This is a genomic window from Agathobacter sp., from assembly GCF_977054825.1.
The window spans coordinates 57,672-98,870 of record NZ_CDRTEH010000007.1; the positions used below are offsets into that span (position 1 = coordinate 57,672).

Sequence of the window (41,199 nt, forward strand, 5' to 3'; positions counted from 1 at the left end):
TGCAAAGGAAATCGTTGCAAAGTGCAAGGAGGCAGGTGTCACAATGACAGGTGCCGGCTCTCCTTTCCCTTATAAGAAGGATCCGGATGACTGCGTGATAAGAATTGCTCCGACATATCCATCACTTGATGAGCTGAAAAAGGCTGCTGAGGTATTTGTTGTCGTTACACGTCTTGTCAGCGTAAATAAGCTGCTTGAGGCATAATGCATAAAAACCAAATAAATATTTGTGCACAATTTTTCGGGATTTGGTATTTACAAATCCCGATTTTTGTGTAAGATATAAATATCTTTTTAAATTGTGTCTTGCATACATTCTATGCAGGTTTCTTTTTGTGGCATTTCGGCCACTATTTTTTTCCCTTGATTTAAGTTTCATATATTTGATTTTGATTTTTATTAAACATTATTATTTTATTATTAAACACTATTATTTTAGATTTAGATGGAGAAAGGATTTAAATATTATGAAGGAAATTTTTCAGGAGTATGGCGGAATACTCATCACAGTTGTAGCTATTTTATCAATCATTCTCGTTGTAACAGCAGTTATAGGCTCAGATGCAACAGGCATAGTGGGAAAGACATTTAGTGATCTGATTACAAACTTTTCAAATCATGCCAATATGAGTGTCAAATAAGAGGTGGTGCATGGAGCTTGGAAGAGAATATTTTGGACCGCTCTGGAGCTTTGTAGCCAGCAATGAGATAACGGATATAGATTATAACGGCAAAGAAATCTGGCTTACAAATATATTCAATGAGCGCTTCAGAGCCAATCAGCAGTTTGTCACACAGTATATGACACCTGCTTTTGTGGAGCAGTTTACACAGCGCATCGCCAATGTCGTAAGCAGACAGTTCAATAAGAGAAATCCGGAGCTTGAGGCAGAGACAAGCGAGCTTCGTGTGACGATACTGCATGAGTCGGTTGCGAAGTCAGGCAGGAGCATCAGCATACGAAAGACACCTCCGCTTATCAGGCTGACAGCAGAATCTGCAATTGCTGAGAAATTCTGCTCAGAGGAGCTTTTAGCCGTTTTAATAAACTGTGTCAGGACCAAGATGAATATCACCTTTTGCGGCATGCCGGGTATTGGAAAGACGGAGTGCGTGAAGTTTTTCTCACAGTTTATTCCGGCAAATGAGCGTGTGATTACGATAGAGGATACCCTTGAGATACGCTATTCCGAGACAAATCCGGGCAAGGACTGCATAGAGATGAAGGTGAGTGAGGATGTGTTTGGCTACTCTGAGGCTATCAAGTCGTGCCTTAGAATGAACCCGAAGTGGATTATGCTTTCGGAGGCACGCTCAAAGGAGGTGAAATATCTGCTGCAGAGCTGGAGCACCGGTGTGCGTGGCATGACGACACTCCACACAGACGATGTGCGCAATATCCCGGACAGAATACTCAATATGCTTGAGAGCCGTGTGGATGCGGAGCGTATGGAGAATGACATATATCAGGCGCTTGATGTGGGGATTTTGATCCGTAAGAGGAGAAATGAAGACGGAGTGGTGTACAGATACATAGACCAGGTGTGCTTTTTCTATAGGGAAAACTATACCAATCATGTGTTTATGCTGGTATCTGACGGACAGATAGTGACTCACGACATACCAAAGGTCATACTTCGCAGATTTAAAAGAGAGGGTGTTAATGAGCCGTTTGGTGAGTCCTTTGTCAATGAGATACGGATGAATGAGGCCATGATGAGTGAGGCGAGGGAGGCTTAGGGATGACATATATATTGATCTTATTTCTGACATATGTGCTGCATCTTTTGCTCAAGCTAAACTGGGTGTGTACGGCAGTGGTGCTTGTTTTTCTTCTTGTTATGCAGTATTTTCACCGTATCAAGGGACAAAGATTTCAGGAAGCGCGAAAGCGCTTTCTGGATGTATCGCTGTATATTGACACCCTGCTGTATTCATTTTTGAAGGAGCAGAAGATAATCCGTGCATTTGAGGATGTAAAGAGTACGCTGGCAGATGGCCATATGAAGGAGACTGTTAGCAGAGCTCTTGACCATATGCTGCTCACATTTGATGAGACAGAGGTGTTTGTGGATGCTATGAGGATTATTGAGGATGAGTACAAATGCAACCGCATAGTGAATGCACACGAGTTTATGGCACATGCCGAGTATTATGGCGGTGATATCAATGAGTCTGCCAAAATACTGCTTAAGGATAAGAGTGCATGGGAGCGCAGGATACTGCACAATATCGAGGACAGACAGAGGATGTTTCATCAGATTATCTTATCAGTTGTGACCTCTGTTATCATTAGCGGAATCATACTTTATCTGCCGGTTTTGAGCATGGATATCAGCAGCAATATCATAGTGCAGATACTGTCTGTTGCTCTTATAGTGCTTGATGATTTTATCATACTCTGGGGACAGAAATTCCTTGAAGTGGATTATCTGGCTATTGATCTGCTGCCTGAGGATGATAAGCATGCCAAAAAGCTTGAGGAATACAAGGCGTACAATTCGGCAAAGGAGCTTCGAGCGTCAATTCTTATGGCTGTTATACCGGCATTAGCAAGTGCATTTTTACTGTATACTGACAGACAGTGGCCGGCTGTTGCAGCTATGGGAGTTACTCTTGTATGTCTGAACCAGCACCGTATAGGCCACAGGCTTATGAAGAAAAATCTGATAGCAGATGTAAAGAGTGCATTTCCAAAGTGGCTGATGGACCTCGCCCTGCTGTTTCAGAGTGAAAATGTGCAGGTTGCCATACAAAAGTCGAGAGAGCACATACCTGTGATACTTAAGGAAGAGGTAAATACGCTTGTGGAAAGACTGGATGTTGAGCCGGAGAGCTCTGATCCGTATCACAGGTTCCTTGACTGCCTCAATTTGCCGGAGATAAATGCAGCCATGGGCATGCTGTATGCAGTTTCCATTGGAAACAGCGGCAATAGCGGCAGCCAGATTGATGAGCTGATTACGAAGAATCTGGAGATGCTTGATGCAGCGGACACCGCGAGGCTTAAGGACAAGACCGCCGGCATGTATCTGCTATTCTTGGCGCCTGTTATCACAGCATCCTTTAAGATGATAGTTGATATGGCTATTTTCCTTATAAGCTTTTTGGCTTACAAGGTAGTGTAGGAGGTGCGCGGTGAGTCAGATAATGAAGACCTTTTTAGGTGTGTTTTTGATTATGTTTATGGTGGTGACATCATCAGGTGTGCTGTCGGGCTTTATGACTGTCGTTGAGGCACAAAACCTTCATGCGCAGATTATCAATGAGCTTGAGGACAGTGATTATGACAGCTTGGTTGCTCAGACCTGCTTTGAAAATGCATCAAAAGCAGGAGATACCCTGGAGCTTAAGCTGTATATGACAGACAATTCCATAAAGACAGTCACAGATGCATCACAAATCGCCTCGTCAGATGAGATAGAAAAGGCAAGAGTGGAGCTTAAATTCAATTACGCGGTAGCATTTTTCGGAATAGAGCAGGAGCATGTGCTGAGCGGCTATGCGTTGTAGCACTCTTTTTGTGGACATGGCTGTATAAGAGGGAGGAGAAAACAGATGGAGCTATTAATAGAAGAATTGGGAGGAAGCGTTATTATGCTTCTTTTAGGCAGTGGAGCGGTCGGTGTGCTTGTGTATGTGTCCACCCTGCTGTGATAATAACCGAATTGATTAAAAGTATGTAAAGGTAAGAGAACATGAAAGAAGTATTCAGACAGTATGGAGGCGTGCTGATTGCAGCGGCCGCCACAAGTGCATTTCTCGTGCTGATGGGAAATATTGTGCTGGCTCAGGGAGGCATGCTTGCGCAGCTCATAAATATATGGGGCAACAGTGCGATTTAGATAACCGGGAGATGATAGATGAAGGAGATAATGCAGACATATGGAGCCATGATAGTGGCGGTGGTTGTAGGAATTGCGCTGCTGTCAGGATTTGGGGCTCTGAAGAACAAAATGGGTGTGGCGTTTGCGACGCAGGATATATTGAGTGAAAATAGCGCAAACAACAGCTATGACAGCATAAAAAATATACCGGTTCCGGGCATTGAGCTAAAGGAGAAAATGCGTCAGAATGCCGTAAGCTACAGTGTGTATGACCTGCTTGAGGTTACAGCACATGAGGATAATCTGGATAAGCTTGAGGTTTATGCTTTGTATGATTCAGGCAGAAATGACTGTACTCACAGCGTGTCAGCCGATGGCCGGTCACTCAGCTTTCCGGATTATGGCGTGTATGATATGCATGTCAGGATAACCTGCAAAAACGGCACAAGGGATCATGTGAGGATAAGTGTTCCGATTAATAGAAAGGCAGCAGGTATATAAAATGAAAAATGTAGTGCTTGGAATAATTGGCTGTCTCATTGTAGTGTATACAGCGATGCTGGGACTTAGTGTATACAATATGACAGTCAGAGAAAACCAGATGGAAAAGAGCCTGTCATTAGCGCTTTCGGGTGCTATGAACAGATATTACGAGCCCAATATGTATATCGTGGATAAAAAGCCTGTAAACAGCTATGATGTGGAAAAAGCTGTCATAGAGGACATTAATGAGAGGCTTACAGCAGGCGGTACCGCAAGTACCACAGTCTATGTCTGTGATATGGAAAAGGGCATTATTTCAGCAGGGATAGAGGAAGAGTTCAGGCTTCCTACAGGTGTAACAAAGAAAATAAGCTGCAAAAAGACTATTGTAGCAGATCAGCCAATGGAGGATAACTAGCGTATGAAAAACGAAAAACAACACAGACTTTTATTCATTATACCGGCAGTGATAATAGCAATAATTCTTATCATATGTATAGCAGTGGCAGTAAGCTCAAAATCAGGAGAGAAGGGCAAGAAAAAGGATTCCCGGTCTGTCAGTGTGACTGAAAATGCGCAGGATATTGTAGCTGAAAGCGAGGCGCTTGAGCTTGTGAAAAAGGATGCTTTGAAGGAATCAAATGTAGTTGATAAGGACAATAAACAAAATGATAAGCAAAATAACGGTACACAATCAGCTGCCAATGACAATTCTGCATCGGCAGCCGGTAATTCAGATAATGCAAATACAGTATCAGATAAATCTTCAGAAAAATCATCAGAAGACAAAGCAGCAGCCGGTAAAAAGTCATCTACAGGCAGTGATAATGCACAACAACCTGCCGGTAATGATTCAAAACCGGCAGCATCAAATCAGACAGCTACACCTGAACCGGCTCAAAGTGAGCCTGCGCAGCCGGAAGCACCTAAAAATGAGTATGTTGCACCGGGATGGATATTTTATGGCAGTAAGGCCGGAAATGGCATGAGCGGGGAGCAGAAGGCGTATATTGATTCGTTGGTGAAACAGTGGACAGATGGAAGTATATCTGATTCGTATTTGGCGGAACAGATTGCACATAAAATGAAAGAAGAGTGGGGATTACCAATGAATTCAGCAGGAATTTCAGGTGCTGACAGATGTATTTATCCTTCAAAGAATGATATTCCTGATTATAAGTCAGCATTGGATGAAAGCAATGGATTCTATAATTTTACTGGATTGTACACTAAAGGGGAATATGATGAATACGGATATCTGATATGCTATATGTGGGGAGCTGGTATTTTTTAGTTATGAAAGTATTTTTAAAGAAATTAATAGTAGGAGTATTGCTATTTTTATGTATAGGGGTAAATTTTGAGAAAAGCAATATTATTGCAGATGAATGGAGTGAGCCGGTTAAATTTTATAATAGTTACGGAAACAGTGCAGTTTTTAAGGCTACAAACATATATGAGGGAGATATTTATTTCTGTTCAGCCGGAAATACATCTACCTCAGGAACAAAATATAGGACAATAGGATATAAGATGAGTGTAAAGAATAGTAGTGGTAATGTTATTCAGACCATTTATTATCAAATGGGTGGAAGCTATATGACACTCAAATGTCAGGCGAAGTCAGGTGGAAAGGAATATATGATGTACAAAATTCCTTTGAGATATGTTAGGAACAGAATGAGTCAGGAATCACTCAATGCCCTTAGCTCCGGCTCCTGCACCATCATCCTCGATGCCTGCATGGTACTTCGCGTAAACGGCAAGAATAAGGGCGGTATGAATGATAACGGCCCTTTCTGGGGGAAGGTCTATACCACATATGCAGGCATATCCAAAGCGGCAAACTGGACGGACAGCGCACTCACAGCACTGTATTCGTATTATGGCAAGACGGTGAGAGGGCTGTTTCATACAATTGATGTCAGAAAATCTACAGGCATTAGCAGTGTATCAGGGGGAGGTACATACTGCTATGGTACGTATGTGACAATAAGTGCGAGCAGCTCTACCGGATATGATTTCACGAATTGGAATAATGATACGTCAATGAACTCATCATCATATGGGTTTTATGTAAATTCAGGTGGCACTTATACGGCATACGCAAAGGCGGGGACTATAGATGTGACATTCTGGCGGAACACGAGTGCGTCTGATACGGAAAAGACCACAAAGCGCTACACATATGGAGGCATCAATCAGGCTTTTCCGGCAGTGAGCTGGCAGCTGGCCGGATATCATATGACAGGCTGGGGGAATAATTCATATGATACGACCGCCGGATATCCGCTATTGTGTGGCGTGGCAAACAGCTGGATTGAGTCAAACAGGCCGTCGAAGAATATATACGCAGTATGGCAGGAAAACGAGTATACCATAGAATATGATACCGGTGCATCTGTTACTGCGAAGTATAGTGACACGGTGACATTGCCGAGCAGGCATATGTGTATAGGCTGGATTTTAGGAGAAGCGTATCCTGATATAAAATATACACCGGGAGATAGTATACAGGTAGCTGATTTGTGCAGGATACTGGGGATAGAGTATACAGATAAGGCGGTCATACATATGTATGCACTTTGGGAGCATGAGCCTACCATAGAGGCGGATGATATGTTCTTTTCGATAAAGCAGGCAAGGGATGGCAGTATAACAGAGCAGCTGATAGGAAGCCTTATATCTGCAACCGATGTGGAGGACGGTGATATTGCATTTGGTGATAACGAGATAAATTATCTGAAGGTGAAGAATTTTGACGAGCGTAAAATAAAAAGCGCACGTGACAAGGATATCATAGAGATAGTGCTTGAGGCAAAGGACAGCTATGGAAATATCACACAAAAGACTATATCCATCACATTTACAGATACTCAGGTCAAGGAGAGAACCAAAGCCTTTGGAAAGATCAGGTTTATAAGCGAAAAGTATTACGGCAAAAATAAAGCAGGAGGTCTCATGGAGAACTCCCGCTGGTTAAACGATCCTGAATTTAATTCTCTTCTTCGGCAGGCTTTGGCAATTTGATATAGACCTTTTCGATTCGGTTTTTATCAACAGCCTCTATGCGGAGAAGGATATTGTCATCAGTGATGATTATTTCATTTTTTTCAGGCAGGTGGTCAAGCTTTTCAAGGCAGTAGCCACCGATTGTGTCATAGTCGTCTGATTCGAGGTGCAGACCAAGCTCATCGCTTACATCCTCGAGATTTGCAGAGCCAAGAACTATGTATTCGTAGTCATTTATTCTTGTGATATCATCCTGCTCGTCAGAGTCGTATTCATCACGTATCTCACCGACTATCTCCTCTAGGAGATCCTCGAGTGTGATGAGTCCGGCTGTGACACCGTATTCATCTAAGACAATGGCAAGCGATATAGATGATTCGCGCATCTCGAGAAACAGATTCGCTGTATTCTTGTGCTCATATGTAAAGTATGGCTCACGCATGATATCCCTGATGGAAAAATGCTCTTTATCCTCATCTGTAAGGAGCAGCAGATCCTTCATATTTACGATACCGATCACGTTGTCAGTGCTTTCGTCGTACACAGGGAGTCTGGTAAATTTGTCCTCTCTGAATATTGAAATCAGCTCATCATATGTAGCATCAACATGGACAAATGTCATATCAATACGTGGAACCATGACCTCCTTGGCCTCGGCATCTCCAAAATCGAATACATTGTGAATCATATCACGCTCTTCGTCCTCGATGACACCGTCCTCCTGACCCACATCAACGATTGTACGAAGCTCCTCCTCGGTCATGACACGCTTGGCGTCGCTTTGGCGTATGCCAAAGAGGAAAATGACTCCGAGTGAAAGCTTGTTGATGATAAATATTACAGGTGTCAGCACTATCATAAGCACTGATATAAAGCCTGCGATCGAGAGTGAAATCTTGTCAGCCTTTATGGTGGCAAGTGTCTTCGGAGAGACCTCTCCGAAGATCAGTATAAGGAATGTAAGTATTCCGGTTGCAACACCTGCTCCGACGCTGCCAAACAGCTTGATGGCGAGCGAGGTGGTGAGCGATGATGCTGAAAGATTTACGATGTTGTTTCCGATAAGGATGGCTGAGAGCATCTTTGGAGAGTTCTCAGTCACCTTGAGCACCTTTTGGGCTTTTTTGTTGCCGGCCTCAGCCAGGGTTCTCATGCGTATTTTGTTTACGGTAGTAAGAGCAGTCTCCGAGGATGAAAAAAATGCGGAGAGTGCTAATAGTATTAATAAGAATATAATCTGCGATATGTCGTCAGCGTCCAAATATTTTACCTCGTTATATTATATGTGTGTTTTATTTATCGTCTGTGCTGTAGTTAGGAGCCTCTTTAGTGATATGGATATCATGTGGGTGGCTCTCCTTGAGAGAAGCAGCGGTAATCTTGACAAACATGCCATTCTCCTTGAGATCCTCGATTGTCTTGCAGCCACAGTAGCCCATTCCTGAACGGATACCACCGACAAGCTGGAATACTGTATCCTCAAGAGTTCCCTTGTAAGCTACACGACCCTCAACTCCTTCAGGAACGAGCTTCTTAGCACCCTCCTGGAAGTAACGGTCCTTGCTTCCGTTCTCCATGGCAGCGATAGAACCCATGCCACGGTATACCTTGTATTTTCTTCCCTGATAAAGCTCGAAGGTTCCCGGAGCCTCGTCGCAGCCTGCGAACATTGAGCCCATCATACATACGTTGGCACCGGCTGCAAGAGCCTTTGTCATATCACCTGAGTACTTGATACCACCATCTGCTATAACAGGAACACCATACTCCTTAGCTACCTTGTAGCAGTCCATGATAGCTGTAATCTGTGGTACACCGATACCGGCAACGACACGTGTTGTACAGATAGAACCAGGTCCGATACCAACCTTTACTGCATCTGCACCGGCCTCGATAAGAGCCTTGGCAGCAGCACCTGTTGCGATATTTCCTGCGATAATCTGAAGGTCAGGATAAGCAGCCTTGATCTTCTTAACAGCCTCAAGGATATTCTTTGAATGTCCGTGTGCTGAGTCAACAACGATGACATCAACATGAGACTTAACAAGAGCATCAACACGCTCCATCATGTTGCCTGTGATACCTACACCGGCACCGCAGAGGAGACGACCCTGATCATCCTTTGCTGAAAGAGGATACTTAATCTGCTTCTCGATATCCTTTATAGTGATAAGTCCCTTGAGATTGTTGTCCTTGTCTACGATAGGGAGCTTCTCCTTTCTTGCCTTTGCAAGAATCTGCTTTGCCTCATCGAGAGTGATGCCCTCAGGAGCTGTAATGAGATTCTCAGAGGTCATAGACTCTGAAATCTTCTTTGTGAAGTCTGTCTCAAACTTCAGATCACGGTTTGTGATGATGCCTACGAGCTTGCCGTCCTTTGTGATTGGCACACCTGATATCTTGAATTTTGCCATCAGGTTGTCTGCATCCTGTAATGTATGGTCTGGAGAAAGATAGAACGGATCGGTAATAACGCCGTTTTCTGAACGCTTTACCTTATCGACTTCGTCTGCCTGTGCCTCAATAGACATGTTTTTGTGGATGATTCCGATACCACCCTGTCTGGCCATTGCGATAGCCATTTTTGATTCTGTGACTGTATCCATTGCAGCACTCATCATAGGAATGTTAAGGACAATCTTCTTAGTAAGATGTGTCTGAAGCTCGATCATATTTGGTGTTACCTCAGAGTATTGTGGAACTAAGAGAACGTCATCAAATGTAATTCCTTCGCCGATAATAGTACCCATTTTTAAATTCCTCTCTTTCTTATGTTATTATGCTGGTATACTTTATATACTAATGTAATTTGTATGATGATAGCAAATTAAAGAGTGAGTGTCAAGCAGTTATAAGCCCGATATGAAATTATTATATTATTTATTAGTAAAACTAATGTAAGTCCTTTGCAAATAAAGTGTAATTTATGTTATATTTTATATTGAGTGGCTTTCATTCAATATTTGCATGTCACACTAAAGCGTGGGCAGTGACGATTTTAAGCCACAATAATCTAAACCAGGGAGAAAAATATGGAGTTTCGACCATGCATCGACATTCACAACGGAAAAGTAAAGCAGATTGTCGGTGGTTCATTAAAAGACAGGGGTGACTTTGCCAGTGAGAACTTTGTCTCAGAGCAGGACAGCCGGTTTTATGCAGATATGTATAGGAAATCCGGCATAAAGGGCGGCCATATCATTCTGCTCAATTCTGTGGATAGCGAGTATTATGAGGCTACAAAGGAACAGGCTGTTATGGCACTCAAAGCGTATCCGCAGGGCTTACAGGTAGGCGGCGGTATCACTGCAGACAATGCGATGGAGTTTATAGATGCCGGTGCAGCAGCAGTTATAGTGACATCATACGTATTTAAAGACGGCAGGATAAACTATGAAAATCTAAACAGGCTTAAAGATACTGTGGGCAGTGACAGGCTGGTGCTTGATTTGTCATGCCGCAAAAAGGACGGACAGTATTATATAGTAACTGACCGCTGGCAGAAATTCACGGATGAGGCCGTGACCACAGAGCTTTTGGATAAGCTGTCCTCATACTGCTGTGAGTTTCTGGTACATGCAGTGGACGTTGAGGGCAGGGTAAACGGCATCGAAAAGGAGCTTGTCGCCATGCTTGGCAGCTGGGGAAGGATACCGGTCACATATGCAGGCGGTGTGTCATCCTTTGATGATTTAAAATGCATCAGACAGCTTGGACAGAACCATCTGAATGTGACGATAGGCAGTGCCCTTGATTTGTTTGGCGGTGCGATGGAGTACGATAAGGTTATAGCTTTTTGCAATAATAAGGAGATTTAAAATGGCAAAATACACTAAGAATGATATTATCCGCATAGTGGATGAGGAGGATATCGAGTTTATCCGTTTACAGTTTACGGATATCTTTGGAACATTAAAAAACGTGGCTATTACAGCCAGCCAGCTTGAGAAGGCACTCGACAACAGGTGCATGTTCGATGGCTCATCAATAGAGGGCTTTGTGAGGATAGAGGAGTCGGATATGTATCTGCACCCGGATCTTGACACCTTTATGATTTTTCCATGGAGACCACAGCAGGGCAAGGTTGCACGAATCATCTGTGATGTCTATATGGCGGATGGCACACCGTTTGAGGGAGACCCGCGCTATATATTAAAGAAGCAGATTGAAAAGGCAAAGCAGATGGGCTATATGTTTAATGTAGGTCCGGAGTGTGAGTTCTTCCTTTTCCACCTGGATGAGAACGGACAGCCTACCACCATCTCACATGAGAGAGCAGGATACTTTGATTTAGGTCCAAATGATTTGGGAGAAAATGCCAGAAGAGACATGGTTTTAACTCTTGAGGATATGGATTTTGAGATAGAGGCATCACACCATGAGGTGGCACCTGCACAGCATGAGATTGATTTCAAGTATGAGGAGGCACTTCATACAGCCGACAATATCATGACCTTCAAGCTTGCTATAAAGACAATCGCAAAGAGACATGGACTTTTTGCAAGCTTCATGCCAAAGCCAAAGCATGGTGTGAGCGGCTCGGGAATGCATATCAACATGTCACTCTCAAAGGACGGTGTCAATATATTTGACAATGAGGATGATAAGCTTGGGCTCAGCGAGGAGGCATACCACTTCATAGCAGGCATCATGAAGCATATGAAGGGTATGACGGTCATCACCAATCCGATTGTCAATTCATATAAGCGCTTTGTGCCGGGCTATGAGGCACCGATTTATATCACATGGTCAGCTACAAACAGAAGTCCGCTTATCAGAATACCGGCAGCAAAAGGTGAGGGAAGGAGAGTGGAGCTTAGAAATCCTGACCCTTCAGCAAATCCATATCTGGTGCTGGCACTGTGTCTGGCAGCAGGACTTGACGGCATAAAGAATAAGCTGCAGCCTGACGCAGAGCTGCGTGAGAATGTATTTGAGCTCACAGAACAGGATAAAAAGAGACTAGGAATTGAATCACTTCCTGCTGATTTGCATGAGGCGGTTGAGTGCCTTAAGACAGATGACTTTATACGCGAGATACTCGGAGAGCACATCTACAACAAATATATAGAGGCAAAAGAGGCAGAGTGGAACGATTACAGAGCTGCGGTTACCAAATGGGAAATAGATGAATATCTGTACAAATTTTAAAGGATGTAACGGACCGTGAATAATATTGTGATAGCATTTCCTAAAAAGGAAGTAGCCAATTCAATCAAAAAAATATTAGCGCAGAGCGGTTATACAGTCACGGCGGTTGCAAATACCGGAGCTTCGGCACTTTCGAGCATGAATGGCCTGAATATGGGTATCATCATATGCGGATACAGATTTTCAGACATGATGTACAGTGAGGTATACGAGTATATGCCTAAGGAGTTTCAGATGCTTCTCATAGCGTCGGCAGCGGGCATTATGGAAAAGAATGTGGATAATCTGATGTCATTATCCATGCCACTTAAGGTGCATGAGCTCTTGCAGACTGTCGAGATGATGGATTACACGATAACGCGTCGAAGGAAAAAGCTCAGGCAAAGGCCAAAGGTACGTTCAAAGGAAGACCAGGAGATGCTTAACAGTGCAAAGGCTGTACTGATTGAGCGAAATGGATTTTCTGAGGAGGAAGCACACCGCTACATCCAGAAGCGAAGCATGGATAACGGCACAGGACTTGTGGAAACAGCACAGATGATACTAAGTCTTATGACTGATGTGTAGGGCTGTCGATGTTAAAGGCTTGAACAGCTATATAAAAATATAATTGCAGGCAGCATAATATTTTATGAAAGAAATAATGATAAAAAAACATATTTACACTTGCGTAGTAAAGTGATAAATTAGACTTATTGTAAAGTAACAAAGGAGAGATAAACATGTTTCAGATTAATGATAACTATCAGAAATTACCGGGAAGCTACCTTTTCAGCACAATAGCTAAAAAGGTTGCTGCTTATCAGGAGGCTAATCCGGATAAAGAAATTATCAGGCTTGGAATCGGCGATGTAACACAGCCGCTTGCACCTGCTATCATCGATGCTATGCACAAGGCAGTTGATGAGATGGGAAATGCAGCTACATTCCACGGCTATGCACCGGACCTTGGATATGAGTTCTTAAGAAAAGCAATTTCAGACAATGACTACAAGGCAAGAGGCTGCGATATCTCAGCCGATGAGATTTTTGTTTCAGACGGAGCAAAGAGCGATTCAGCCAACATCCAGGAGCTTTTCTCAGCAAACAGCCGTATCGCTGTTACAGACCCTGTTTACCCTGTATATGTTGATTCCAATGTCATGGCAGGAAGAACAGGCACATACGATGCTCAGAAAGAGACCTGGAGCAATGTAATCTATATGCCGTCAACAGCAGATAACGGCTTTGTTCCGGAGCTTCCAAAGGAAGTACCGGATATGATTTATCTGTGTCTGCCAAACAACCCTACAGGAACAACTCTCACAAAGGATCAGTTACAGGTATGGGTTGATTACGCAAACAAGAACGGCTCAGTCATCATCTTTGATGCAGCCTATGAGGCATATATCAGCGAGGCAGATGTGCCACACTCAATCTATGAGTGTAACGGTGCAAAGACATGTGCCATCGAGCTTAGAAGCTTCTCAAAGAACGCAGGCTTTACAGGTGTGCGTCTTGGCTTCACAGTAGTACCTAAGGAGCTTAAGTGTGGTGATGTTTCGCTTCATGCAATGTGGGCACGCCGTCACGGAACCAAGTTCAACGGTGCACCATACATTGTGCAGAGAGCAGGCGAGGCAGTTTACTCAGATGCCGGAAAAGCACAGCTTAAGGATCAGGTAGCATACTACATGAACAATGCAAAGACAATAAAGACAGGTCTTGCAGAGGCAGGCTTTACAGTTTACGGTGGAGTAAATGCACCATACATCTGGCTCAAGACACCGGATCAGATGACATCATGGGAGTTCTTCGATTACCTGCTTGAGAATGCCAACGTGGTAGGTACACCGGGCTCAGGCTTTGGACCAAGCGGAGAGGGCTACTTCAGACTGACTGCTTTCGGAAACTATGAGAACACAGTAAAGGCACTTGAGAGAATCAAGGCACTGTAAAATAAATCAGGTGAAATAAAAATACCGTCAGGGAGATGTTCCCTGACGGTATTTTTTGTAAAGGCATGCTTTAATTCTTCTTGAAGCCGGCTCTCTTACGAAGAGTAGGGTCAAGAATCTTCTTTCTGATTCGAAGGCTCTCAGGTGTTACCTCAAGAAGCTCATCTGTATCAATAAAGTCGATAGCCTGCTCAAGGCTTAATACTCTAGGTGGTACGAGTGTGAGTGCCTCATCTGCTGATGAAGAACGTGTATTTGTAAGATGCTTCTTCTTACATACGTTGAGCTCGATGTCCTCGGCCTTTGAACACTGTCCGATAACCATTCCTGAGTAAACCTTGGCACCAGGTCCGATAAAGAGTGTTCCTCTCTCCTGTGCAGAGAAGAGTCCGTAGGTTACAGCCTCACCTGACTCAAAGGCAATGAGTGAACCTGTTGCACGGTATGCAATCTCACCCTTGTATGGCTCATATCCGTCAAACATAGTGTTTAAGATTCCGTTACCCTTTGTATCGGTCATGAACTCGCCACGGTATCCGATAAGTCCACGGGCTGGGATGTGGAACTCAAGTCTGGTGTAGCCACCTGCGATAGAGCCCATATTTCTAAGCTCGCCCTTGCGCTGCTGAAGCTTTGAGATAACAGCTCCTGTAAATTCGTCAGGCACATCGATGTAAGCAAGCTCCATTGGCTCGAGCTTCTTGCCGTTCTCATCATACTTGTAGAGTACCTCTGCCTTACTTACAGCGAACTCATAGCCTTCACGGCGCATGTTCTCGATAAGTACTGAAAGGTGAAGCTCTCCACGTCCTGAAACCTTGAAGGAATCAGGTGAGTCTGTATCCTCGACACGCAGTGAGACATCTGTGTTGAGCTCGCGAAGGAGTCTGTCACGGATGTGACGGCTTGTGACAAATTTACCTTCCTGTCCTGCAAGAGGGCTGTTGTTTACGATAAAGTTCATAGAGATTGTAGGCTCTGAAATCTTCTGGAAAGGAATAGCTTCAGGTGCTTCCGGTGAGCAGATTGTATCTCCGATGTGGATGTCTGCGATACCTGAGATTGCTACAATCGAGCCGATTCCTGCCTCGGCTACATCTACCTTGTTGAGTCCGTCAAACTCGTAAAGCTTGCTGATACGGACCTTCTCAAGCTTGTCAGGGTCGTGGTGGTTTACAACGACAGCCTCCTGATTGACCTTGATTTTACCGTTATCCACTTTACCGATTCCGATACGTCCTACATACTCGTTGTAGTCGATTGTACTGATGAGAATCTGTGTGTTGGCATCCGGATCACCTGTTGGGGCCGGGATGTAGTTTACGATTGTCTCGAAGAGAGGAGTCATATCCTTCTTCTCGTCGTTTAAGTCCTTCATGGCATAGCCGTCTCTTGCTGATGCGAAAACGAATGGGCAGTCAAGCTGCTCCTCAGAAGCATCGAGATCCATGAAGAGCTCTAATACCTCATCGATGACCTCGTCAGGACGTGCCTCCGGACGGTCAATCTTGTTGACGCAGACAATGATAGGCAGCTTGAGTGCAAGTGCCTTCATAACTACGAATTTGGTCTGTGGCATAACACCCTCGAAGGCATCAACCACGAGGATAACGCCGTTTACCATCTTAAGAACACGCTCTACCTCACCGCCGAAGTCAGCATGACCCGGAGTGTCGATGATGTTGATTTTGATGTCCTTATACTGAATAGCTGTGTTTTTGGAGAGGATTGTGATACCTCTTTCACGCTCGATGTCGTTTGAATCCATTACTCGTTCCTGAACTTCCTGATTGTCACGGAACACACCGCTTTGCTTGAGAAGCTCATCTACAAGTGTTGTTTTACCATGATCAACGTGGGCAATAATTGCTATATTACGAATATCGTCTCTTGTTGTTTTCATATTTTCCTTCTTTCTTTAATAAATAAAGCTAAGTTTGCAACTAACTTATTCTATCATAATTTTTCCAATGTGCAAGTTTTCATTGAAAGTTTTTAAAAAATTAAGTGAAATGTTATTGGATTTGTCGACATTATTTGAGAAAATATACTTTGTGGAAATGTTAAAAATAGCTGGAAAAACATTTTACAAAAGGAAGGGAGACAAAAAATTCATGGCAGATAAAATGTTTGAAAACAACCAGGTATCAATAATCGGAGAAATCGTTTCGGATTTTCAGTTTAGTCACGAGGTGTATGGTGAGGGCTTCTATATGATGGAGGTTTCGGTCAGAAGGCTTTCGGATTGCATGGACTATATTCCGGTGATGGTGTCAGAGAGACTTATCAATGTGGAGGGTGACTACATAGGCAAAAGCGTATATATAGGCGGTCAGTTCCGCTCGTTCAACAGGCATGAGGAGAAGAAAAACAGGCTTGTGCTGTCTGTTTTTGCAAGGGAGCTTGAAGTATTGGACAGTGATTATGATGAGGACGCAGCCAATCAGATTTTCCTTGACGGCTATATCTGCAAGGAGGCCATATACAGGAAAACACCGCTTGGACGAGAAATTGCAGACCTGCTTGTGGCAGTGAACCGCTCATATGGCAAGTCAGACTATATTCCATGTATCTGCTGGGGAAGAAATGCCAGATTTGCGTCGACCTTTGAGGTGGGTACACATGTGCAGATATGGGGCAGAATCCAGAGCAGGGACTATGTGAAAAAGCTGAGTGAGACACAGGTGGAGCAGCGAACGGCGTATGAGGTTTCCGTGAGCAAGATTGAGGCATAGTATTGCATGAGGATTTGTGACTTCCACGAAAATTTGCAATAAATCTCAGATTGTGGTATTTTACTAGATATTATTGGTTGCATATCAGTAGAAAAGCTATGTGTATGGAGGCATGATTATTATGGAGAACGGTGCAGTACAGATTTATTATGGCGAGGGACATGGCAAGACAAATGTCGCTATAGGAAGTGCAATATGTGCTGCCTGCGAAGGTAAACAGGCTGTCGTTATTCAGTTCCTAAAGGGAAAAAAGGAGCCGGAATTTTTGAAAAAGCTCGAGCCGGAGGTAAAATTCTTTAATTTTTCAAGGGCGGGAATACTCTTTGAGCAGCTTGATGATGAGAGCAAGCAGGAAGAAATCATGAATATCAAGAATGGCTTTAATTATGCTAAGAAGGTCATATCAACCGGTGCTGACATGGTTGTTGTGCTTGATGAGATGCTTGGACTTTTGGATTTGCATCTGATTTCCAAGGAGGAGCTGTCGGATATGCTTGCTTCAAGGCCGGATGATGTGACAGTTATTATGACAGGTCGTGTGCTTGATGATGGAATCAGGGAAATGGCTGATGAGATTTATAATATCGCGTCGGAAAAATAGTAAGGAAATATTGTCATGTGAGTTGACAATACACAGGCTTGGTGATATGATTAGTGCAAGTGTGAGGCAGTTATATCATCTGCTGTATACAAATAATTTGATTAACAGATAGAGGTCGCGCGACTTATGAGTAGCTTTCCGGATGCCGCAGGGGCAGTTGATGGGAGATGAAAGGAATAGCGCCGAAGGGATTTATCATCTGCGGATATATCCCTGGGCATATGGCGAACAGCCTTATGACTGTCATCAGATTTGATGGGGAGCTATCGTGATTCATGAAGAATTGGGACCGGCTCTAAGGAGCCGGTTTTTTAGCGCTTAGAGGCAGACAGCGTCATACCTATACGTTAAGAGAATCAATACCGATAAAGAAAAGCAAGAAGGAGATAAAATCATGGCAATTTTCAAAGGAGCAGGAGTAGCAATCGTTACACCTATGTACGATAACGAGGAGATTAATTACGACAAGCTCGAGGAGCTTATCAATATGCAGATTGACAATGGCACAGATGCTATCGTCATCGCAGGCACCACAGGCGAGAGCCCATGCCTGTCAATGGAGGAGCATGCAAAGGCTATAAAGGCTGCAGTAGAGTTTACAAAGCATCGTGTACCTGTAGTGGCAGGCACAGGCTCTAACTGCACAAAGACAGCTATGCAGCTTTCAAAGGAGGCAGAGGAGTTTGGTGCAGACGGACTGCTCGTTGTCACACCATACTACAACAAGGCTACACAGGCCGGTCTTGTGAGCCACTATTCACAGATTGCAGACAGCACAAAGTGTCCTATTATCGTATACAACGTACCAGGACGTACAGGCTGCAACGTGCTCCCGGAGACTATGGCAGAGCTCTTTAAGACAAAGGAAAATATCGTAGGACTCAAGGAGGCTACAGGAAATCTGGCACAGGCTTCAAAGACAATGTACCTGACAGACGGAAAGCTTGATATGTACTCAGGCGAAGATGGTCTCGTAGTGCCTCTTATGTCTATCGGCGCAATCGGAGTAATCTCAGTATGGAGCAATATAGCCCCTGCAAAGGTACACAATATGTGCGACAGCTTCTTCAAGGGCGATTTACAGACCGCCTTAGAGCTTCAGAGAGAGGCTCTTCCACTTGTAGATGCACTCTTCTCAGAGGTAAATCCAATCCCTGTAAAGAAGGCTATGAACCTGATGGGTATGAATGTCGGACCTCTCAGAAGCCCTATGTGCGAGATGGGTGAGGATAATGCAAAGAAGCTTGCTGAGGTCATGAAGGCTTATGGCTTAAAGCTTGCCTAGTACAACGAGAAAGGATACGATAAAATGACAAAGGTAATTATGAATGGCTGCAACGGCAAAATGGGACAGACTATCACAGAAATCTGTAAGGCTGATGCTGATATCGAGATTGTAGCCGGTATTGATTTATATGATGGAATAGACAATGACTATCCTGTTTTTTCGAGCATCGACAAATGTGATGTGGACGCTGATGTGGTCATAGATTTTTCCAATGCCAAGGCTGTTGACGGAGTGCTGGACTATTGCGTGGACAAGCAGGTTCCGGTTGTTTTATGCACTACAGGTCTTAGTGACGAGCAGCTTGCAAAGGTCGAGGAGTGCTACAAGAAGGTGGCAGTGCTCAAGTCTGCAAACATGTCACTTGGCATAAATACTCTTATGGCTCTTCTTAAAAAGGCTGCACAGGTTTTCGCACCGGCAGGCTTCGATATGGAGATTGTTGAGAAGCATCACAATTTAAAGCTTGATGCACCTTCAGGCACTGCGCTTGCACTTGCCGATTCTATCAACGAGGCTATGGACAACGAGTATCACTATGTTTACGACCGCAGCCAGCGCAGAGAGAAGCGTGATCCTAAGGAAATCGGTATTTCTGCTGTCAGAGGCGGAAGCATTGTCGGTGAGCATGAGGTACTTTTCTGCGGACAGGATGAGGTGATTGAGTTTAAGCATACTGCTTACTCTAAGGCTGTTTTTGCGAAGGGTGCTGTTGAGGCTGCCAAGTTCCTTAAGGGAAAGAGTGCAGGTCACTACGATATGGCGGATGTTATTGCAGCTAAGTAGATTTAGGCTGTTTATCATTGTGGCGATAGGTCGGGCGTAAGCTCCGGGCACAGGGGTGCACGCGCACTCTCCCGGGGCGCTACGCTACGTGGCTAAGATTCTGTACGAAATTATGCTTGATGGGTTTCTATGCTTGACGAAACCGTCGAAACGCGCCGTCCGTGGCGCGGTTCTCCTCACCCCTGCGTCCATGCAGGGGTGTTTCTACGTTTCATGGGCATAATTTCTACAGTATCTAAGCCACTTCGCTATTCGCGCTTCGGGAGAGTGCGTGTACATCCCCAGTGCCCGGGGCTTACGCCCTTACGTTGTGGCTCTCAATGTACGAATATGGGTACACTTGCGGATTTTGCTTGATTTATTGGGGAGCGCGTATTATATTAGATGTAATGACTATTCAGAACCACTGAGAACAAAAAAAGCTGATGCGTCATGCTTGCATGTAAGCAGCAGGTTTTCTTGTTCTCAAGGGGGCTCGAATAGAGCCACCCCCACACATATGAGCAAAAGTAGCTGCGTAGCAGCGGCGCTAAACGTCCAGGGGACGTTTGTTCAGCGCGGACCGTAACGGAGTGTAGACAAAGCACGAGCATCGTGCGTTTTTGCGAATGTGCGTGGTGTGGTTCGTGATAGTTACAAAATACAACAGGGGAGCTGGCATTTAGCCGGCTGAGAGTAGACTGGTAGTGTCTTGACCCATAACCTGATTTGGATAATGCCAACGTAGGATAATATCGCACGATTTTTAGGCGGATATACTCATTGGCGGTATATCCGCTTTTTGAATGCGTGGGTGATTATGAATACTTGTAAAGAGATACAGATGGATAATTTTATAGAAAAGCTTAAGTCGCGCAGTCCTTTGATCCACAACATCACAAATATGGTTACTATCAATGATGTGGCAAATATTGAGCTGGCATGTGGGGCGAGGCCTATTATGGCTATGGCGCCTCAGGAGATGGACGAGGTCACCGGTATCTGCGATGGGCTGAACCTGAATATAGGCACTCCTTCTGAGGAGAGGTTTGAAGCGATGCGCATTGCTGCGAGGAGGGCTGCAAAAAAGAGCATTCCTATTGTGCTTGACCTGGTTGGCGTGGGAGTGAGCCGCTTCAGGATGGATTTTGTTATGAGTCTGCTTGACGAGGTGCAGGTGGATGTGATTAAGGGCAATTTGTCTGAAATCAAGGCTGTTATGGAGCATGGCAGGTGCGATGGCGGTGTGGAAGTGACCGATACGGCAGATGAGTCTGATGCAAAGGCGCTTGCGTGCAGGGCGGCTCTGCGATATGGCTGTATCTGTGTGATTACAGGTGAGACAGATTATGTGGCACAATTATGTGATGAAGCCGGTGGTTATGACTATAATGAAAGTGGTGCAATGAACACCGATGTGATGAATGTTGTTGTGCCTGATGCTGACGGATGCTCACATAATTACAGGGTAGGAAGCATCACAGGCGGCCATCCGATGATGAAGCGCGTGACAGGCACCGGATGTATGCTTTCAGGGCTTATCTGTTCGTTTGTTGCGGCTTCCTGCGATGATAAATACGGTGCAGTCACGGCAGCACTTAGCTGCATGAAGAGGGCAGGAGGGCTTGCGGCCTCTGCTATGGCAGAGTGTGATATGGGAACAAACAGCTGTCATTTTGTTAAGCCCGGAAATGCTTCATATAGGGACAGGCTGATTGATGCAGTATATCATATATGCGATGGTTATTATGCACTGATGTGAATATCGCTATATGACAGACAAGTGGTATGCAGGTCATGAGTCTTATATTTGGAAAATAACAGGATAAGAGGTGAAAGGTTTATATGAACAAAACTGATTTAAAGCTCTACGCTATAACAGACAGGCAGTGGCTGCACGGAGCGAGGCTTTCTGAGCATGTGAAGCTTGCGATAGAGGGCGGAGCCACTATGATTCAGATCCGTGACAAGGATATCCTTAGTACATATTCTGATGCAGGGCTAAAGGATGAGTATCAGGAGGCTTTTGAGATAAAGAGAATCTGTCACGAGCACAAGGTGCCGCTCATCATCAATGACAATGTGCAGTTTGCAATTGATATAGATGCCGACGGAGTACATCTGGGACAGGATGACATGAATCCGGCAGAGGCCAGAAAGCTTCTTGGAACCGACAAGATAATAGGTGTCACGGCAAAGACAGTGGAGCAGGCAAAGAGAGCAGAGGCTGACGGTGCTGACTATCTGGGAAGCGGAGCAGTGTTTGGCTCTACCACAAAGCTCAATGCAAAGCCTATGACAAAGGAGCTTCTGCGTGAAATCACAGCGGCTGTCGATATACCGGTTGTTGCAATCGGAGGCATAAATGCAGACAATGCAGCCACACTAAAGGGCACAGGGATTGCAGGAATCGCCGTGGTAGGAGCGATATTTGCAAGCGCAGATATAAAGGCTGCAGCCAAAGAGCTGGCAGAAATATGCGATAAAATGCTGTAATTGCAGCAGGTCACACTGCAGTGATTAAAGTAATTAAACAAGAATTAAAGAGAAATAACAAAATTCAGAAAGGAGCGTAGATATGCATACAGCACTTACAATTGCGGGAAGTGATTCAAGTGGCGGCGCAGGCGTGCAGGCTGATTTAAAGACCATGCTTGCAAACGGTGTATTTGGCGAGAGTGTCATCACAGCGCTCACGGCACAAAATACCATGGGAGTTGACGCGGTGATGAATGTGCCGGCAGATTTTATCGAGGCACAGATGAAGGCTGTTTTTACGGATATTTTTCCGGATGCGGTGAAAATCGGCATGACATCATCGGTAGATACGATTGAGGCGATTGCCGCAGGTCTTGTAAAGTACAAGGCAAAAAACATAGTTTTGGACCCGGTGATGGTTGCTACAAGCGGAAGCAGGCTGCTTGAAGAAAATGCAGCAAACACTCTGATGGAGAAGCTGTTTCCGCTGGCTGATATCATTACGCCAAATATCCCTGAGCTTGAGGTGATATCAGGCAGACAGATTGAAAGCAAGGATGATATCATAGAGGCAGCAAAGGCCATTTATGATAAATACGGTTGTCCGGTTTTAAGCAAGGGAGGCCATTTCACAGACACGGCATGTGTGTGTGACTATTTGTGGGATGGAAAGCAAATTATCACATTTGAGACAAAGAGAGTGGATAATCCCAACTCACACGGCACAGGCTGCACGCTTTCTTCAGCGATAGCCAGCGGTCTGGCAAAGGGACTATCGCTTGAGCAGGCTGTGGATAACGGCAAGCGATATGTCACAGCATGTTTAAAAGCCATGCTTGATCTGGGACACGGCAGCGGTCCTATGAATCATGGAGCGTTGTTCATACAATGAGATAAGCACATGTTAAATAATTAATAGCTGTAACAACAATAAGAATAGTAATAACTACTAATTTAACAGTAATAAAATAAAGAACAGGAGAGTACAATGAGTAATTACACAACACAGATGGATGCCGCAAGAAAGGGCATCGTAACACCTGAAATTGAAAAGGTAGCAAAGAAGGAGAAGATGGATGTAGACAAGCTGATGGAGCTTGTTGCAAGCGGAAAGGTAGCTATTCCGGCCAATAAGCATCACAAGTCACTTGATGCAGAGGGTGTTGGAAGCATGCTTCGCACAAAAATCAATGTAAACCTCGGAGTCTCAAGAGACTGCAAGGACTATGATGTGGAGATGCAGAAGGTCATGAGCGCTGTAAAGCTTGGAGCAGAGGCTATCATGGATCTTTCAAGCCATGGCAACACACAGCCGTTCAGACAGAAGCTCACAAGCGAATGTCCTGCAATGATAGGAACAGTTCCTGTTTATGACAGTGTTATCCACTATCAGCGTGATCTTGCAACACTTACAGCACAGGATTTTGTCGATGTAGTCAGACTCCATGCTGAGGATGGAGTGGACTTTGTCACACTTCACTGCGGAATCACAAGAAAAACAATAGACCAGATTAAAAAGCACAAGCGTAAGATGAATATCGTAAGCCGTGGAGGAAGCCTTGTATTTGCATGGATGTGCATGACAGGAGAGGAAAATCCTTTCTACGAGCACTATGATGAGATACTTGAAATCTGTGAGGAGCACGATGTGACAATCTCTCTCGGAGATGCCTGCAGACCGGGCTGCCTGGCAGATGCAACAGATGTATGCCAGATAGAGGAGCTTGTAAGACTTGGAGAGCTCACAAAGCGTGCGTGGGATCACAATGTACAGGTCATGGTAGAGGGACCGGGACATGTGCCGCTTGATCAGGTAGCAGCAAACATGAAGGTACAGCAGTCAATCTGTATGGGAGCACCATTCTATGTACTTGGACCTCTCGTAACAGATATAGCACCGGGCTATGACCACATCACAGCAGCAATCGGTGGAGCTGTGGCAGCAATGAACGGAGCAGCATTCCTGTGCTACGTGACACCTGCCGAGCATCTTGCTCTTCCAAATGTGGAGGATACAAAGCAGGGCATCATCGCCTCAAAGATTGCAGCTCATGCAGCAGATATTGCAAAGGGAATCCCAGGAGCCAGAGATATAGATGATAAGATGGCAGATGCCAGACGTGTGCTCGACTGGGATGCACAGTTTGCATGTGCACTTGATCCTGAGACAGCTAAGGCTATCAGGGATGACCGTCTGCCTGAGGATGACCACAGCGAGGCATGCAGTATGTGCGGTAAGTTCTGTGCAGTGCGAAGCATGAACAAGGCACTCGCAGGAGAGCATATTGATATACTATAAGGTGGGTAGTAATGGAAAGCAAAGAGAACACTAAAAAGAACATTAAAAAATCAACTATTTCAATCAGAAAGCTTGCCATGGCAGGAGTGCTCGTGGCAGTTGCCGTAGCAGGAAGCTTAATAAGCTTCCCTGTTGCCGGCAGCAAATGTGCACCCGTACAGCACATGGTCAATATATGCGCAGCAGTATTCTTAGGACCTGCATGGGGTGTCGGTGTGGCATTTTGTGCGAGTATCATAAGAAATCTGACAGGGCTTGGAAGCCTCATGGCATTCCCGGGAAGCATGGTAGGTGCGCTGTGCTGTGGACTGATGTACAGATTCAGCAAAAAAATCATACCTACATGTATCGCAGAGGCGCTCGGCACCGGCATACTCGGAGGCCTTGCAGCGTATCCTCTGGCAAAATACGTGATGCTTATTCAGCCGGACGGCATGTTTATATACATAGTGCCATTCCTTATATCGACCGTAGCCGGAAGCATAGTGGCAGCAATTGTCATGCTGATTCTTAAGAAAAACGGTGCACTGGCAGCATTTAAGGAAAATCTGGAGTAATAGCCGGGGCTATGGCTTAATAAGAAGCTTCATAAGCTCATCCTGACATATAGGCTTCGAGTAGTGATAGCCCTGGAACCAGGTGACATCAAACTGTCTGAGATAGCTTTCGAGGTCTTCATTTTCGATGCCTTCGATACATATCCTAAGATCTGCGGCACGGGCAAAGTTAATCATTCCGATTACAAGTGCCTGCTTCTTTTTCTCTTCGAAAATACCCTTTATAAAGCACATATCTATCTTGATACCCTCTACAGGAAGCTCAAGCATCATCTGTGATGAAGAGCTTCCCGTGCCATAGTCATCCATTGTGATGTGGATTCCTGCATCCCTTAAAGCTGTGACTGTTTTCTTTATCATAGATACAGGCAGGTCCCGGCATCGCTCTGTAATTTCTATCCACAGCTGTGAAGGCGGAAAATCATACTCTTTAAGAATTGCCAGAGTATCTTTTACAAAGCATTCCTTTTCAAGCTGCTCTGAGGATGCATTTACATTGATGAAAAATCCCGGTTTTACCTTTGCAAATTCACAGGCTGCGCTTATTGCAGTTCTCATGATATAATTTCCGAGCTCATACATAGCCGGCGTATCCTCAAGCCAGTCGATAAACAGACCCGGTGGTACTGTGCCAAAAGGCTCCTTCTTCCAGCGCACAAGTGCCTCAGCACCCATTATTTCGCCGGTTTTTGCCTTTACAATCGGCTGAAACTCCACAAAAAAGCCATCACAGCTATTGATAACCGACTGATGGATGATTTTCATGATGTCTATATGCGAGCTGCCATTGAACCTGACCATATCGTTAAAAAATAACAAATCAGGGCTGTGAAGCTCCCTCGCGCGGTCAAGAGTGTACTCCACCTTGCTGATGACAGTAGATGTATCACCGTCATAATCCTTGAGAATCAGGCAAGCGGCATATATATCAAACTCAAATCTAAAGCACTTAAAGAAATACATGGAATTTATGGTGTCTGCAATTTTTTGATAAAAGGCCTCAGCAGTGGCACGGTCAGCTTCCTTTACCACAAATACAAACTTGGAATTATTCATATAGTATGTGGCGGTGCTGCCATCCATCATGTAGATGAATTTGAGCGCGAGCTCACGCTGGATTGCAGTGCTGAAATTGGAACCATACAGTATATTGAACTCATCTATATGGCCTATCTCCACCTCAATTATGGCTACAGACCTGTTTTCCATGATGTAGCCGTTGATATCATTTACAAACTTTGACTGACCGTAAAGATATGTATATGGGTCGATATCCGGAAGAGTATTTTCGTTTCTAAGCACGAGGACATGGTAGCAGTGTCCGTCATCACCGGCAAAAATATCAGAATAAAATCCCATCATATATTCTTTGGTATGCTTTCCCATGCGGACATAAAATATATCATCCAGTTTTTCGCCATTTAAGCGATAGCGGATTTCCTGCTTATATTCAGGCAGGTCAACGTTGTTGACACAAGAGCCAAGCTGTTCAAAGAAGCAGGTATGCTCGCCGGCTTCAAAGCCGAAAAAATCAGCTGTCTTTTGAGGTACGTATGATATGTCGTTATCCAGGTCGGTGATGATAGGATATATCCCATCTGATAATTCTGAAATTTTATCGATAAATTCCTTGTATATCGTGTGTTCTATCATAAATCAAGACTCCATATGTGTATTATGCACAAAATTCTTTTAATATTATAACATATATATGCATTATATACAATGTGTCATTTATATATTTGAAGGTATACTGACGACTGAAATACACCATCAGCTGCTTCAAATGCAACGTCTCCATCATATTTGCCGGCAACAGACCGGATGGAGGACAGGCCTATACCATAGTCATCCCTCTTTGAAGAACGGTATTTTCCGTTTTGAATGGTAACATGCCCGTCAAAGCTGTTGTCCATGGTTACGATTAGTGTCTTGTAGTGGATATGGGCATGCAGACGGATAAAGCGTGATGGTGCGTTATCTGAAGTATCCGGGCTATCCATGCGTTTACATGCTTCTATGGCGTTTTCTATCAGATTTCCAAATACCAGGCACAGGTCGTTGTCCAGGGTCGCATCATCGGTTTCCGGAACAATGAGCTTTGTCTCAAGAGCAATATTGTCATTTTTACATATGGCACTGTAGTATGACAGAATGGAATTGACCACCCTGTTTTCGCAATAGCTTGCAGGCGCATATGGAATGCTGTGAATCAGGGCATCCAGGTATTCGTTCAGCGGCTTATTTTCAGTGTTTGCGAGGCCTTTTATTGCAACCAGCTGGTGACGCAGATCGTGACGCTGCTTCTTAAACAGCTGTTCGTTTGTTGTGATGAGTGAATTATATTTCCTCTGCTCAGACAGAGACTGCTCGAGGAGATTCATATCAAATACGAGCCTTTCGTTTTCGCGCTTTATCCTTAGCATATCGCTTATATTAAGCCCCATGATATTTCCCATGATTATAATGAAAAGCAGAGTTCCAAGCTGGTACAGCAGTGACAGTGATGACACAAATTTCAAATGATAATTGATTATCTCGGCACATGAAGCGAGTGCCAGTATGAATATCGGAACCATCAGCCGTTTTGCCCTGCTATTTTGGTTGCGAACAGCCTCAAGGATGGTGTATGCAGTCAGGAAGCAAAGTATGAGTGGTAAAATGACATGGAACACATACATGCTCTGGGACAGTGCAACCATACCGCTAAGCTGTAAGGCACATGCGATAAAGTCAAGCACGGTGAGGAGCTTCGCGATAACTATAATAGGCTTGTCATTTTTAAAATCAACTGCGAGCCTGCAGAAATACAACAGCGGAATCATCTGCGAGAAAAGCCCTATAAAAGCACATAGATATAGCATAGTAGGGTTTTTGACTATGACACCTGTGTAGTTGCACTCACCGATAGACCACATGCCTACCATGAGTGAGAAGAAGCCAAAATGAAATATCATCTTGCAAACCTCTTTATCGTAGTATAAAAGCATCAGTGAGATAAATATAAACAAAACACCTGCAGCAAGCTCTAGCAGTGCTATAAAGAATGACCATTTATTCAGCTTTAACAGTGTGAAAAATAAGGATTTGTATGCTCCGTAGATAGGAGAATACACAGTAAGCGAGCTTCTGGTGACAGGAGACAGATACTCTATGCGAAGCTCTGCATCACCCGAATGACCGTCAGTGCCTATCAGGTACCCCTCTGTTGCAGGATCCTTCATATAGGATGGATAGTTTTCGGGCCTGCCAAACTCATATATGAGCTCATCATCTAAATAGACCTTTGCAGGGGAATAGACGGTCTTTATGTAGATCGGATCATCCTTGTTCAGGTTGATATGGGTGGTGACGGTGACACGTGTGCGCGGCGAAAGGTGCTTAAAGGTATGTGGAAACGTGATTTCCTCTTTATCTGAATCAGAGCCCTCCACCACAGCATATGCAGAGCTTACGATAGTGGCTTCAGGATAGCTCGCCTGGCTCATAATCATGTTTTTTGAGGAAAAAAGCAGTATACAAATCAGTATAAGCTCCATGATTGTCAGATAGGGAATATTTCGTATAGCGCTTTTGTTTTTCATAATCCGGGCTCCTTGCAGTGTATTACTTTTGACAGTTTTAGCTCACATCAATCAATAGGAAAGTGACTTATTTTAGCCCTCTGGTGTGCTCGAAAAAGTATCTCTCCATTGCCTTTTTGGCCTTGCCTGAGAGCTCTCTCTTGATAGGGATATTTGTGTCATCAGCCATCACAAAGCACTTGAGCGCTGTGTCGATGCGTGTGACATACGACAGGTTCACCGCGTAGCTTTTGTGTGGCAGAAAAAACAGCTCAGTAGGCAGCTGCTCTGAAAGCTCTGAAAGCTTCTCATAGCAGATGATTTCCTCGTTGTCATTTAAATGTATGAAAATCTGTCTGGCTCTCTGCTCTATGTACATGATATCCGAAAGAGCAAGCTTCTCCATACTCTTATTTCTCTTCACATAAAGCGATGGAGCATCGGATTTTTTCAGCATGGCGAGGTGAAGGATGTTACTTAGCTCAGCTGCAGAAACAGGCTTTTCGATATAGCCTATGGCGGACAGCCTGTAGCTTTCTAAGGCGTGCTCTGTGCTTGTTGTGATAAAAGCAACCGGGATATCGGTGTCTGTCTCACGGATTATAGAGACTGCCTCGATGCCGGTCATGGAATCCTTCATGTATATATCCATGAGCAACAGGTCATACTTCCCATGCTCGTATGAGGCAAGCAGAGAATCGGCATTTGTAAAGACAGTGTATGTATTTTTGATATCGCTGTGGTCGAGAATATCACAAAGCAGCTCGGTTTCGGCAGCCTCGTCCTCGCAGACAGCTATATTAAGTGTTTGTGGCATGTTGATTCCTCTTTAAATACTAGGGATGATTAATCAGATTACTGCATGCAAGCATGCATCGATGATACCTTTTGACCCTTTAATAATCATAATATAATATGAAATAAATATCAAATAAATATTGCTATTAAATATCCGAAATGCTAATATAATTATCAGCAGTTTATTAATTATTTTAAGGAGGTTTCAGTTATGAAATACTGTACAAATTGTGGCAGGCAATTAGCTGATGATGAGGTATGTACATGTCGTCAGCAGGCACAGACACAGGCACCAAATCAGACACAGGACAACGCACAGGCAGACAATGCAGCACAGCAGGCACAGTTCAATGGACAGCCGCAGGGTAACGCACAGGCACAGTTCAATGGACAGCCTCAGGGCAACGCACAGGCACAGTTCAACGGACAGCCACAGGGCAATGCACAGTCGCAGGCGTTTGACAACTTCACACAGCAGGTGAGTGCGGCAGGACAGCAGCTGCAGAATGACAAAAATGTGGCATCTATCATCACACTATACAAGGGGCTCATCAAGAAGCCGGCACAGGCTGCAGCAGACTTTGTAAAGAATGCAAATATGGCATCAGGCTTTATATTCATCGGCTTATTTGCTATAGTAGAGGTAGTGCTTTCTGTAGTATATCTGTTATCAAGCGTGATTGGCAGCATAGGCGGCTTCGGCTTCTCATTCTACCCGGCAAGCTTCTTTGAGGGAATCTTCTCAGGAATCGTAGGAGAGGCAGTGAGGGTGCTCATCCTTGCAGCAGTCATTCTGGTTGTATTAAACGCAGTGCAGAAGGATAAAAAGGTGACATTTGCACAGACACTCTCAGCAGCATGTCTGTACGACGCAGTATACCTCCCGATCATCCTTGTGGCAGCAATCATCGATATAATCCCATTCCAGTTCTTTGGCAATGTGAGCAGCTGGCTGCATACATTTGCAGGTGTAGTGGGATATGTATGCATATTCTTTGGAGTAAGGGCAATAGAAGAGGATGACAACAAGCTTCCGCTCGTGTGCGGACTGGCATTCCTTGCAACAGCCGTTGGTTCAACAATAGTAAATGCTATTTTCTAAGTTAATATCTGATATAATATATCAGAAATAACCGGGTCCTGTGAGATTTTCTTGCAGGATCTTTTTATATTCCGGGGCATGCAGCACATACCACACAATTTGTCAAGTACGAGTTTTGACACTGTTCGTGTAAATTGTCGTGGTTATTGGCATGTGCGGAATTGATGTATAATATTAATTAGATTAATTAATATGTTTAGACTAAGGAAGCGAGGCACCTATGACGCACACAATTAAGGTACAGATGTTTGGAAATTTCAGAATGGACTATAACGGAGCACCGTTTGTGGCGGAAAAAATGCATAAGGAGAGCCAGTTCAACCGCCTGATGCAGGCTATGATGCACTATTCTGACTGCGGAATAGCAAAGGATAAGCTCGAGGAAATAGTAATCGGTGAGCGTGATATAGATGCACCTCACACAGCACTGAGAGTTATTGTGTACAAGACAAAGCAAAAGCTCACCCAGCTCGGACTGCCGGGAAAGAACCTCATATATTTGGAGGGAGGCATATATTACTGGACACCGGACATAGAGATAGAAGAGGACGCAGCAGAGTTTGAGAAAATCTATAACGAGGTCTGTACACTGGAAAAGCAGATACCACAGGAGACTGAGCATGAAAAGACAGTGTGTGATGAGCAGACAAAGGAAATAGAAGACAAACTGCTTGAGCTGTACGTAAAGGCACTATATCTGTACAAGGGCGAATTTCTGTCGGCATATACGGGTGAGACATGGATAGCACAGGAGGCCAGGCGCTATCACACTATGTTTGAGAAAATCATAAAGGAAGCCGCATACATACTGCGAAAGAGAAAACAGTTCAAGGGACTGGAGAAGCTGGGAGTATATGCTGCAAAGGTCGATCCGTTCAATGAATGGGAGGAGCTCATCATGGAGGCGATGGTAGAGACCAGACGATATGATGAGGCGGAAGGGCTCTACACGGATGTCGTGGACTATTATCTCAGGGAGTGCGGTATTTATCCATCGTCAAGACTTTTGGAAATCCTTGAGAAATACAGCAATCAGATGAATCATGCACATGAGATACTGGAAAACATCCAGGAGGGCATGAGCGAGCAGGAGGAAACAGAAAGAGGCGGATATTTCTGCGGCTACCCGGTATTCAGGGGCATATACCAGTCATCCATCCGTATCATGAAGCGCACAAGGGTACCCGTGTATCTCATGCTCTGTACACTCGAGGACGAGGAAGGCAGACAGGTGCAGAGTGAGACGAAGATAAACAAGTATTCAAGACAGCTCAAGAAGTGCGTCGGTGAATCAATCCGCTACAGTGACATATATACCTCGTATGGCAAGGTGCAGTTTCTTATCATGCTCATCGGAATAAAGCGTGAGGACTGCGAGATAGTCAAAAAGAGAATCAACCGTCAGTTCGCAAAGAAAAATCCGAAAGCAGCGGAAAAATATCATGTGAACAGTATCGTTTGTGAGTTGTAAAGGGAATAGTACAAATAGGTTGGAAAAGCCGTAAGGTGATGGTACACAATTAGGGTAAGACTCAATTTGATTATTATATATATTATGGAGAAAATGTTATGAATGGTAAAGACAAGATATCAGTAATTATTCCATGCTACAATGTACAAAAATACATTATGAGATGCTTCGATTCAATTTACAGCCAGACATATGGCTTTGAAAATCTCGAAGTGATACTCATAGATGATTTATCGACAGACAATACATGGTCTATATTAGAATCCTTACAAAGACAATACCCGGAGAATGTTATATCTCTTAAAATACAGAAAAAGGGAAAGTGTGGCGGTGCACGTAATCTGGGAATGGATATCTGTACCGGCAAATATATCACATTCGTGGATGCGGATGATTATGTGCATCCGGATATGCTCAGGGTGCTACATGATAGAATGACAGAGGACGATTATGATTTGGCACAGTGTGGTGTATCGTGTTTTAAAGAAGACAAGCCAAATGTATTAGAAGTAAATGATTTTGAAATTCAAAGGCTTGATTTAGATAATGTTGATAATAGGAAAAATCTTATTTTATATCTGACCGGATTTACTAATGTAACAGCATGGGCAAAGCTATACTCGACCAAATTCATAAGAGAACATAATCTAAGATTTATAGAAGATGTATATTATGAGGATACTCATTTTTCCATGCTTTGTGTGTTACTTGCAAAGAAGTATTGTAAGGTGCAATCGATATTATACTATTATTTTGAGAACACAGAGGGCATTATACGTTCTGAAATTAGCAATGCAAAGATCCGGGATGCTAAGATTATTATGGATCATATAAGGCAGGCTATTCAAAGTAGAAAAGCAGAACTTGGAAATGTAATTGAGCAATGTCACTGTGAAATACAGTCATTTTTGTTATGGCATCAATATCTGGAGTCATACAATAGAATAGAAAATTTTCTAAATAAAGAATTGGATATTTGCAAAGAAGAGTTCATAAATAGTGAACCGGATATATTTGATAATCCATATGTGAGGACTTTTTCAGATGATGCGGTATTGAAAAGAATGTCAAAGCTGAGAGCAACTGCGAAAAGAATGAATAATGTATGCTTTTTAGATAATGCAATACATATCTGTCTTGGTATACATGATAAGGATGGAAATTACAGTGTCTGGGCTGGAACAACGATGCAATCCATTGTTGAAAATACAAAAGCACCAATAGTTTTTCATATATTACATGATGACACATTGAATGAAATGAATAAAAATAAGCTGAGTCTTATTGCTGATAATAGTGGAAACGGCATAGAATTTCATCATTTTAATCCAGACATTTTTGGCTCATTGGCTGATTCAATGAATAGATTTACAATTGGAACAATGTTCAGAATTATGCTGCCGGATATTATGCCGGATTTGAAAAAAATAATATATTTGGACTCTGATTTGTTTGTAAATACAGATATTGAAGAATTATGGAACCTAAATATAGATAATTACTGTCTGGCGGCAGCTCCGGATTGTTCGACAATAAGGAATTGGGGAACTCCATACGCTGTAGCAGCAGGGCAGACAAGTCGTGACGGATATTTTAATGCGGGTGTTCTTTGTATGAACCTTGAAAATATCAGGAAAAATGGAAGCCTGTTTCAACAGGTTATGGATTATCTGAAAGCTAATTCCCAAACATGGCTTCCAGACCAGGATGCTTTAAATGCCATATTCAGCGGAAAAACCTTATTGATAGATGAAAAATGGAATTACTTTATTGATGAGGCAAGAAAAAATAATGAGAACGCAGAGAAAAAAATATATCATTATGCTGCAACCCTGTTGATGCTATATACAAATAATGAAATTGACAGAGCTTACTATTTCACAATACTGAGAACCCCATGGGGAGAGCAGATGGAGGATGGCTTATTGTGTAATTCTATGGGCAGAATTGTGGATAGAACAGGTATGCTGGAGAAGCTGCTAAAAAAAGTTACTCAAAACAATATACGACTCGTATTTTATGGTGGAGAGAACAGCTCTATAAGGAATGCAATGAGACTATTAAACAGAGAATTTGATAGCTGCGAATGGCATGAGCATTTAAAGGAAAATGAGATTATCTGCGATGACAATACTGTCTATATAGTCTCTGCGGATGCGGACGATGGCAATGGACTGGAAATACTGGAAAATGCTGGATTAGAAAATGGTGAGAATTATTTTATAACACAGAGGTTTTTGCATTATACAGAGGGTGGGTTTATCCTATGATTTTTATTACTGATGAATTGGATAAGACTGAAAAAAATATAATAGAACTGATAGAAAATGTGGGATTTAAAGACTGTAAAATAATAGAAGCCATAGATTTGTTTTGCGGCATGTCTGAAAAAAACGATGTGCATAAGGAAAAAGACTTGTATTATGCATTTATAGATATCCCTCAATACTGGAGCGTTCGTGCTGATGGGGTAAATGGTGCTATATATGATAATAAAACCAAAAAGGCAAACATCTATTTTAAGAATCCGATAGAGAAAAGAATGGTCAGCAGAGTAGAGTGGATTGACAGAAATAATACAGTATATAGAGTAGACTATTACAACAAATATGGATATAAATATTGTTCGGAGAATGTGAACGGTGGTAATGTTACAGCTAGGGAATTCTATGATAGAAATGGTGACATTAAGGTAATAGAACAGACAGGTCCAAAGACATATACATTGTTGGGCATGGGCATTAGTCCGAGAAGCTATAGAGGCTTTGCTGATTATCTGGAAGCTTATCTTAAATCCGGTGAAATATATGATGAAAATATATGGCTGACAAGTGATGAGGTATTGAATAAATTTGCTGGGGATTATGGGAATTTTAAAATATCATATCTGCCACAGAATAGATTAAATTCAGATTTGACAAAAATAACTCAGACAAACACAGCATTTCGAATACTGTGCAGTGAAGAGCAGCAGGTCAATTGGTATAAAGATAATTCGGATTGTAAATGCGACAGACTATATTCATATTTTGAAAATAATAAATCAAAATTTGGAAAAAAGGAAGCATTTATTATTACAGAAACGGATCAACTCGAGTATATTGAACAGCTTATAAATGACTTTCCGGAAATAACATTTCATATAGCTGCCAGCACCATTATGTCAGATAAATTAACAAAACTGGATATAAATAATAATGTTGAGCTATACCCGTGTATTTCTGAACAGAAGATAGAAGAACTGTTTGAAAGATGCGATATTTATTTGGATATCAATCATTACAGAGAGCTATACAATGCAGTAAACCAGGCGCTGATAAATAATATGCTAATACTAGCGTTTGACAATACGGCACATTCAAAAGAATTATATCTAATGGAAAATATTTTTGATAGCAGCGACTATGTGAAGATGAAAGAAACTCTAAAAAATATAATAAACAGTCAGACGATATTCGATGAATATATAGACAGGCAAAAGAAACAATTAAAACAGTTAGCTGCAAAAGTAGTTATGGGTGATATAGATGAGAGTATTTGATTTTACATTACTTAGTGGATATGAATTTTCCGGAGTCGATGTTGCTCAGGGATTTAGAGCAAGATTGTTTGCAAAAAACAATGTAGATGCTAAATTTATTTTTACAGAGCTGCCGACAATTAGGGATATGGAGCTGTATGGTTCGCAAAAAATAAAACGCGGTCAGATTATGTCTGCACATCTTTTTATGACCGGAAGAGCAGATATGAGTTTGTCTGTGAAAAAAGAAACTCTTTTAGAAAATGAAAAAGAAAACTATGAGTATGATGATATAGATGAAAATGGAAAGATGATTTGTCTATATAATTCTGGTGACAAAATAGTTGAAATATTATGTGATGAAGATGGATTTGTTATAAATGAAAGTCTCTTTAAAAACGGAAAAAAGTATTTAGTAAATTATTATACAGACAGCTTGTCGTATACAGAACTGTATAATTGGGATAATGATTCAAACAATGGCTTAAATCCGGAAAGAAGAATTTTTTGGAACAGACAGGGGCAAATGGTTTATGAACAATGTATATATGTAGACAAGGTTGAGTATCTGTTTAAAGAAAGCGAAATTATAGACAATATAGGATTTGTAGAAAGATTTGTAAAGGCACTTGATCTTTGTGAGAACGATGTATGTATAATGGACAGAGCAGGATATTTAGATTATATGCAGCCGCTTTTTGAAAATAGAGGTAAATCAAAGCTGGTAGCTGTGCTGCATTCAGATCATTTTTATAAAATGTATGAGAATGAAGGTTCATTATACATGAACTATGAGTATTATTATTGGTTCAAATATTCAGAGGCAATAGATTATTTTGTTGTTGGTACGGATGAGCATAAAAGAAGTCTGGAAGCATTTTTAAAAGAGTATGATTGTTTTGTTCCGCATGTTGCAGCTATTCCCCCAGGGGCTATACCTGAAGGTAAAATTAAAAGTAAAAATGAGCGTAGGCGAGGCAGCATAATATCTGCTTCAAGACTTAGTCCGAGGAAAGGTATTGATATTCTTATTAAGAGTGTGATAAAAGCGCATGAGATAAATCAGACAATCAATCTGGATATATATGGAAGTGGCGACGATGAGTATACTATATATTTACAAAATATAGTTAAAGATGCAGGCGCTGATGATTATATTCACTTTAAAGGACACTGTAATCTTAAAAAGAGCTATCCACACTATGAATTGTTTGCATCATTTTCTTTGTGCGAAACATTTGGACTTTCACTTATGGAGGCTGTAGGAGACGGACTTGCCATGGTTGGACTGGATGTCAGATATGGAAACAGGCTTTTTATACATCCAGATGAAAATGGCTACCTGGTGGATTTTGATGTTGAAACAGACTTTCAAAATAAAGATAAGCTCTGTGAAAGAACTGCAGCAGCAATAGTTAAAATATTTGAGGATGATAACAGATTGAAGAAATTTCATGAGAATTCCTATAAAATTGCTGAAGAGTATAAGGAGCATGTAATAGAATCAAAATGGATGCAGCTCATAAAAAATATACCATACCTCAATTCGTCAAACTTAATTTCATAGAGAAATGCAGTAACATGAAGGTAAATCATTCTAAGGATTATTGGCTTGAGTATGAGAGACAAATGTTGGAAAACATCAATGAAACTACAGGCTTGTAGACAGGAGTATCAATGAAAACACACATTACCACACTAAACAACATGGCAGGAACTGCCAGTCTGGCACATAGAAGAGTATTAAAGGTGGCTCAGAGTATTGGCTGCCATGAAATGGGCTTATCTTTTTATCCTTTAAAGCCAGACTATGCAAAGGAAATAGACAAACGCCTTGATGGGATAATTGCGCCTCTTAACTATGGGGATATTGTGATTTTCCAGTATCCAAGCTGGATTGGGGTGAATTATGATGAGAGCTTTGTAAACAAGATAAAGTCATACCGGGATACAAAGCTGATAATTTTTGTTCAGGATATACAAAAGCTCATGTTTGATTCTGAGCAGGCAATTCTTGATATGGAAATCAGAACTCTCAATAAGGCGGATTTACTTATTTTGCCATCAAAGAAGATGCATCGTTATCTGAAAGAAAATGGGCTTGATGAGAAGCTGGTTATCTATCAGACTATTTGGGATATGCCATCAGACATTTGTTTTGTGGATCATGCTGTAACGAGATGCTTTCATTTTGCCGGGAACTATAATCGTTTTCCATTTCTGGCAGAGTATCATGGCAAGACACCGATTTATCAATATGATGCAAATAAGCCGGACCGAGAAAATGATGACAGCTTTTGCTGGAGAGGGTATTTTGAGCAGGAAAAACTAATGCATGAGCTTTCCAAAGGTGGCTTTGGGCTTGTTTGGAGTGATGATGAATATTTTGACAGATATTATTCGATGAATCAGCCGTACAAGCTAGGTACAAATCTGGCAGCAGGAATACCTGTTATAGTAAAAAGAGGCTGTGTTCATGAGAAATTTGTCGAAAGAAACGGTCTGGGATATGCAGTCGATACGTTGGATGAAGCTGATAAACTGGTTCAGAGTATTACGGATGCAGAGTATATAGAGCTCTATCATAATGTAAAAAATATTCAAAAGCTGATATTAGATGGCGCATATACAAGAAAAACGCTTCAGGATGCAATAATTGAGGTGTTGGAAAATGCTTGTACATCGGCTGAAAACAGATATCAGGACCATATATAGATTTAGCAGACAAATCAACAGTGACAAGATATAGTATTTGACCATGATCAGGTGTATGAATCACAGATAGTTGCTACAGTGGAATAATGGGGAAGAGATTATGAGCGTACATATTACAAAAACTTATAACATAGGCGGATTGATTGGCCTCCGTCAAAATGCGGTGAAAAACGCAGGTGAAACACTTGCCTTTAAAGAAATGAGCTTATTTAAATTTCCTGATGCATATGATAGTGATGATGAACTTCATGTTAGGATGGATGGCATAATCGCATCACTTTGTCCGGAGGATATAGTGATTTTTCAGCATCCAAGCGGTGAGAGTCCCAGATACGATGGATTTTTATTTGAGCATTTAAGAAGATATCATGGAACGAAAATTGTTGCGTTTATACAGGAAATAGCATCCGATAGAGATGATAGTGAGTATTCTTTGAGTGATGAAATTACGTTGCTTAACCGGGCTGATATGTTTATTTTTGCCTCAGCTGCGTTGAGGGATTACTATATCGGGAAAGGATTAAAAGAAAAACCTTATCTGATTCAGAATGTACCGGATTATATGACAGACATTTGCGCAAATGAGCATAAAAATAAAAAATTATATATCATGGCGGAAACGAGTCAAAATGACTATCTATTGAACAATTTGAATATAGAGGTGGTGCGATATGATGAGTACCACGTCAATGAATCTATACTCAGGTTGTCAGACGGAGGCTTTGGACTAATATGGGATACTGATGAGCAGGCACTTGGACTTTATATGGCTGCCGGAATCCCGGTGATAGTAAAAAAGGGGCTGAGCTGTGAAAAGTATGTGACAGATAATGAAATAGGAGCAGCAGCAACAGATTTTGAAGATGTATACAGGATAGCTGTATCAGAATCGGAAGATAAATTGAGTCAATACTACGCAAATGTAAAAAAACTGCAAGATTTGTTCATAAATGGGATATATACCAGAAAATTATTGCTGGATACCTTGATTTTGTGTAGAGAAAGGCTATGATTTGGCGGTATATAAATGTTTTTATACGATTTTAGATACACCTAGGAGTTTATATTTATAGTGTAAAAGAGGAAAACTATAGTTATGTCCGGATGAAAGAGGATTAGGAAGCATATAATCCAAGTGTCCGGATTCGTGTGAATAAGGAGAGACTATATGAATAAGAAGAAGGTTGACAGTATTTTAAAAGGTATAACCGCAGCGGGAATTGCCATGGGTGGAGTCAGTTCTATCCAGGGGGCTGATATGGTTATGGCTGCAATTAATGAATCGGCAGCAGATTCCAATTCATTAGTTGACGCAGGCTCTTTGTCTGAGAGCGAACGTACAGAGTATAGCGAGAGTACAACACAGAGCATGAGTGAAAGCGCTTCAGAGAGCACTAGCGAGAGTGAGAGCGTGAGTGTAAGTGAAAGTGAAAGTACCAGTGAAAGCTCAAGCATCAGCGAAAGTGCTAAGCAGAGTGATGCAGAACAACAGAGTGGTGATAATGTTGTAGCGGCTACATACATAGATGATGCAGAACAGGATACGGCTGTTTATGCTCGAATGAGTGGAATGCCGCAACTTGCAAGTAATGATACATATAGAGATGATTGTGTATCAAATAGGGTACATCATGTCACTAAGATTACGGCAAGTAATTTTAAAGATTTAGCTGGATCTGATATTAAATCTAAAACCGAAGTATGGTCCATTTTTTGGGAAAATGGATCTTGTCAGTATAGAGTTAAGAATTCATATACAAATAATTATGAATATTTTAATGATTTTGATAATGTTACATTTAATTGGACAACAGGGAAAGGAAAGCATCAAATAAAACATTCTATAACAGGCGAATTGTATATATGTGATGGAAATGCGTTTGTATTAAAAGTGTCTGATAATGAATGGGTAGAATTCAGAAGTAGTAATACTGGAGGAGTACATACTTATAAATATGCATATAAACATGGGGATTCTATTGATTTATTGGATGATGCAGATCCAAACTATGAGAAGAGTGAATCAGTAAGAATATCAGAGAGTTTGAGTGTTGAAGCAAGTACGAGTGCCTCGACAAGTGCAAGCACATCGGCAAGTACCAGTGCCTCAACAAGTGCAAGTGCCTCAGCAAGCACCAGTGCATCAACAAGTGCAAGTGCCTCAGCAAGCACCAGTGCCTCAACAAGTGCAAGTACATCAGCAAGTACGAGTGCCTCAACAAGCGCAAGCACCAGTGCCTCAACAAGTGCAAGTACATCGGCAAGCACGAGTGCATCGACAAGTGCAAGCACCTCAGCTAGTACAAGTGCCTCAACAAGTGCAAGTACCTCAGCAAGCACCAGTGCAAGTACGAGTGCATCGACAAGCGCAAGTACCTCAGCAAGTACGAGTGCCTCAACAAGTGCAAGTATCTCAGCAAGCATCAGTGCATCAACAAGCGCAAGTACCTCAGCTAGTACCAGTGCTTCAACCAGCGCAAGCACCTCAGCAAGTACGAGTGCCTCAACAAGTGCAAGCACATCGGCAAGTACGAGTGCCTCAACAAGTGCAAGTACATCGGCAAGTACGAGTGCCTCAACAAGTGCAAGCACCTCAGCAAGCACCAGTGCCTCAACCAGCGCAAGCACCTCAGCAAGCACAAGTGCATCGACAAGTGCAAGTACCTCAGCTAGTACAAGTGCTTCAACCAGCGCAAGTACATCAGCTAGTACCAGTGCTTCAACCAGCGCAAGCACCTCAGCAAGTACGAGTGCCTCAACAAGTGCAAGCACCTCGGCAAGTACGAGTGCCTCAACAAGTGCAAGTACATCGGCAAGTACGAGTGCCTCAACAAGTGCAAGCACCTCAGCAAGCACCAGTGCCTCAACCAGCGCAAGCACCTCAGCAAGCACAAGTGCAT

37 protein-coding genes and 1 riboswitch (1 of these 38 cut by a window edge) are annotated in these 41,199 nt (G+C 42.7%); of the genes, 30 read left to right on the top strand and 7 right to left on the bottom strand.

From position 1 onward, the window contains the following. The 10 genes from ACW6PM_RS08010 to ACW6PM_RS08055 all read left to right on the top strand — a co-directional run. On the top strand, positions 1–205 hold the 3' end of the coding sequence (locus tag ACW6PM_RS08010; protein ID WP_308668361.1) for an aminotransferase class I/II-fold pyridoxal phosphate-dependent enzyme. It extends 1,079 nt beyond the left edge of the window; 205 of the gene's 1,284 nt are visible here — the last part of the coding sequence; its start codon lies beyond the left edge, outside the window; the stop codon is at positions 203–205. A gap of 262 nt (positions 206–467) precedes the next feature. Next, the gene (locus ACW6PM_RS08015; RefSeq protein WP_015517289.1) at positions 468–641 is read left to right on the top strand and encodes a hypothetical protein; all 174 of its coding nucleotides are present in this window, start codon (positions 468–470) and stop codon (positions 639–641) included. A 10-nt stretch (positions 642–651) separates the two neighbouring features. Next, positions 652–1,740, top strand: coding sequence for an ATPase, T2SS/T4P/T4SS family (locus ACW6PM_RS08020; RefSeq protein WP_308668362.1), 1,089 nt, complete (start codon positions 652–654; stop codon positions 1,738–1,740). A gap of 2 nt (positions 1,741–1,742) precedes the next feature. Then, entirely contained in the window at positions 1,743–3,128 is a 1,386-nt protein-coding gene (locus ACW6PM_RS08025; protein WP_456056813.1) for a hypothetical protein, read from the top strand. A gap of 10 nt (positions 3,129–3,138) precedes the next feature. Next, entirely contained in the window at positions 3,139–3,513 is a 375-nt protein-coding gene (locus tag ACW6PM_RS08030) for a hypothetical protein (protein ID WP_308668364.1), read from the top strand. Positions 3,514–3,698: 185 nt separating this feature from the next. Continuing rightward, positions 3,699–3,845 (top strand): hypothetical protein, encoded by a 147-nt coding sequence (locus tag ACW6PM_RS08035; RefSeq protein WP_012743372.1) that lies wholly within the window; start codon positions 3,699–3,701, stop codon positions 3,843–3,845. A gap of 18 nt (positions 3,846–3,863) precedes the next feature. Further along, on the top strand, positions 3,864–4,328 hold the full coding sequence (locus ACW6PM_RS08040) for a hypothetical protein (RefSeq protein ID WP_456056814.1): 465 nt from the start codon (positions 3,864–3,866) through the stop codon (positions 4,326–4,328). 1 nt (position 4,329) lies between these two features. Beyond that, positions 4,330–4,728, top strand: a complete 399-nt coding sequence (locus tag ACW6PM_RS08045) for a hypothetical protein (protein ID WP_308668366.1) — start codon at positions 4,330–4,332, stop codon at positions 4,726–4,728. Between the two features lie 3 nt (positions 4,729–4,731). After that, positions 4,732–5,604: a hypothetical protein gene (locus ACW6PM_RS08050; RefSeq protein ID WP_456056815.1), complete on the top strand. Its 873-nt coding sequence runs from the start codon at positions 4,732–4,734 to the stop codon at positions 5,602–5,604. 2 nt (positions 5,605–5,606) lie between these two features. After that, positions 5,607–7,340, top strand: a complete 1,734-nt coding sequence (locus ACW6PM_RS08055; RefSeq protein WP_456056816.1) for an InlB B-repeat-containing protein — start codon at positions 5,607–5,609, stop codon at positions 7,338–7,340. Here ACW6PM_RS08055 and ACW6PM_RS08060 read toward each other — a convergent pair. Both ACW6PM_RS08060 and guaB read right to left on the bottom strand, forming a co-directional pair. Next, complete coding sequence (locus ACW6PM_RS08060; RefSeq protein ID WP_443598474.1) at positions 7,306–8,583, bottom strand: HlyC/CorC family transporter; 1,278 nt, start codon at positions 8,581–8,583, stop codon at positions 7,306–7,308. The two genes, ACW6PM_RS08055 and ACW6PM_RS08060, sit on opposite strands and share 35 nt — an antisense overlap. Positions 8,584–8,614: 31 nt before the next feature. Beyond that, positions 8,615–10,072, bottom strand: coding sequence for an IMP dehydrogenase (gene guaB, locus ACW6PM_RS08065; protein ID WP_308668370.1), 1,458 nt, complete (start codon positions 10,070–10,072; stop codon positions 8,615–8,617). A 282-nt stretch (positions 10,073–10,354) separates the two neighbouring features. Here guaB and hisA point away from each other — a divergent pair, with 282 nt between their 5' ends. The 4 genes from hisA (at position 10,355) to ACW6PM_RS08085 (ending at position 14,410) form a co-directional block, all read left to right on the top strand. Beyond that, positions 10,355–11,140, top strand: a complete 786-nt coding sequence (hisA, locus tag ACW6PM_RS08070) for a phosphoribosylformimino-5-aminoimidazole carboxamide ribotide isomerase (RefSeq protein WP_456056817.1) — start codon at positions 10,355–10,357, stop codon at positions 11,138–11,140. Between the two features lies 1 nt (position 11,141). Further along, on the top strand, positions 11,142–12,473 hold the full coding sequence (gene glnA / locus ACW6PM_RS08075) for a type I glutamate--ammonia ligase (protein ID WP_308668372.1): 1,332 nt from the start codon (positions 11,142–11,144) through the stop codon (positions 12,471–12,473). A gap of 15 nt (positions 12,474–12,488) precedes the next feature. Then, positions 12,489–13,040 carry an ANTAR domain-containing response regulator gene (locus ACW6PM_RS08080; protein WP_456056818.1) on the top strand — a complete coding sequence of 184 codons (552 nt, stop codon included), beginning with the start codon at positions 12,489–12,491 and terminating at the stop codon, positions 13,038–13,040. A 155-nt stretch (positions 13,041–13,195) separates the two neighbouring features. Next, positions 13,196–14,410 carry an LL-diaminopimelate aminotransferase gene (locus ACW6PM_RS08085; RefSeq protein WP_308668374.1) on the top strand — a complete coding sequence of 405 codons (1,215 nt, stop codon included), beginning with the start codon at positions 13,196–13,198 and terminating at the stop codon, positions 14,408–14,410. Positions 14,411–14,480: 70 nt separating this feature from the next. Here the strand turns inward: ACW6PM_RS08085 and typA are convergent, their stop codons facing one another. Then, positions 14,481–16,313 (bottom strand): translational GTPase TypA, encoded by a 1,833-nt coding sequence (typA, locus tag ACW6PM_RS08090; protein WP_448753821.1) that lies wholly within the window; start codon positions 16,311–16,313, stop codon positions 14,481–14,483. Positions 16,314–16,524: 211 nt separating this feature from the next. On the opposite strand from typA, the gene ACW6PM_RS08095 reads away from it, so the two are divergent. The 9 genes from ACW6PM_RS08095 (at position 16,525) to thiW (ending at position 25,130) form a co-directional block, all read left to right on the top strand. Beyond that, complete coding sequence (locus ACW6PM_RS08095) at positions 16,525–17,145, top strand: single-stranded DNA-binding protein (protein WP_012743359.1); 621 nt, start codon at positions 16,525–16,527, stop codon at positions 17,143–17,145. 121 nt (positions 17,146–17,266) lie between these two features. Beyond that, positions 17,267–17,746 carry a cob(I)yrinic acid a,c-diamide adenosyltransferase gene (locus ACW6PM_RS08100; protein ID WP_443596120.1) on the top strand — a complete coding sequence of 160 codons (480 nt, stop codon included), beginning with the start codon at positions 17,267–17,269 and terminating at the stop codon, positions 17,744–17,746. A 101-nt stretch (positions 17,747–17,847) separates the two neighbouring features. Continuing rightward, a riboswitch (Lysine riboswitch) is annotated at positions 17,848–18,020 on the top strand. Between the two features lie 120 nt (positions 18,021–18,140). Then, positions 18,141–19,031: a 4-hydroxy-tetrahydrodipicolinate synthase gene (gene dapA / locus ACW6PM_RS08105; RefSeq protein ID WP_448753822.1), complete on the top strand. Its 891-nt coding sequence runs from the start codon at positions 18,141–18,143 to the stop codon at positions 19,029–19,031. Between the two features lie 24 nt (positions 19,032–19,055). Next, positions 19,056–19,817, top strand: a complete 762-nt coding sequence (gene dapB / locus ACW6PM_RS08110) for a 4-hydroxy-tetrahydrodipicolinate reductase (RefSeq protein ID WP_456056819.1) — start codon at positions 19,056–19,058, stop codon at positions 19,815–19,817. 823 nt (positions 19,818–20,640) lie between these two features. Further along, positions 20,641–21,558, top strand: a complete 918-nt coding sequence (locus tag ACW6PM_RS08115; RefSeq protein ID WP_456056820.1) for a hydroxyethylthiazole kinase — start codon at positions 20,641–20,643, stop codon at positions 21,556–21,558. Positions 21,559–21,641: 83 nt separating this feature from the next. Continuing rightward, positions 21,642–22,292 carry a thiamine phosphate synthase gene (thiE, locus tag ACW6PM_RS08120; RefSeq protein ID WP_456056821.1) on the top strand — a complete coding sequence of 217 codons (651 nt, stop codon included), beginning with the start codon at positions 21,642–21,644 and terminating at the stop codon, positions 22,290–22,292. A gap of 82 nt (positions 22,293–22,374) precedes the next feature. Next, entirely contained in the window at positions 22,375–23,166 is a 792-nt protein-coding gene (thiD, locus tag ACW6PM_RS08125) for a bifunctional hydroxymethylpyrimidine kinase/phosphomethylpyrimidine kinase (RefSeq protein WP_456056822.1), read from the top strand. Positions 23,167–23,262: 96 nt separating this feature from the next. Further along, on the top strand, positions 23,263–24,573 hold the full coding sequence (gene thiC, locus ACW6PM_RS08130) for a phosphomethylpyrimidine synthase ThiC (protein WP_456056823.1): 1,311 nt from the start codon (positions 23,263–23,265) through the stop codon (positions 24,571–24,573). A gap of 11 nt (positions 24,574–24,584) precedes the next feature. Beyond that, positions 24,585–25,130: an energy coupling factor transporter S component ThiW gene (gene thiW / locus ACW6PM_RS08135; RefSeq protein ID WP_456056824.1), complete on the top strand. Its 546-nt coding sequence runs from the start codon at positions 24,585–24,587 to the stop codon at positions 25,128–25,130. A 9-nt stretch (positions 25,131–25,139) separates the two neighbouring features. Here the strand turns inward: thiW and ACW6PM_RS08140 are convergent, their stop codons facing one another. The 3 genes from ACW6PM_RS08140 to ACW6PM_RS08150 form a co-directional block, all read right to left on the bottom strand. Continuing rightward, complete coding sequence (locus ACW6PM_RS08140; protein ID WP_456056825.1) at positions 25,140–26,783, bottom strand: EAL domain-containing protein; 1,644 nt, start codon at positions 26,781–26,783, stop codon at positions 25,140–25,142. 77 nt (positions 26,784–26,860) lie between these two features. Then, a complete protein-coding gene (locus ACW6PM_RS08145; protein ID WP_456056826.1) occupies positions 26,861–28,714 on the bottom strand; it encodes a GHKL domain-containing protein in 1,854 nt (617 codons plus the stop codon). 67 nt (positions 28,715–28,781) lie between these two features. Further along, complete coding sequence (locus ACW6PM_RS08150) at positions 28,782–29,510, bottom strand: LytR/AlgR family response regulator transcription factor (RefSeq protein WP_456056827.1); 729 nt, start codon at positions 29,508–29,510, stop codon at positions 28,782–28,784. 192 nt (positions 29,511–29,702) lie between these two features. Here ACW6PM_RS08150 and ACW6PM_RS08155 point away from each other — a divergent pair, with 192 nt between their 5' ends. The 7 genes from ACW6PM_RS08155 to ACW6PM_RS08185 all read left to right on the top strand — a co-directional run bounded on the left by ACW6PM_RS08155 (position 29,703) and on the right by ACW6PM_RS08185 (position 39,311). Continuing rightward, entirely contained in the window at positions 29,703–30,593 is an 891-nt protein-coding gene (locus ACW6PM_RS08155; RefSeq protein ID WP_456056828.1) for a Yip1 family protein, read from the top strand. A 220-nt stretch (positions 30,594–30,813) separates the two neighbouring features. Next, complete coding sequence (locus tag ACW6PM_RS08160; RefSeq protein WP_456056829.1) at positions 30,814–32,064, top strand: bacterial transcriptional activator domain-containing protein; 1,251 nt, start codon at positions 30,814–30,816, stop codon at positions 32,062–32,064. Between the two features lie 98 nt (positions 32,065–32,162). After that, the gene (locus ACW6PM_RS08165) at positions 32,163–34,334 is read left to right on the top strand and encodes a glycosyltransferase (protein ID WP_456056830.1); all 2,172 of its coding nucleotides are present in this window, start codon (positions 32,163–32,165) and stop codon (positions 34,332–34,334) included. After that, positions 34,331–35,605: a hypothetical protein gene (locus ACW6PM_RS08170; protein ID WP_456056831.1), complete on the top strand. Its 1,275-nt coding sequence runs from the start codon at positions 34,331–34,333 to the stop codon at positions 35,603–35,605. The genes ACW6PM_RS08165 and ACW6PM_RS08170 overlap by 4 nt, the downstream gene beginning before the upstream one ends. Next, positions 35,592–37,151 (top strand): glycosyltransferase, encoded by a 1,560-nt coding sequence (locus ACW6PM_RS08175; RefSeq protein WP_456056832.1) that lies wholly within the window; start codon positions 35,592–35,594, stop codon positions 37,149–37,151. Before ACW6PM_RS08170 ends, ACW6PM_RS08175 begins: the two co-directional genes overlap by 14 nt. A 110-nt stretch (positions 37,152–37,261) precedes the next feature. Continuing rightward, positions 37,262–38,299, top strand: a complete 1,038-nt coding sequence (locus tag ACW6PM_RS08180; protein WP_456056833.1) for a sugar transferase — start codon at positions 37,262–37,264, stop codon at positions 38,297–38,299. Between the two features lie 100 nt (positions 38,300–38,399). Next, positions 38,400–39,311 (top strand): hypothetical protein, encoded by a 912-nt coding sequence (locus ACW6PM_RS08185; protein WP_456056834.1) that lies wholly within the window; start codon positions 38,400–38,402, stop codon positions 39,309–39,311. 995 nt (positions 39,312–40,306) lie between these two features. On the opposite strand, the gene ACW6PM_RS08190 is transcribed toward ACW6PM_RS08185, so the two are convergent. Beyond that, a partial coding sequence (locus ACW6PM_RS08190; protein ID WP_456056835.1) for a hypothetical protein occupies positions 40,307–41,199 on the bottom strand: 893 nt, incomplete at its 5' end.

Excerpts from the sequence above, each read along its gene's own strand:
- ACW6PM_RS08015 (WP_015517289.1), top strand. The coding sequence starts at position 468 with ATGAAGGAAATTTTTCAGGAGTATGGCGGAATACTCATCACAGTTGTA.
- ACW6PM_RS08020 (WP_308668362.1), top strand. The coding sequence starts at position 652 with ATGGAGCTTGGAAGAGAATATTTTGGACCGCTCTGGAGCTTTGTAGCC.
- ACW6PM_RS08025 (WP_456056813.1), top strand. The coding sequence starts at position 1,743 with ATGACATATATATTGATCTTATTTCTGACATATGTGCTGCATCTTTTG.
- ACW6PM_RS08035 (WP_012743372.1), top strand. The coding sequence starts at position 3,699 with ATGAAAGAAGTATTCAGACAGTATGGAGGCGTGCTGATTGCAGCGGCC.
- ACW6PM_RS08040 (WP_456056814.1), top strand. The coding sequence starts at position 3,864 with ATGAAGGAGATAATGCAGACATATGGAGCCATGATAGTGGCGGTGGTT.
- ACW6PM_RS08045 (WP_308668366.1), top strand. The coding sequence starts at position 4,330 with ATGAAAAATGTAGTGCTTGGAATAATTGGCTGTCTCATTGTAGTGTAT.
- ACW6PM_RS08050 (WP_456056815.1), top strand. The coding sequence starts at position 4,732 with ATGAAAAACGAAAAACAACACAGACTTTTATTCATTATACCGGCAGTG.
- ACW6PM_RS08055 (WP_456056816.1), top strand. The coding sequence starts at position 5,607 with ATGAAAGTATTTTTAAAGAAATTAATAGTAGGAGTATTGCTATTTTTA.
- guaB (WP_308668370.1), bottom strand. The coding sequence starts at position 10,072 with ATGGGTACTATTATCGGCGAAGGAATTACATTTGATGACGTTCTCTTA.
- hisA (WP_456056817.1), top strand. The coding sequence starts at position 10,355 with ATGGAGTTTCGACCATGCATCGACATTCACAACGGAAAAGTAAAGCAG.
- glnA (WP_308668372.1), top strand. The coding sequence starts at position 11,142 with ATGGCAAAATACACTAAGAATGATATTATCCGCATAGTGGATGAGGAG.
- ACW6PM_RS08085 (WP_308668374.1), top strand. The coding sequence starts at position 13,196 with ATGTTTCAGATTAATGATAACTATCAGAAATTACCGGGAAGCTACCTT.
- typA (WP_448753821.1), bottom strand. The coding sequence starts at position 16,313 with ATGAAAACAACAAGAGACGATATTCGTAATATAGCAATTATTGCCCAC.
- ACW6PM_RS08095 (WP_012743359.1), top strand. The coding sequence starts at position 16,525 with ATGGCAGATAAAATGTTTGAAAACAACCAGGTATCAATAATCGGAGAA.
- ACW6PM_RS08100 (WP_443596120.1), top strand. The coding sequence starts at position 17,267 with ATGGAGAACGGTGCAGTACAGATTTATTATGGCGAGGGACATGGCAAG.
- dapA (WP_448753822.1), top strand. The coding sequence starts at position 18,141 with ATGGCAATTTTCAAAGGAGCAGGAGTAGCAATCGTTACACCTATGTAC.
- dapB (WP_456056819.1), top strand. The coding sequence starts at position 19,056 with ATGACAAAGGTAATTATGAATGGCTGCAACGGCAAAATGGGACAGACT.
- ACW6PM_RS08115 (WP_456056820.1), top strand. The coding sequence starts at position 20,641 with ATGGATAATTTTATAGAAAAGCTTAAGTCGCGCAGTCCTTTGATCCAC.
- thiE (WP_456056821.1), top strand. The coding sequence starts at position 21,642 with ATGAACAAAACTGATTTAAAGCTCTACGCTATAACAGACAGGCAGTGG.
- thiD (WP_456056822.1), top strand. The coding sequence starts at position 22,375 with ATGCATACAGCACTTACAATTGCGGGAAGTGATTCAAGTGGCGGCGCA.
- thiC (WP_456056823.1), top strand. The coding sequence starts at position 23,263 with ATGAGTAATTACACAACACAGATGGATGCCGCAAGAAAGGGCATCGTA.
- thiW (WP_456056824.1), top strand. The coding sequence starts at position 24,585 with ATGGAAAGCAAAGAGAACACTAAAAAGAACATTAAAAAATCAACTATT.
- ACW6PM_RS08140 (WP_456056825.1), bottom strand. The coding sequence starts at position 26,783 with ATGATAGAACACACGATATACAAGGAATTTATCGATAAAATTTCAGAA.
- ACW6PM_RS08145 (WP_456056826.1), bottom strand. The coding sequence starts at position 28,714 with ATGAAAAACAAAAGCGCTATACGAAATATTCCCTATCTGACAATCATG.
- ACW6PM_RS08150 (WP_456056827.1), bottom strand. The coding sequence starts at position 29,510 with ATGCCACAAACACTTAATATAGCTGTCTGCGAGGACGAGGCTGCCGAA.
- ACW6PM_RS08155 (WP_456056828.1), top strand. The coding sequence starts at position 29,703 with ATGAAATACTGTACAAATTGTGGCAGGCAATTAGCTGATGATGAGGTA.
- ACW6PM_RS08160 (WP_456056829.1), top strand. The coding sequence starts at position 30,814 with ATGACGCACACAATTAAGGTACAGATGTTTGGAAATTTCAGAATGGAC.
- ACW6PM_RS08165 (WP_456056830.1), top strand. The coding sequence starts at position 32,163 with ATGAATGGTAAAGACAAGATATCAGTAATTATTCCATGCTACAATGTA.
- ACW6PM_RS08170 (WP_456056831.1), top strand. The coding sequence starts at position 34,331 with ATGATTTTTATTACTGATGAATTGGATAAGACTGAAAAAAATATAATA.
- ACW6PM_RS08175 (WP_456056832.1), top strand. The coding sequence starts at position 35,592 with ATGAGAGTATTTGATTTTACATTACTTAGTGGATATGAATTTTCCGGA.
- ACW6PM_RS08180 (WP_456056833.1), top strand. The coding sequence starts at position 37,262 with ATGAAAACACACATTACCACACTAAACAACATGGCAGGAACTGCCAGT.
- ACW6PM_RS08185 (WP_456056834.1), top strand. The coding sequence starts at position 38,400 with ATGAGCGTACATATTACAAAAACTTATAACATAGGCGGATTGATTGGC.